This is a genomic window from Marinobacterium sp. xm-g-48 (assembly GCF_013282925.1).
Classification (GTDB): Bacteria; Pseudomonadota; Gammaproteobacteria; order Pseudomonadales; family Balneatricaceae; genus Marinobacterium_E.
In genome coordinates this window covers 1-55,378 of record NZ_WBYQ01000010.1, presented here as the reverse complement: position 1 = coordinate 55,378, position 55,378 = coordinate 1, and the positions used below count along the sequence as shown (strand labels likewise).

50 protein-coding genes and 1 pseudogene are annotated in these 55,378 nt (G+C 52.6%); 23 read left to right on the top strand and 28 right to left on the bottom strand.

Annotated elements, in window-relative coordinates:
* Positions 1-138: 138 nt before the first annotated feature.
* Positions 139-756, top strand: a complete 618-nt coding sequence (locus XMG48_RS11655) for a LysR substrate-binding domain-containing protein (protein WP_256368489.1) — start codon at positions 139-141, stop codon at positions 754-756.
* Between the two features lie 216 nt (positions 757-972).
* Here the strand turns inward: XMG48_RS11655 and XMG48_RS11650 are convergent.
* From XMG48_RS11650 to XMG48_RS11630, 5 genes are all read right to left on the bottom strand, one after another.
* Positions 973-1,945 (bottom strand): IS5 family transposase gene (locus tag XMG48_RS11650; protein WP_371731477.1). Its coding sequence is split into 2 segments (ribosomal slippage): positions 973-1,047 and positions 1,049-1,945, totalling 972 coding nucleotides; the frame shifts between segments, so codons are not numbered across the junction.
* A 168-nt stretch (positions 1,946-2,113) separates the two neighbouring features.
* Positions 2,114-2,281, bottom strand: coding sequence for a hypothetical protein (locus XMG48_RS12240; protein ID WP_371731478.1), 168 nt, complete (start codon positions 2,279-2,281; stop codon positions 2,114-2,116).
* Positions 2,282-2,624: 343 nt separating this feature from the next.
* Positions 2,625-4,544 carry a triacylglycerol lipase gene (locus XMG48_RS11640; protein WP_254443666.1) on the bottom strand — a complete coding sequence of 640 codons (1,920 nt, stop codon included), beginning with the start codon at positions 4,542-4,544 and terminating at the stop codon, positions 2,625-2,627.
* A gap of 20 nt (positions 4,545-4,564) precedes the next feature.
* Positions 4,565-5,608: a DUF4105 domain-containing protein gene (locus tag XMG48_RS11635; protein WP_015879511.1), complete on the bottom strand. Its 1,044-nt coding sequence runs from the start codon at positions 5,606-5,608 to the stop codon at positions 4,565-4,567.
* Positions 5,608-6,240 carry a TetR/AcrR family transcriptional regulator gene (locus XMG48_RS11630; RefSeq protein WP_173482243.1) on the bottom strand — a complete coding sequence of 211 codons (633 nt, stop codon included), beginning with the start codon at positions 6,238-6,240 and terminating at the stop codon, positions 5,608-5,610. Before XMG48_RS11630 ends, XMG48_RS11635 begins: the two co-directional genes overlap by 1 nt.
* A gap of 517 nt (positions 6,241-6,757) precedes the next feature.
* On the opposite strand from XMG48_RS11630, the gene XMG48_RS11625 reads away from it, so the two are divergent.
* The 6 genes from XMG48_RS11625 to XMG48_RS11600 all read left to right on the top strand — a co-directional run bounded on the left by XMG48_RS11625 (position 6,758) and on the right by XMG48_RS11600 (position 15,228).
* The gene (locus XMG48_RS11625; protein WP_371740542.1) at positions 6,758-8,179 is read left to right on the top strand and encodes an efflux transporter outer membrane subunit; all 1,422 of its coding nucleotides are present in this window, start codon (positions 6,758-6,760) and stop codon (positions 8,177-8,179) included.
* A gap of 14 nt (positions 8,180-8,193) precedes the next feature.
* A complete protein-coding gene (locus XMG48_RS11620) occupies positions 8,194-9,273 on the top strand; it encodes an HlyD family secretion protein (protein ID WP_173482241.1) in 1,080 nt (359 codons plus the stop codon).
* A 3-nt stretch (positions 9,274-9,276) separates the two neighbouring features.
* Complete coding sequence (gene rbbA, locus XMG48_RS11615) at positions 9,277-12,057, top strand: ribosome-associated ATPase/putative transporter RbbA (RefSeq protein WP_173482240.1); 2,781 nt, start codon at positions 9,277-9,279, stop codon at positions 12,055-12,057.
* 1 nt (position 12,058) lies between these two features.
* Positions 12,059-13,189 (top strand): ABC transporter permease, encoded by a 1,131-nt coding sequence (locus XMG48_RS11610; RefSeq protein ID WP_173482239.1) that lies wholly within the window; start codon positions 12,059-12,061, stop codon positions 13,187-13,189.
* 474 nt (positions 13,190-13,663) lie between these two features.
* Entirely contained in the window at positions 13,664-14,158 is a 495-nt protein-coding gene (locus XMG48_RS11605) for a universal stress protein (RefSeq protein WP_173482238.1), read from the top strand.
* Positions 14,155-15,228 (top strand): lipid A deacylase LpxR family protein, encoded by a 1,074-nt coding sequence (locus XMG48_RS11600; protein WP_173482237.1) that lies wholly within the window; start codon positions 14,155-14,157, stop codon positions 15,226-15,228. The genes XMG48_RS11605 and XMG48_RS11600 overlap by 4 nt, the downstream gene beginning before the upstream one ends.
* 369 nt (positions 15,229-15,597) lie before the next feature.
* Here the strand turns inward: XMG48_RS11600 and XMG48_RS11595 are convergent, their stop codons facing one another.
* The 15 genes and pseudogenes from XMG48_RS11595 to XMG48_RS11525 form a co-directional block, all read right to left on the bottom strand.
* Complete coding sequence (locus XMG48_RS11595) at positions 15,598-16,632, bottom strand: IS110 family transposase (RefSeq protein WP_173482236.1); 1,035 nt, start codon at positions 16,630-16,632, stop codon at positions 15,598-15,600.
* A gap of 191 nt (positions 16,633-16,823) precedes the next feature.
* Positions 16,824-18,065 (bottom strand): annotated as a pseudogene (locus tag XMG48_RS11590) (IS256-like element ISMaq7 family transposase); the annotation flags it as partial.
* A gap of 460 nt (positions 18,066-18,525) precedes the next feature.
* Complete coding sequence (gene rfbD / locus XMG48_RS11585; RefSeq protein ID WP_173483429.1) at positions 18,526-19,476, bottom strand: dTDP-4-dehydrorhamnose reductase; 951 nt, start codon at positions 19,474-19,476, stop codon at positions 18,526-18,528.
* Between the two features lie 78 nt (positions 19,477-19,554).
* Entirely contained in the window at positions 19,555-19,944 is a 390-nt protein-coding gene (locus XMG48_RS11580) for a hypothetical protein (RefSeq protein ID WP_173482234.1), read from the bottom strand.
* A gap of 6 nt (positions 19,945-19,950) precedes the next feature.
* The gene (locus XMG48_RS11575; RefSeq protein WP_173482233.1) at positions 19,951-20,676 is read right to left on the bottom strand and encodes a lysophospholipid acyltransferase family protein; all 726 of its coding nucleotides are present in this window, start codon (positions 20,674-20,676) and stop codon (positions 19,951-19,953) included.
* 4 nt (positions 20,677-20,680) lie between these two features.
* Positions 20,681-20,935 (bottom strand): molybdopterin converting factor subunit 1, encoded by a 255-nt coding sequence (moaD, locus tag XMG48_RS11570; RefSeq protein WP_173482232.1) that lies wholly within the window; start codon positions 20,933-20,935, stop codon positions 20,681-20,683.
* A 21-nt stretch (positions 20,936-20,956) separates the two neighbouring features.
* Positions 20,957-21,433, bottom strand: a complete 477-nt coding sequence (gene moaC, locus XMG48_RS11565) for a cyclic pyranopterin monophosphate synthase MoaC (protein WP_173482231.1) — start codon at positions 21,431-21,433, stop codon at positions 20,957-20,959.
* Positions 21,433-22,554 carry a 1-acyl-sn-glycerol-3-phosphate acyltransferase gene (locus tag XMG48_RS11560; RefSeq protein ID WP_173482230.1) on the bottom strand — a complete coding sequence of 374 codons (1,122 nt, stop codon included), beginning with the start codon at positions 22,552-22,554 and terminating at the stop codon, positions 21,433-21,435. Before XMG48_RS11560 ends, moaC begins: the two co-directional genes overlap by 1 nt.
* A 133-nt stretch (positions 22,555-22,687) precedes the next feature.
* Positions 22,688-24,307, bottom strand: a complete 1,620-nt coding sequence (locus tag XMG48_RS11555) for a TRAP transporter large permease (RefSeq protein WP_173482229.1) — start codon at positions 24,305-24,307, stop codon at positions 22,688-22,690.
* A gap of 12 nt (positions 24,308-24,319) precedes the next feature.
* Complete coding sequence (locus XMG48_RS11550) at positions 24,320-24,994, bottom strand: TRAP transporter small permease (RefSeq protein WP_371731479.1); 675 nt, start codon at positions 24,992-24,994, stop codon at positions 24,320-24,322.
* Positions 24,995-25,083: 89 nt separating this feature from the next.
* The gene (locus XMG48_RS11545) at positions 25,084-26,073 is read right to left on the bottom strand and encodes a DctP family TRAP transporter solute-binding subunit (protein WP_217362123.1); all 990 of its coding nucleotides are present in this window, start codon (positions 26,071-26,073) and stop codon (positions 25,084-25,086) included.
* A 219-nt stretch (positions 26,074-26,292) separates the two neighbouring features.
* A complete protein-coding gene (locus tag XMG48_RS11540; RefSeq protein WP_173482228.1) occupies positions 26,293-26,961 on the bottom strand; it encodes an energy-coupling factor ABC transporter permease in 669 nt (222 codons plus the stop codon).
* 9 nt (positions 26,962-26,970) lie between these two features.
* The gene (gene rimI, locus XMG48_RS11535; protein ID WP_173482227.1) at positions 26,971-27,396 is read right to left on the bottom strand and encodes a ribosomal protein S18-alanine N-acetyltransferase; all 426 of its coding nucleotides are present in this window, start codon (positions 27,394-27,396) and stop codon (positions 26,971-26,973) included.
* A 27-nt stretch (positions 27,397-27,423) separates the two neighbouring features.
* A complete protein-coding gene (locus tag XMG48_RS11530) occupies positions 27,424-28,266 on the bottom strand; it encodes a hypothetical protein (RefSeq protein WP_173482226.1) in 843 nt (280 codons plus the stop codon).
* 2 nt (positions 28,267-28,268) lie between these two features.
* Entirely contained in the window at positions 28,269-29,807 is a 1,539-nt protein-coding gene (locus XMG48_RS11525) for a 2-isopropylmalate synthase (RefSeq protein ID WP_173482225.1), read from the bottom strand.
* Between the two features lie 120 nt (positions 29,808-29,927).
* On the opposite strand from XMG48_RS11525, the gene XMG48_RS11520 reads away from it, so the two are divergent.
* Positions 29,928-31,061 carry a MalY/PatB family protein gene (locus XMG48_RS11520; RefSeq protein ID WP_173482248.1) on the top strand — a complete coding sequence of 378 codons (1,134 nt, stop codon included), beginning with the start codon at positions 29,928-29,930 and terminating at the stop codon, positions 31,059-31,061.
* On the opposite strand, the gene epmA is transcribed toward XMG48_RS11520, so the two are convergent.
* Both epmA and efp read right to left on the bottom strand, forming a co-directional pair.
* A complete protein-coding gene (epmA, locus tag XMG48_RS11515; protein ID WP_173482224.1) occupies positions 31,058-32,026 on the bottom strand; it encodes an EF-P lysine aminoacylase EpmA in 969 nt (322 codons plus the stop codon). The genes XMG48_RS11520 and epmA overlap by 4 nt on opposite strands.
* 63 nt (positions 32,027-32,089) lie before the next feature.
* Positions 32,090-32,653, bottom strand: a complete 564-nt coding sequence (efp, locus tag XMG48_RS11510; RefSeq protein WP_173482223.1) for an elongation factor P — start codon at positions 32,651-32,653, stop codon at positions 32,090-32,092.
* 103 nt (positions 32,654-32,756) lie between these two features.
* Here efp and epmB point away from each other — a divergent pair, with 103 nt between their 5' ends.
* Positions 32,757-33,764 carry an EF-P beta-lysylation protein EpmB gene (gene epmB, locus XMG48_RS11505; protein WP_254443665.1) on the top strand — a complete coding sequence of 336 codons (1,008 nt, stop codon included), beginning with the start codon at positions 32,757-32,759 and terminating at the stop codon, positions 33,762-33,764.
* Positions 33,765-33,804: 40 nt separating this feature from the next.
* Positions 33,805-34,326, top strand: coding sequence for a hypothetical protein (locus tag XMG48_RS11500; protein WP_173482222.1), 522 nt, complete (start codon positions 33,805-33,807; stop codon positions 34,324-34,326).
* Positions 34,327-34,343: 17 nt separating this feature from the next.
* Here XMG48_RS11500 and XMG48_RS11495 read toward each other — a convergent pair whose 3' ends face one another.
* Positions 34,344-34,664 carry a DUF1820 family protein gene (locus XMG48_RS11495; protein ID WP_173482221.1) on the bottom strand — a complete coding sequence of 107 codons (321 nt, stop codon included), beginning with the start codon at positions 34,662-34,664 and terminating at the stop codon, positions 34,344-34,346.
* Between the two features lie 155 nt (positions 34,665-34,819).
* Here XMG48_RS11495 and miaB point away from each other — a divergent pair, with 155 nt between their 5' ends.
* From miaB to lnt, 5 genes are read left to right on the top strand one after another with little or no spacing between them, the layout of a single operon-like run.
* A complete protein-coding gene (gene miaB, locus XMG48_RS11490; RefSeq protein ID WP_173482220.1) occupies positions 34,820-36,163 on the top strand; it encodes a tRNA (N6-isopentenyl adenosine(37)-C2)-methylthiotransferase MiaB in 1,344 nt (447 codons plus the stop codon).
* Positions 36,163-37,146 carry a PhoH family protein gene (locus tag XMG48_RS11485; protein ID WP_173482219.1) on the top strand — a complete coding sequence of 328 codons (984 nt, stop codon included), beginning with the start codon at positions 36,163-36,165 and terminating at the stop codon, positions 37,144-37,146. The genes miaB and XMG48_RS11485 overlap by 1 nt, the downstream gene beginning before the upstream one ends.
* Positions 37,146-37,592 carry an rRNA maturation RNase YbeY gene (gene ybeY / locus XMG48_RS11480; protein WP_371731481.1) on the top strand — a complete coding sequence of 149 codons (447 nt, stop codon included), beginning with the start codon at positions 37,146-37,148 and terminating at the stop codon, positions 37,590-37,592. The genes XMG48_RS11485 and ybeY overlap by 1 nt, the downstream gene beginning before the upstream one ends.
* A gap of 14 nt (positions 37,593-37,606) precedes the next feature.
* Positions 37,607-38,449, top strand: coding sequence for an HlyC/CorC family transporter (locus XMG48_RS11475; protein WP_173482218.1), 843 nt, complete (start codon positions 37,607-37,609; stop codon positions 38,447-38,449).
* A 2-nt stretch (positions 38,450-38,451) separates the two neighbouring features.
* On the top strand, positions 38,452-39,930 hold the full coding sequence (lnt, locus tag XMG48_RS11470; protein ID WP_173482217.1) for an apolipoprotein N-acyltransferase: 1,479 nt from the start codon (positions 38,452-38,454) through the stop codon (positions 39,928-39,930).
* Here the strand turns inward: lnt and XMG48_RS11465 are convergent.
* Complete coding sequence (locus tag XMG48_RS11465; protein ID WP_173482216.1) at positions 39,895-40,413, bottom strand: metalloendopeptidase; 519 nt, start codon at positions 40,411-40,413, stop codon at positions 39,895-39,897. The two genes, lnt and XMG48_RS11465, sit on opposite strands and share 36 nt — an antisense overlap.
* Before the next feature lie 185 nt (positions 40,414-40,598).
* Here XMG48_RS11465 and leuS point away from each other — a divergent pair, with 185 nt between their 5' ends.
* The 3 genes from leuS to holA are packed head-to-tail and all read left to right on the top strand — an operon-like array spanning position 40,599 to position 44,732.
* Positions 40,599-43,184 carry a leucine--tRNA ligase gene (gene leuS / locus XMG48_RS11460; protein WP_173482215.1) on the top strand — a complete coding sequence of 862 codons (2,586 nt, stop codon included), beginning with the start codon at positions 40,599-40,601 and terminating at the stop codon, positions 43,182-43,184.
* A gap of 9 nt (positions 43,185-43,193) precedes the next feature.
* Positions 43,194-43,682, top strand: a complete 489-nt coding sequence (gene lptE / locus XMG48_RS11455; protein WP_173482214.1) for an LPS assembly lipoprotein LptE — start codon at positions 43,194-43,196, stop codon at positions 43,680-43,682.
* Between the two features lie 3 nt (positions 43,683-43,685).
* Positions 43,686-44,732 (top strand): DNA polymerase III subunit delta, encoded by a 1,047-nt coding sequence (gene holA / locus XMG48_RS11450; RefSeq protein ID WP_173482213.1) that lies wholly within the window; start codon positions 43,686-43,688, stop codon positions 44,730-44,732.
* Between the two features lie 26 nt (positions 44,733-44,758).
* Here holA and trmL read toward each other — a convergent pair whose 3' ends face one another.
* From trmL to glnA, 4 genes are all read right to left on the bottom strand, one after another.
* The gene (gene trmL, locus XMG48_RS11445; protein WP_173482245.1) at positions 44,759-45,214 is read right to left on the bottom strand and encodes a tRNA (uridine(34)/cytosine(34)/5-carboxymethylaminomethyluridine(34)-2'-O)-methyltransferase TrmL; all 456 of its coding nucleotides are present in this window, start codon (positions 45,212-45,214) and stop codon (positions 44,759-44,761) included.
* 45 nt (positions 45,215-45,259) lie between these two features.
* A complete protein-coding gene (gene glnG, locus XMG48_RS11440) occupies positions 45,260-46,669 on the bottom strand; it encodes a nitrogen regulation protein NR(I) (protein ID WP_173482212.1) in 1,410 nt (469 codons plus the stop codon).
* A gap of 1 nt (position 46,670) precedes the next feature.
* On the bottom strand, positions 46,671-47,726 hold the full coding sequence (gene glnL / locus XMG48_RS11435; protein ID WP_173482211.1) for a nitrogen regulation protein NR(II): 1,056 nt from the start codon (positions 47,724-47,726) through the stop codon (positions 46,671-46,673).
* Positions 47,727-48,050: 324 nt separating this feature from the next.
* Positions 48,051-49,457 carry a glutamate--ammonia ligase gene (gene glnA, locus XMG48_RS11430; RefSeq protein WP_173482210.1) on the bottom strand — a complete coding sequence of 469 codons (1,407 nt, stop codon included), beginning with the start codon at positions 49,455-49,457 and terminating at the stop codon, positions 48,051-48,053.
* 389 nt (positions 49,458-49,846) lie between these two features.
* On the opposite strand from glnA, the gene typA reads away from it, so the two are divergent.
* From typA to dtd, 5 genes are all read left to right on the top strand, one after another.
* Complete coding sequence (gene typA / locus XMG48_RS11425; RefSeq protein ID WP_173482209.1) at positions 49,847-51,655, top strand: translational GTPase TypA; 1,809 nt, start codon at positions 49,847-49,849, stop codon at positions 51,653-51,655.
* Positions 51,656-51,787: 132 nt separating this feature from the next.
* The gene (locus XMG48_RS11420) at positions 51,788-53,392 is read left to right on the top strand and encodes an MFS transporter (RefSeq protein WP_173482208.1); all 1,605 of its coding nucleotides are present in this window, start codon (positions 51,788-51,790) and stop codon (positions 53,390-53,392) included.
* A complete protein-coding gene (pip, locus tag XMG48_RS11415; RefSeq protein ID WP_254443663.1) occupies positions 53,389-54,183 on the top strand; it encodes a prolyl aminopeptidase in 795 nt (264 codons plus the stop codon). Before XMG48_RS11420 ends, pip begins: the two co-directional genes overlap by 4 nt.
* A gap of 1 nt (position 54,184) precedes the next feature.
* Positions 54,185-54,340 carry a hypothetical protein gene (locus tag XMG48_RS12235; protein WP_254443661.1) on the top strand — a complete coding sequence of 52 codons (156 nt, stop codon included), beginning with the start codon at positions 54,185-54,187 and terminating at the stop codon, positions 54,338-54,340.
* Complete coding sequence (dtd, locus tag XMG48_RS11410) at positions 54,340-54,777, top strand: D-aminoacyl-tRNA deacylase (protein WP_173482207.1); 438 nt, start codon at positions 54,340-54,342, stop codon at positions 54,775-54,777. Before XMG48_RS12235 ends, dtd begins: the two co-directional genes overlap by 1 nt.
* Positions 54,778-55,378: the final 601 nt, after the last annotated feature.

Genomic DNA, 55,378 nt, shown 5'->3' with positions numbered 1-55,378 from the left:
TCGCTGGCAAAGAGGTCGTTTTTGATTGCGCTACGCTTCTTCATGGTACTGATCTATCGGGTGTTAGTGGTTGCTTGATGCTATCACAGGGCTACCGGTGCTGTGAGGGAGGTTTTTCGAGGTGCCCTTTGATCTCCACTGCTTGCTCCTGGGTCAACATCTCGGCGGCTCAAAACCGCCATTATCGCCCAGGGGGTCAATTTTGCCTCGGCGTCAGGGGGTCAGTATTACATCGGCGTTAACACCCATCATGGAGGGGTTGAAATTGAGCTGTTTTGTGAGCAATCCACCGCTCTGATTCCACGGGTTGAGAACGGTGACCTAGATCTCGCACTTGTGTCTCGGGAACATCCCCGACACGGCACGCTATTGTTCTATGAACCGATGGTGTGGGTCGGCTCATCTGAGTTTCGGATATGGAGGCGAGATCCGCTTCCCATAGCGGTTTACGAAAGCACAAGCCTAGCCAAACGCAGTGCTATCAACTCATTGTCTTTGCAGGGACGGCGTTATCGAGTTGTGTACAATAGTTCAAGCCTTGCTGGACAAATTGCTGCTGTTGAAAGTGGCCTCGCGATTGCTGTACTGACGCGTTGTAGTGCCCCTCCTCATTTGGAGGTTCTGGGAAGTGAGCATGGTTTAGGGCCATTGGAGCCTATGGAGGTATCTGTATACCGAAGCCTGGCGTCGCACGGAAATGCAGCCGTCGATCAGCTCCATAATTTATTGGTCAAAACGCTCAGAAGTTCGCTTTAAGAAGGCCTTCTCCCAATGTGGAGAGGAGGTACGGTGTTTGTTTTCGCTGTAACGCGCATGGCACACTTAATGTCCGCTTCGGGACGTTAGGGAACGTATGAACAAGTCCCTTCAGTGCCATTAAAACTGCATTTTCTCTGTGCTGGGGCGCATAAAATGCGCACAACCGCCCCTTCTTAACCGACTGCAACCGCCTTTTCAGGCAGTACAGACGGATTAACCCTGTGCTCTCAACATCTGGTCCACCCGCACAACATTGGCCAGCGCGAACAGCATGGCCCAGCTTGCTGTCGTTTTTCTTCAGGCCACGGTAACGGGCTTTTACGAAGCCGAACTGGCATTTGATGATCCGAAACGGATGCTCAACTTTCGCACGGATGCTGGCTTTCAGATACTCGGTGCGGATTCTGACCTTATTGATCCGAGGGTGTTTTTTCAGGGTCTTCAGCTTCCCTGGCTGTTCAGCGATGTACCAGTCCGCACTGACATCTTTCAGCTCGTCTCGCTTTTCGGCGCCCCGGTAACCCGCATCAGCAAAGATGAATGCTTCTTCACCGTGCAGTAGCTGGCCAGCCTGATTGAGATCGTGTTCGTTTGCGGCAGTTGTGCTGAAACTGTGTGTGATGCCGGTGCGGGCATCCACGCCTATATGAGCTTTCAAGCCAAAGTGCCACTGATTGCCTTTTTTGGTTTGATGCATCTCCGGATCACGCTCGCCCGTTTTGTTCTTGGTGGAGCTGGGGGCTTCGATGATAGTGGCATCAACCAGTGAGCCCTCTTTCAGAAGGACACCGGCCTCAGAGAGCCATTGGTTCACCTCTTGAAAAATCTGTCGGGTCAGACCGTGGCGTTCGAGTAAGTGCCGGAACTTCAGAATGGTGGTGTGATCGGGGATGGCTTTATCCAGTGACAAGCCTGCAAACAGCCGCATTGAGGCAATCTCGTACAGCGCATCTTCCATTGCTGGATCACTGAGGTTATACCACTGCTGCATGCAGTGAATGCGCAACATGGTGGACAAGGGGTAAGGCCGACGGCCGTTTCCAGCCTTGGGATAGTGGGGCTCGATAACGGCTTCGAGACGCGCCCATGGAATCAGCTTGTCCATTCGGCCAAGGAACTTCTCCTTGCGGGTCTGACGGCGCTTGTTGCTGAACTCGCTGTCCGCGAATGTAAGTTGCTGATCCATCTTATGCGTCCTCGATCATGTGCAGTCAGCATTATCCCATGTGGCGGACTTGATCACACCTTCCTTAGCCCGCTTGATTCACCGCACGCATAATGTCTGCTCTGGGCCAACTTCAGCATCACTGACAGGTTGGCCTGGCTAGCGCACATAACGGACCTTAGCGGGTGACTACAACTGCCGGTATACAGCCGCCGTCACGATGCCTGCCGCAATGGCGGGCAACGGTTTTTTCAGTATAAACATGAGGAATGCGGTAATGAGTAGGGCGAGTTTGGCTCCAGCATCTCCAGTTACTGCCATTGGCGCTATAATAGCCACCAGCACCGAACCAGACATTGCTTGGATAAACTGCTTAACGCGGCACCCGATTGGTACAAACGAGATTATGTAGACGCCACCCAGCGGGTCACCAATGTTACCAACGCCATCACCAGAACAATAATGATTAGGCCGATACCGGAGGCTTCAATATTCATCGCCTTGCTTCCCCGCCCCCAAAATTGTACCCGCAACACCGCCCGCTAGGGAAATGCCATAGGAGGGGGATTCCATCCCATTCCCCTAGCTCCCTGACATAAGTCTGATGCTCTTTGCACATTACAGATGAATGCACTTCGCCCACCTGAAAGATAGCAGCCTGCCCAAATCAGCTTGGCTGCGTACAGAAGATGGCAGTTGCCTATGGCTGCATGAAATGCTCTTCCTGCAGAGCCATGTCGTCTTTGAGGATACGCTGGATCTCCAGTACCGCAGCCGCGTTCTGTTGCACGCTGTGTCCCGAAATTATGACTTTCTCAGATTCTGCACCGGGAAGGTGGGCGCTGCGGTATGGTACCAGGCCGTCATCGGAATCCTCAAGCGGCACGTCGGCATTGGTCTGCGCCAGGATCGAGTGATAGCGCACCTGAGCCGAGATGGGAAAGTCCGCCGCCGCGCGCACAAAAGGATCGTTCTCGTCGAGGTTGTCGACGCTATTGGGGATATGCCCCAGGCTTTCGTGGCTGCTGGCCGCCGCATTGGGTGCTAGTGTGTGGGCGAGTTCTTCGAGCACCGTAACGGGGAAGCGAATGAATCCCGCCATCCAGCGCCCCAGGCGTCCACCTGCGACCGACGTGCCCCGGTGCGGTGCTGCGATGAAGATGGCGCGGCTGACATGCGGGAAGGGCTCGAAACGCAACATCGGATCTATGCGTTTGATCTGCTGCGGCGTCAGCCGACTGCGATCCGCAGCCAGCTGCACCAGCGACTGGTCGGTTGACGACACCATCAACCGCGCGATGACCCCGCCCATGCTATGCCCCACCAGTACAAGGTCGGACGATGCCGGCGCCTGGCCGGAAGGATCGAAATGCGCCAGCGTATCCCCGAGCGCTCTGCGAATCATCGCGTGGTTCAATGCGATCGGCAGATTGGTCGGGTAGTAGACCTGCCAGATTTGGTAATGCTGGCGCAGCGCCTCATCGCCCAGGATTTCGTTGGCGAGTTCCACCCAGGCTTCCGGGCTACTGGCCAGTCCGTGCAGCATGACGATGATCCGTCGGTTCGGATCGTAGGGCTGCATCAGGTAGACGTGCGGACGGTCGATTCCACCCTCGCGCCCAAGCAGGCTGCGCAGCGACTGCCGGTTGAAGTTGGCGCGGGCCAGCCACAGTCCGTAGCCGGCGGTGAAATTGGCCGCCAGCGGTACGCGCTGCCCGCGCAGCATGATGGCCGACTCCACATAGGGGTCATGCACCGTCAAACGGACAGTGCGGGTATGCAGCACGCTGTCCAGGTCGTCTCCGTCCGGGTGCAGCAGAATCGTCATGGACGGCGCGGGCATCTCGCTCCAGGGTAGAGGCTGCTGATTGCGTTTGGCCGCTGGACGGCCATCCCGGGTGGGGGCGGAAGTCAGGGGTTCGTCCGGCATGACCGCCACCAGCTCGGCGCCGAAACCGTCGCGCCGGTAGAGGCTGCGCAGTCCGCGGAAAGACAGGGACGAGGCTGGCAGGAGTTCGGCTGGCACCGCCGTACTGCCCGGCAAGCGCGCGCTGCGCATATCCAGCTGCAGCTCCCAGCCTGCAATGTTCCAGCGGGTCTGCGCTGGCAACTGCGTAGACATTTGTTGCCGAACCTCGAACATCCCGGTGGCGGCACGTTCGACCGCATAGTTATACCAATCCCGCACTTGCGTCTGGCGATCCTCGAAGGCTCGCTCCCCAGGCGTATGGTCACCGAAGAACAGGTAGGCATAGGCATAACGAATGGTCTCAAGCCAGGCGGCTTGCTGCTCTGATCCGGGCTTCATGGCCTGAGCCTGCGCCAGCCACAGTTCGGACAGTGCAGCCAGGCGTCGATCCGCGGCAACGCCGGTCACGGCGGCCAGGGCCTCGACGCAATCCGCTGAGATCGGTTTTGCGCAAGCCTGCGCATCCAATGCCGCCACCCTGATGGTCTGGGTCGTCGCCTCGCTGAGTTTGCCGCGTGTCAGGATATCGCCGCGCTTGAGTTCGATGGCCTCGCCCGCATCCAGTGTATGAACCTCAACCACTGGGCCGAACTCACGCAGGATCGAGCAGCCCCCCAGCAACAGCGGGGCAATGACGAGCCACACTGCCATGCGGCAAGACTGCTGGAACCTCATGGAGATACCTCGTCGGCCGGCACGCCGGGCACACCTTGTCGAATCGACATCGAGAAGTCGTCTCCTGATGCGTCAGAGGCCAGTGCGCGTTCGTTGATGTGCCCCAGTGCCTGCAGTTCTGCGTAGCGATGGCCGGGCGTCAATCCGTGCAGGTCATGGATGTATTCCGCAAAGTGTCCGGACAGCAGCAGGCGATAGTCCGCCGGCAACGCTGGCGCAATGAGCCGAGCCAGCTCGAATACGATGGTCGTGCAGTTACTGGTCAAGGTGTTGTAAAAGCGCGGTGTGCGCCGCAGTTCATTGGCCGCGTGCAGATACTCCAGAAACAACGCGCGGACATTCGCCTGACTCATCTGCAACCGATAGAGATAAACGGCCTCGCCTCGCGCATTGCTGCGCGTACGCACAATGTCGCGCTCATCGGCGGCTACCAGGATCTGCTCGAACTGACGGAAGAATCCGCCGATCGCCGAGAAGGACTCGTGGCGCTCCTTGCGTATTTCCAGTGAGAACACCACCCGCTCGCCACCGTCGAAGCCGAACGACACCAGTGTGTGCGCAATGTGCGGCCCCATCCAGTAGGAAAGTACCAGATCGGCGCTACGCAGGCGGGTAAGGTCGTAGGTACGGTTCTCCCAACGCGGCGTGTAATCGGTTTCACTGCGCCATTCGAAGTTGCGTACATTTTTCAGTTGAACATGATCGCCGTCGATCCTGGCCTCCAGCAACTGGGCGACATCGTCAGCCCATAGGCGGTGGTGCGAGGGCTGCAGGGTGCTCCACCACGCCGCCAGAATAGCGACGGCGCTTACGAATACCACTGCCGTGAAATTACATGACTTGCGGCTGAGCAGACCTGTCAGCGCCGCCACCATCGACAGTCCCGCGGCCGCCCACAGCGCGAGGGTGAACCAGCGAACAGCCGGCTGCGGCACCTGATGCCATAGAGCCAGTGCACCCCATGCAGTCAGCAGTAGCACCGCAACCCCGGTCACCAGTCGCACAGGGAGGTGTCTGGCTTTTTGCCTTACCTTGCTCATCAAGGCTGCAAGAGCTCAAGCAGCAGCTGCCGATGCGCATCTCGTACCTGCACGAGCTCTATGGAAGGGTTTCCCCTGGATAGCATTGACGAGTTCAGCCATAGCAGTGCGGGAGCGAGCGCCAGCGGGAAAAAGTGCTCGGTCAAGACACCCGGACGAACAATCCCCCGGTCTATGTTGCGTTGGATGATGAGCTGCGCCCGCTCTTTCAGTCCGTGAGCAACTTCGTTGTGCCAACGCTGCACCAGCTCTGGTGTTCTGGCGCTTTCGGCCAGAAGCAGCCGGTAAATCGACATCGTGGCAGGGGAGCTAAAGGTCGCGTATAGGCGATCCAGGTAGACATCTACCAGCTCTGGCAACGTCAGATCTTCATCCAGGAGCCAGCCCTGGAAATCGCAAATCTGCTTTGTCGTGCGTTCGAGCAAGGCATGAAAAATTTCTTCCTTGCTTTTGAAGTGGGCGTAGATACCAGCCTTGGACAAGCCTGCGCATTCCGCCAGGCGCTCCATTGACACGGCGTTGTATGTCCGATCCGCAAACTCGATCAACGCCGCATCCAATATTTCCTCTCTCCTGGCCACAGAAGACAGATAGCGGCGCTTGCCTGGTACGTCGTCTTTGTTGGTTGGCATACAAAGGTCCCTGTTCAAAAATTGACTGGATTGTCCCATGGGCTGGTCACCGGTTCCACCATGGGCGCATGGTCAGCCCAGGCTGAGCAGTTCCAACTGACTGGCGTGCAGTGCCTAGTGAACTGCTAATTGCAAATCTGGGATTGTAACGTATAATCATAAACAACCGTCCAGTGGGTTGCTTTTAAAACTCATGATGCGAGATGCCGTAGGGACGCGGACGAACCCGAAACGCTGGAAGTGAAACAGGAAGAGCACCTCATCAACCAGCCGAAAGAGGCATGGGTGTGCACACATCAATAAGGAGATGGCGTGGGCTTGATAACGCTTGCGAGTAAAGAACGGACGGATCGTGGACATCAGCCACGCCCCCCCATTGCGTGGGCGGCTACCGTCTCTCCGCCTCTCCAACCAGACCCCATTCAGCCCAAACCCCGTACGGAACGTGACCTTGCCTCCAGCTTTTCCCTTATTTCCTGATTTCAGACTGCGCGCTGGCTCACTGGCACTGAGCGCCGTGGCATTGACCGGCTGCATGTCGCTCGCTCCTGCTCCTGATACCCCGCCGCTGCCGGTACCCGAGGTTTGGCCTGGTCATCTTGAATCGAGCACCGAGGGTGCCCACGCGGGAGAACTTGCCTGGCAGGCCTACTTCACGGACCCTTTGCTGCAACGCCTCATCGAGACCGCGCTGGAGAACAACCGCGATCTGCGCCTGGCCGCGCTGCGTGTCGAGGAAGCCAGCGCCGCATTCCGCATTCAGCGCTCGGATCGATTTCCTGCCGTGGGAGTGGGTGCCCAGGGTGGACGCGCCCGCGTCCCTGGCGATCTGAACATGTCGGGCCGGTCGCAGGTGGGCGGCGAATATCGGGCCGAGGTGGGTTTGAGCACCTGGGAGCTGGATCTGTGGGGCCGGGTCCGCAACCTGGAAGACGCCGCCCTGCAAAGCTGGCTGGCTTCCGACGCGGCCCGCCAGGCCGTCCACCTGGCGCTAATCGCCCAGGTGGCCGACGGTTATCTTGGCTTGCGCGAGATAGACGAACGCGTGGCTATCGCCCGTCAAACCGTCGCGACCCGCGAGGAGTCCTATCGCATTTTCCGGCGCCGCGTTGAAGTCGGCTCGACCTCGAAGCTGGACCTCACTCAAGTCCAAACTTTGCTGAACCATGCTCAGGCGCTGCTAACCCAGCTTGAGCAAGCACGCGCCACGCAACTGCACGCGCTGGCACTGCTGGTAGGTGCCGATCCTGGCCCGCTGCCCACCAAGGCACCCTTCGATGAAACAACGGTGCTGGCCGAACTCCGGGCCGGCCTGCCCTCGGAGCTGCTGATCAGTCGCCCGGACATCATTTCCGCCGAACACCAATTGCGTGCCGGCGATGCCAACATCGGCGCGGCCCGTGCGGCGTTCTTGCCGCGCATTGCGCTGACCGGCAGCTTCGGCACGGCCAGTTCCGATCTTGACGGCCTGTTCGATTCCGGCAGCCGCGCCTGGACCTTCATGCCTACCTTGTCGCTGCCCATCTTCGATGGCGGGCGGCGGCGCGCCAACCTGGAACTGAGCGAAGTGCGTCGTGACATCGCCGTTGCCGGCTACGAGAAGACCATTCAAACGGCCTTTCGCGAGGTGGCCGATGCACTGAGCGCCAAGTACTGGCTGGCTGAGCAATTGACGATCCAGCGGGCCAATCTGGAAGCGCAAAGCGAACGCGCGCGGCTGGCCCAGTTGCGCTACGACAACGGCTCGGCCGCTTTCCTGGAGGTGCTGGACGCCCAACGCGATCTGCTGGATGCCGGACAACAACTGGTGCAGGCGCGCCGTGCGCTGCTGTCTAGCCAGGTGGCACTGTATGCCGCGCTCGGCGGCGGCACCCTCACCGCAACCGGCCAGGCGCAGAGTGCGACCTCGACGCCCGCTTCCACCCCATCAACCCGTTAAGGCACGCGAAACCTATGACTGTCTCATCCTCTCTCAAGAAAAAACTCCTGGTTGTTGCCGCCGCAGCTGTTGTTGTCGCGCTGGCCTGGTGGGGCTGGACGAAGTTTGCCGATACCGGCCCCGGCGAAGGATTCGTCAACGGCAATGGCCGCATCGAAGCCACGGAGATCGACATCGCCACCAAGCTGCCCGGACGTATCGAAGACATTCTGGTCCGTGAAGGCGATTTCGTCTCAGCGGGCCAGCCACTGGCCAGGATGCAACTGGAAACGCTTGAGGCGCAGCGCGACGAAGCCTTCGCCATGCGTGAACAGGCCGAGCACTCGGTGACCGCAGCACAGGCCCAGGTGGCGCTGCGTGAAGCCGACGTGGTTGCGGCGCAGGCACTCGTCGGCCAGCGCGAGTCGGAGCTCGATGCCGCGCAACGGCGGCTGAAACGTTCGCAGACATTATCCCAAGAAGGCGCCGCCTCGATACAAGAGTTGGACGATGACCGGGCGCGCGTGCGGGGCGCACAGGCGACGCTCGCGGCCAGCAAAGCACAGACCGCCGCTGCCCGCGCCGCGGTCGAGGCCGCCAAGGCGCAGCTCGTAGGTGCAAGGTCCAGCGTGTCCGCTGCCACGGCCAGCATCAACCGCATCGAAGCCGACATACGAGATAGCGAACTGCGCTCGCCGCGTGACGGTCGGGTGCAGGTGCGGGTGGCGCAACCCGGCGAGGTGCTGGGAGCGGGCGGACGCGTCCTGAATCTTATCGACCTGTCGGACGTCTACATCACCTTCTTCCTGCCCGAGACCGTGGCCGGCCGCGTCGCGCTGGGTTCCGAGGTCCGCATCATTCTGGATGCCGCGCCGGAGTTTGTTATTCCAGCGACCGTTTCCTTCGTCGCCAGTGTGGCGCAGTTCACCCCCAAAACGGTGGAAACCGCCAGCGAACGGCAGAAACTGATGTTTCGCGTGCGTGCGCAGATTTCGCAGGAGTTGCTGCGTGAGCACCTCAATCAGGTCAAGACCGGGTTGCCCGGCCTGGCCTGGATCAAACTCGACGCCAATGCCGAGTGGCCTCAAAACCTCTCCGTTCGCGTGCCGGAGTAAGGTATGAGCCACAGTGCGAGTGCGCAGCCCACGACCGTTGCAAGCGTCCGTCAGGTGCGCTTGCGTTACGGCGACGTCATCGCCCTGGATGGCATCGATCTGGACATTCCCGCCGGACGGATGGTCGGCCTGATCGGCCCCGACGGCGTGGGCAAATCCAGTCTGCTCTCATTGCTGGCGGGTGTGCGCATCATCCAGGAGGGCACGGTCGAGGTGCTGGGTGGCGACATGGCCAGCAAGGCCCATCGCAATAAAGTGTGCCCGCGCATCGCCTACATGCCGCAGGGACTGGGCAAAAACCTGTATCCGACGCTCTCGGTCGAGGAGAATCTGCAGTTCTTCGCGCGCCTGTTCGGTCATGGCGCCGCAGAGCGCCGCCAGCGGATCGATGAGCTCACCCAGGCCACTGGCCTGTTCAAATTCCTGGAGCGCCCGGCAGGCAAGCTGTCCGGGGGCATGAAGCAAAAACTCGGCCTGTGCTGCGCGCTGATTCATGACCCGGATTTTCTGATTCTCGATGAGCCGACGACTGGCGTGGACCCGCTGGCGCGCGCGCAGTTCTGGGATCTGATTGAGCGTATCCGCGCCGATCGCCCCGGCATGAGCGTGATTGTGGCCACGGCCTACATGGATGAGGCCCAGCGCTTCGACTGGCTGGCCGCCATCGACGACGGCAAGGTCCTCGCCACCGGCACGCCGAAGGAATTGCTGGCAAGAACAGGCAGCCCGAACCTGGAAGAGGCATTCATCCGCCTGCTGCCGGAAGAGAAAAAGCGTGGGCACCAGGCGGTGGTCATTCCTCCGCTGCCTGATGACGGAGCGGATGACATTGCCATCGAAGCCCAGGAGCTCACTATGCGCTTCGGCGACTTCGTCGCTGTCGACAGTGTCTCCTTCCGTATCCGGCGCGGTGAGATCTTCGGCTTCCTCGGTTCCAACGGGTGCGGCAAGTCCACGACCATGAAGATGCTCACCGGCCTGCTGCCGGCGAGCGAGGGCCGGGCCTGGCTGTTCGGCCACGAAGTCGATCCGCATGACCTGGACACCCGCCGCCGCGTCGGCTACATGTCCCAAGCGTTCTCGCTCTACAGCGAAATCACGGTACGCCAGAACCTGGAGTTGCACGCCAAGCTCTTCAGTGTGTCCCCGGAGGACATTCCTGCTCGCGTCGATGAGATGGTGGAGCGCTTCGGGCTGGTGGACGTCATCGACAGCCTGCCGGCCAGTCTGCCTCTGGGCATACGCCAGCGCCTGTCGCTGGCCGTTGCCATGGTGCACAAGCCCGAGCTGCTGATTCTGGACGAACCGACCTCCGGCGTCGATCCGGTGGCGCGCGACGCGTTCTGGCGGCTGCTCATCGAGCTGTCGCGGCGCGACCGGGTGACGGTCTTCATTTCCACCCACTTCATGAACGAGGCCGAGCGTTGCGACCGCATGTCGATGATGCATGCAGGCAAGGTGCTCGACAGCGATGTGCCTGCCAGACTGGTCGAGAAGCGCGGCGCCAAAACCCTTGAAGAGGCGTTCATCGGCTACCTCGTCGAAGCCGAGGGCGGCGCGGCCACTCCGGCCACCCCGGCCAGTCAGCCTCAGGCCGCCGCCGACCAGGACGATCAGCCATCCGCGGTGCCCGCTGAACACGGTGGGCACCGCTCTGGCGGATTCAGCTTGCAGCGCATGTTCAGCTATCTGTGGCGCGAAACGCTGGAACTGCAGCGGGACCCGGTCCGCGCCACCTTGGCGCTGGGCGGTTCGCTACTGCTGATGTTCGTGATCGGTTTCGGCATCACCATGGACGTCGAGGACCTGAGCTACGCGGTGCTCGATCGCGACCAGACCACGCTAAGCCAGAGCTACACGTTGAACCTGGCCGGCTCGCGCTACTTTACCGAGCACGCGCCGATCGTCGACTACGACGATCTTGACCGGCGCATGCGCAGCGGCGAACTGTCGCTGGCCATTGAGATCCCCCCTGGCTTCTCTCGCGATGTGTTGCGAGGCCAGAACGTGCAGATCGGTGCCTGGATCGATGGCGCCATGCCACAACGCGCGGAAACCGTCCAGGGCTACGTTCAGGGCATGCACCAGCACTGGCTGTTGGCACAGGCCAGCGAGCGCGGCGGCGCCAGCGTAGCCGGGAATGCCAGCGTCGAGACGCGCTTTCGCTACAACCCCGATGTCAAGAGCCTGCCGGCCATGGTACCGGCCGTGATTCCTCTGTTGTTGCTCATGCTGCCGGCGATGCTGACCGCGCTGGCGGTGGTGCGCGAGAAGGAGACGGGCTCGATCACCAATCTCTACGTGACGCCGGTCACGCGCATCGAGTTCCTGCTTGGCAAGCAACTGCCCTATGTCGGTCTGGCCATGGTGAACTTCCTGCTGATGAGCCTGCTCGCGGTCACCGTCTTCGGTGTGCCGGTCACGGGCAGCTTCTTCACCCTGTCGCTGGCCGCGCTGATCTTCTCCTTCGCCGCGACAGGCATGGGGCTGCTGGCCTCGGCCGTCACGCGCAGCCAGATCGCCGCCATGTTCTTTGCCATGATCGGCACCATCATTCCGGCCACCCAGTTCGCCGGCCTGAGGGAGCCCGTGTCCTCGCTTGAAGGCTCCAGCAAGTTCATCGGCGAGATCTACCCCGCCACGCACATGATCTCCATCAGCCGTGGCGTGTTCAACAAATCACTCGGCCTGGCCGACCTGACGGGGCCGCTGTGGTCGATGCTCATTTCGGTTCCGGTCATTCTCGGCGTGGCTGTTTTGCTACTCAAGAAGCAGGAGCGTTGAGATGCGCAGAAGAAACCTGGCCAACATCTACGACCTTGGTGTCAAGGAGCTGTGGAGTCTTTGGCGCGATCCGATGATGCTTGTGCTCATCGTCTATGTGTTCACCGCGTCGGTCTACACCAAGGCCACGTCCATGCCGGAGACGCTGCACAACGCGCCCATCGCCATCGTCGACGAGGATAATTCGGCGCTGTCCCAGCGGGTTGCCTCGGCCTTCTACCCCCCGCAGTTCACGCCACCGGCCATGATCGACTATGGGGACGTGGACCCGGGCATGGACGCGGGGCTGTACACCTTCGCTCTGGTCATTCCGCCCAACTTCCAGCGCGACGTGCTGGCGGGGCGATCGCCTGCCGTGCAGCTCAATGTCGACGCCACCCGCATGAGCCAGGCCTTCACCGGCAGTGGCTATATCCAGCAGATCTTCACCGGCGAAGTCAATGAGTTCGTCAAGCGTTACCGCGGCACCGACGCGCCACCCGTGGATCTGGCATTGCGCGCACGCTTCAACCCGGCACTGGACAAGGCCTGGTTCGGCTCGGTGGTGCAGATCATCAACCACATCACGCTGTTGTCCATCATCCTGACCGGCGCAGCGCTGATCCGGGAGCGCGAGCACGGCACCATCGAGCACCTGCTGGTGATGCCGGTTACACCCGCGCAGATCATGCTCTCCAAGGTCTGGTCGATGGCCCTGGTCGTGCTGATCGCCTCCTTCCTGTCCCTCAACCTCATGGTGCGCGGCATCCTGGGCGTGCCCATCGAGGGCTCCATTGTGTTGTTCTTCGCCGGCGCGGCCCTCAGCCTGTTCGCCACCACCTCCATGGGCATATTCATCGCCACGCTGGCGCGCAACATGCCGCAGTTCGGCATGCTGATGATGCTGACCATCCTGCCGCTCCAGATGCTATCCGGCGGCGACACGCCCCGCGAAAGCATGCCCGAGATCGTGCAGAACATCATGCTGATCGCACCCACCACCCATTTCGTGGAACTGAGCCAGGCCATCCTTTACCGGGACGCGGGCCTGGAGACGGTATGGCAGCCGTTCCTGGCGCTGGCCCTGATCGGCACGGTGCTGTTTTTCCTGTCGTTGGCACGCTTTCGCAAAACGATCGGCCAGATGGCCTGATCGTTTGATCGCCCGAGTGGGCACTCAACCCAGTAAGGAGTTTGACCATGAGCAATGAAACCATCCCTCTCAACCTGTTCAAGGCGAACCTGGAACTGCAGTTGCGCCTCTGTATTGACCACCGGAGGGCACAACGGCGGCATCGTGAGCGAGCCTGGCCGAGGCAAGCGCCAGTATCAAATCCATACGCGCGCCGTGAATGAGGGGTACATGGCGCCGGACGAGTGGCAAGCCACTGCACAGACGCATCTAGATTCGTGGTGGCCGGCATGGTCAGCATGGCTTCGAGAGCGCTCTGGTGAAGGTGTTGCGCCTCCGCTCATGGGGGCCGAATCCCGTGGATATCCCACTATTTGCGACGCCCCGGGGAAATATGTACGCAGCTGAATAAGCGCATACCGCGTCCGCTATTGCGACACGGTATGCGCAATATCTGTTCGGCACCCCGTCCTACTCTGATAACTGGAGATATTCATGTACTCAAGACTGCTGGTTCCGCTCGACGGAAGTCCTACCGCCAATTTGGCGCTCCACCACGCTGCGGTGCTGGCACGCCTGAATGGCGCAACCATCGTCTTGCTGCACGTCATCGAGGAGATGAAGCACAGCAACGGCTTCGAGAGGCCGAGGATCTATATTGAAGAAGTGAGGCCGGGCTTCCTGGCGGCCGGGCAGAAGCTGCTGGACGAGGCGGCGCTGCGGCTGAGGCAGGAAGGCCTGGCGGTTGAGACCGTCCTTCTGGAAAGCAAGGGCGAGCGCGTCTCGGTGCTCATCGCTCAGCAGGCACTGACCACTCAATGCGAGTTGGTGGTGTTGGGTACTCACGGACGCCGGGGCGTGGACAGGCTGCTGATGGGAAGCGATGCCGAGCAGCTCGCTCGCATCGCACCAGTTCCGGTGATGCTGGTGCGCCAGCCCCAATCGGTCATTGCGACTGCAACCCCTGGGCAGGGTGGCACGCCAGCGTGACGAAGGTTCAGTCCACCGACCAAACTGAATGGAGGCTGAAAGTCGCAGCCCCCTTGCTGCTGCTATTGCTGAGCGCCTCCGCACAGGCCCAATCCTGCCACCAGGACAACCCGCTGCGCTCAACGGGAACGCTCAATCTGCGGATCGACAACGACATGTTCGGCGGCATTGGACAAGACCAAGGGTACTCCAACGGGTTTCTCGTCAGCTGGGTCTCCCCCAACCTTGTGGACTATCGCGATGACCCTTGCCTACCCCGTCTCGTCCGTGGGCTGAATCGTTTTCTCACGGTGCTGCAACCCGAGGGTTTTGACGAACAGAACATGACCATCGGCTTCGGGCAGATGATGTACACCCCGAGCGACAAAACGCGCAGCGATCTGATCAAAGACGACCGCCCTTTCGCCGGCGCAATGATGTTGAGCCTCGGCTACAACGCGCGGCGCGGCGATACGCTGCGCACCTCACAAATCCGCGTCGGTGTTGTGGGCCCCTCCTCCCAGGCCAGGCAAACCCAGAACTGGTGGCATGACACCATCGGAGTGGACAAATTCAATGGCTGGAGACACCAACTGCGCGACGAACCTGTGCTGCAGTTGCTGCACGAACGCCGAACGCGAGTCTTCAGGCAAGAAAACGTCAGCGGTTGGGGCTGGGATCTGACCCGCCACTGGGGCGGCAGCTTCGGCAATTTCGCCACCTACGCGAATGTAGGTGGAGAACTGCGCTATGGCCTGCGCCTGCCGGATGATTTAGGCACGGCACCGCTGCGGCCTGCCGGAGAAAACACCGCGCCCGTGCGCACGACCGCTGGCGGCAACTGGAACGCCCACCTCTTCGTGGCGCTAGACGCTCGCTGGGTTCTGCACGACATCACGTTGGACGGCAATACCTTCAAGTCCAGCCATAGCGTGGATAAACGGTCACTCGTGGCGGATGTCGGCTACGGCGTCGCGATTACCCAGGGCAATTGGCGCATCGCGATAGCCCGCTACCACCGCACACGCGAATTCCGGGGACAAAACGAAATCCCGGTCTACGGAACGATCACTGTAGGAAGGAAATTCTGATGCCGGTCGATTCCTTCCTCGACTCCACATGGGCCGTCCTGTTGTTATTCGTCGGCACGGGACTGATTGCTCGTGTGGAGTACTGACGCTGAATAAACACCCGAGTTCGTATATGGTCTTCTCCCGTCTTGCAAACCATGCCAGATAAAAAGGCTGCTGTCGTATATTCGGTCTCAGATGAAGCTCAATGATCGCTTCGGACCCAGATGAAGCATTCGCACATACTCGGCTTTATCGACAGTACGGTGTTTTCAATCACCAACGAACTCTGCAAGCTTTCAAGTATGTCGGTTTGACCTGTTATTCATCATGTCATGGTTAACGCAAACCTTGGGTGGTCAGCTCCTTAAATAGCCTTACAAGTCAGATTCATGCAGCGGCAGCATGCCTGATGAGGAAGCGCTCTTTTTTGGCGACACACACCCAGGCGAATCGCACCATTTTATTAGCATAGGCAACCACCGCTCGATTAAAGCCCCTATGCTCAACGAGGCGTTGAATCCAGCGACTCAATGGGTCATCTTTCTTGCTCGCTCTCGATACCACTGCACGCGCCCCGTGAATCACTGCGCTGCGCACCCGCGCGTCACCGCGTTTCGAGATACCCATTAACCGTGCTTTACCACCCGTACTGTGCTGTCGTGGTACCAAACCCAGGGCCGCGGAGGCATCTCGGCCTTTACTGAACTGCTGACCGTTCCCCATCCACTGTTTCAGGGCATGAGCGACAATATCACCGACTCCCGGGATCGCAAGCATACGTTGACAGGCACTATCCTTTTCGACCGATTGTTTTAACTGCTCATCGTACCAGTCGACCTCCTCGTCTAGTGCCATCAGCCTCTCTCGCTGTCGAGACAGCAGCAGCCGCATTCGATAGGTCAATTGATTATCTGCATCTTCCAGGATCTCGGGGAGGCTCCGTTTCAGTATGTGCAAACCAACAGGCAATACGATTCCATATTCAGCCAGAATGCCGCGTATGTGATTGGCTAAACGGGTACGATCATGCACCAGTTGCTGCCGGATGCGTGCGAAAGTGGAGTCGTCTTGTTCATCAACTGTCTTTGGCAGCACCGGCCGTATAGCCCCATGATGACAGGCTTCAGCAATCGCTTGGGCATCGTTGTAATCGTTTTTCTGTCCACGGGAATAACCTTTCACATGCTGCGCTGGCAACAGAACAACGTTATGGCCTAACTGCGTGAGCGTTCGAGCCCAGTAATGAGAACTGGCACAGGCTTCCATAGCAATTGTTGACTCCGGCCGTTGGGCGATATAACTCACCAACTGGCTGCGCGTGCGCTTCTTCTTTTCAACAACGCGACAGGATTTATCGACTACAACGATGTAGAAGCTGTTTTTTGCCAGATCAATACCGACAGTATGTTGTTGATCAGTCATAACATGTACTCCCGTATTCACTGTGACGCTCTTGTTACATTATGGGGCACATCATTCGAATGTGCTCCGAGGGAGGGAGAAGACCATTTAATCAACAGTTATCCACTGACTATCGTCTGTTTTGCACAATCCAGCCCTGATTCAGAGTTATGGTCATTTCTGGTGTACGGGGAGATAGAAGGATGGCGTATCCTGTCTGACTGATCCTGTACTTGTTCCCCATCCTTGAATTTCACGTTGTTGACCACGAGGGCCAGCAGATCAAATCCCTTGATCCGTTTCCAGCGCTTCTGCGCGGTTTCCAGTAGCTTGTAGACCATCGCCAGCGTGGTCTCTCGGGAGCCGCAGTTCCGCGCTCTCTTGCTTCTCAGGCGCACCGTCGAAAACGTCGATTCGATCGGATTGGTCGTCCGGATATGGACCCAGTGTTCTGCCGGGAAGTCGTAGAACGCCAGCAGCTCCTCACGATCCTTGCGCAGCCGTTCCATGGCGCCGGGATACTTCGACTCAAAGCGTACCAGCGCCCGGTCAAATGCCTTGTGCGCCTCGTCCTGCGTCTCGGCCATCCAGATCTCATGCAGCGCCGCCTTGACCTTCGGTTGCACCGACTTTGGCAGCGCGGACATGATGTTCGCGCTCTTGTGCACCCAGCAGCGCTGATGGCGGGTGTCCGGATAGCACTTGGCCAGCGCTTTCCAGAAGCCCAAAGCGCCGTCGCCGATGGCCAGCTTCGGGCTGGTCGTCAGGCCTCGGGCCCGAAGCCCTGACAGGAGCTCTGACCAACTGGCCTCCGACTCGCGGTAGCCGTCCTCAACCGCAACCAGCTCCTTGCGCCCATGCTCCGTCACGCCGATGATCACCAGCAGGCAGAGGCGGTCATCCATGCGCACGTTGCTGTATACGCCGTCGGCCCACCAGTACACGTAGCGGCTTTGGCTCAGATCTCGCTGACACCACTCCCGGTGCTCATCGATCCAGTGCTGCTTCAAGCGACTGATGGTGTTGGCCGACAAGCCCCTGGCCTGATCACCCAGCAACGCGGCCAGTGCCTCTTGGTAATCGCCGGTGCTCACACCCTTCAGGTACAGCCAGGGAAGCACTTCCTCCACACTCCGGGCTCGCTTCAGGTACGGCGGCAGCAAGGTGCTGTTGAAGCGAACCCCGGAACCACTCCGATCCCGTACTTTCGGCACCTTGATGTCGACATTGCCGATGCCGGTCTGGACAGTACGCTCAGGCAAATAGCCATTGCGCACGACGGCCTGACGGCCATCCGGGAGCCGGTGCTCGGCATGCTGATCCAGAAGCGCCTGAAGCTCGGCCTCGACGGCCTGTGCGATCAGCTCCCGTGCCCCAGTCCGCAGCAGCTCGGTCAGCGGATCAATAACGTCTTTTTCTGGTTGTGGAAGAGTCTTCAGGGTAGACTTGGCCATGGCGTATCACCTTCTGTTGGTTGTTGATCTGGCGTGATCAATCAACAGGATACGCCATCCTTTCTACCTTCCCGTACACCAGAAATGACCATAACTCGAATTTTCGCCAAAGGCCTCTAAAACGGAATTTGTACTCAAGTTTGTACACACTTTCCGAGGTTACGCTTGAACATCATTGAAAAGCAAATAAACGAGAAAAAGACAAAAAGCCTTTAAATTCAGTACGTAGAGATGTGATTGTGGTGTGCAATGAAAGGTGATTTTAAGCGTTGAAAGGCTGGGCGGCATCAGGGTGGGAGATGATTGCAAAAGTGCGGCGGTTAGCCACTTGATCGTGAACTGCGTTTGACATGAATCGTTCTTCTAGAAAATTGAAAAGAGCCGTCGCTCAGAATTGGCGCGTATTTTCGCTGATTCTAAGCGATTAGACAAACGACTCGACCGTTTTAGAGCAGATTGACTAGGAACCTAGCTCTTCCGCTTTGGTTTCTACCGTCGGTTGAGGCACTTTACTGCCATCTTCACCGTAGATTTCACGAATCAGTCTTTGCAGGTCGACGCGCCATGGACGTTGACGAATACCGAAGGTATTCAAAATCTTCTTACAGGTCAGCACGGATGAAGTTGGGCGTTCGGCCCCCTCCTCTTCTGCGCCAGCCACCGGGCGAATTTTACGAACCGCCAGCTCCTCATATTGGCCAGCAGCAGCGATGATCGCCTCAGTAAATCGGTAGCGCGTTGTGATCTCTGCACCGGAGTAGTGGTAGGTACCCCAGTGATCAGCACCCTCTTCCAACTGTTGGATAATCGCCAAAATTACTCGAGCCACATCATGCGCAGCGGTTGGGCATCCACGTCGATCATCCACCGCTTCAATGGTTTTATACTCACGCGCTTTATCGAGCATTTTGGTCAGATAGTTGACTCCGGACTCACTGAATACCCAGCTGATTCTAAGAATAATGTGTTTAGGTTGATAAGCTCTAACATGCTCTTCACCGCGCAGTTTTGACTCACCAAAGGCTCCTAAGGGAGCCGGCTCATCCAGTTCAGTATAGCCACTCGCATAGTGACCATCGAACACGTAATCAGACGAGATATGGATAATTGGAATACTAAGGTCACTGCAGGCTTTAGCCAGATTAAGAGGCCCATCCGCATTAATTGCAAAGGCTTTGCCTGGGTGGGCATCGGCCGCATCAACCTGATTGAAACCGGCACCATTAAGAACGTAATGTGGAAGTACATCCGCCAATTTGGCTTCAATGGCAGCCGGATCAGTCACATCAAAACTGCGATGGTTGACGGGGATTATTTCGATATTTTCTAGCTTTTCAGCGACACGACAAAACGCTCGGCCAATCTGCCCTTCCGAACCGGTTACTAAAATTCTAATTTTATCGCCGTACAACTCTGAATCACTCCAACAACCATTCATATGAGTTTAAAAAGGGGAAACCGGCAGTGCAACCAGTAATTGCTGCTTCAGTCACACCTTTGCTGGTTGTGTCTGCTGTGCGATCATTTCGATCAGAACTTGAGAGGTTAGATAACGCGCTTTGTCATTACTGCGTAAGCTGATAACCGAATCTAGGACATCGCACGCAGCGATTGAGATCTGTTTTTCCAGCAACACTTGAGCAACCTTAGCAAACTGATCACTCGACAGCCGGGTAAAGTCATAGACTTTACTGAGTAGAAGCAGATCGCCCGACTTCAATTTATCCAAAATCTTTAAGAGCTGAATGGGTTCAGAGGTCTCTTCAAAGGCCACTGAATCAAGCTCGATACCGGCCACTCGAGCACTGTCAGCCAATCGAGCCTGAAACTGGGCTTTACCTTCATCGCCATGTATTGAGGCGTATCCAAACAGTGACATAGATCCTTATGCTTTGATGCGTGTAAGACTTTCTTCAAGCCAGTCTACAGAATCCTTATGCACTTCTTCAACAGTTCTCTCTGTCGTTTCGATAGGTTTACTTATAAGCACATCAACCGTACCAGGGTGCTTAATAAAACCCTTTCCTGGCCAGAAACGACCCGCATTATGAGCGATGGCGACTAGAGGAACTTCACTGCTCACAGCCAACATAGCTCCACCTTTATTCCAACGACCTAATTCACCCACCGGAAGTCGGGTACCCTGAGGAAAAATAAGGATGGGCACACCCGAAGACAATTTTGCCTTACCTTGGTCCAGCAGTTGTTTTAGTGCGCCTCGACGTTTACTGCGATCAAGAGCGATCGGTTCTAGCAGAGCAAGCGCCCAACCAAAAAATGGGATTTTCAGTAACTCCTGCTTAAGGACCACCACCTGTGGCTGGATCAACAGCTGAAAATAGATCGTCTCCCACTCACTCTGGTGATTAGATATCGCAACATAAGCACCCGATGCAGGGAGGTTTTCTCGCCCCTGAACATTGACCTTAACGCCACAACAGACTCGTAGCCAAACAATGTAGAAGTTATTGATCGCGGTTACAAAATAGAATCTTGGTTTAAACGGCAGTGCACGAGCAACCACCAGACAGAGTGATGCCCAGACGATCGTCACTGGATAGAAGCCTGCGTAATAGCAGAGCGCACGAACAAACCCAATCAGCTTAGTCACTGCATCAACCCCCTGTCACAGGCGGGAAGAAGGCGACTTCATCACCCTCTTTAATGGGAGCACTTCTATCAGCCATCTCATGGTTCACCGCAACCAAAACCGTCGACCCATTAATGGTTGAAGACCACTCTTCCCCGTGCATTGTCGAAAGATGATCAATCAAAGAGTCGACTGAACTGATACCTTCAGGGAGATCTATACTCTCTTCAGAGCGACCGATGCGATCTTTTAAACTGGCGAAATAGACAATTTTTAACATGTAGCTTCCAAAATAGTGCTGTTATTCAGCAATCCAGTGGCCCGATTTACCACCCTTTTTCTCTTGCAGAGAGACTTGATCGATCACCATACCTTTATCGACCGCCTTACACATATCATAAAGTGTCAAACCGGCCACAGAGACAGCGGTCAGCGCTTCCATCTCAACACCCGTCTGGCCACTCAATTTGCAGATCGCGCTGATCTCAACACAGCTCTCTGCTTCATTCGGCGTCAGCTCAACTTTCACACTCGACAGCATCAGAGGGTGGCACATTGGAATGAGGTCGGAAGTACGTTTAGCCGCCATGATCCCAGCAATACGTGCTGTCGCCAGTACATCACCCTTTTTATGACCGCCATTGACGATCATTGAGAGAGTCTCTGGCAACATGGTCACACGACCATAGGCTCTTGCTTCACGGAAGCTAACCTCTTTTTCAGAGACATCGACCATTCGAGCCTGACCCTTCTCATCGATATGAGTAAACTCTGACATCAGTGGCTCTCCGTTTGCGCATTGTTGTAGTTTAAAACCGGTTTAGCGTACATCGCTTTCAAAATATCTTTAGCAGCGCCATCAACCTGACTCAGCCTTGACTCAAGTAACGCCAGCCCCTCATCAGTTGCTTCACCTGCAGCGGCTAGATTGGTGGCATGCAAGCGGTAATTTTGGTGTATCTGACGGTCAATTTCTGCCGCCAGCTCTTCTGCCGATTCAAATTCACCTCGAATAGGCTCACCAAAGCCTACATGAACGCGGCCTTTGTCACCGACAATCCCTTTGACGATACTCTGAATATCTTCGAACTCACTCTTCTCATAAGTTCCGCCCTCAGCTTTGGCAGCCAACTCATTGGCTTTAGCCGAGTCACAAGGGTCTAGTTCGTATGCGATAGATACTGGGACAATATTGAGTCGCTCCACCATCTCAGAGAAGCTACGTTGCTTACGCTGAGACATATAGAACATTTTCAGTAGCGCTGGATCTGTACGATCGTCACCATCTTTCGCACGCCCTTCGCGCTGAGCGATCCAGACGGAATGTCCCGTGGTGACACTGTGATCGATGTAACTAGAGAGCTGAGTTAAGGCCGTCATCATCTCACGTCCTTTAGCAGAACGGTTGACGATAAACGACTTGTTCAAACGCATCAGATCTGACACGTAAGGCTTACGCAGCAGGTTATCACCGATCGCAATTCGGACTGTGTCCATCCCTGCATGGTAGAGCATCCAATTCACGAACGCTGGATCCATAGCAATGTCGCGATGATTAGAGACAAACAGATAAGCATCCTCTTTATCGAGCTTATCCAATCCACTGCAACTTAACTTGGTCGTGGATCGTTTGATCATCTTGTTCATGTAGCTTTCAACAAGCTGTTGAAAATCACGAACGGTATCAACATCACCCATGCGTGCCGCTAGATACTGCTTGACGATGGGCCTTAAAAACCATCCCGCCCAACCTGAGGCTTTAGGAAACTGATACTTTGTAATGGCATCCACAAACTCATTATTGTGGAGGAGATCAAACAGAACCTGACCCACTTCATCATCGCGGTAGGGGCGAATCTCTTTATAGGGGTCGTCGTTGTTAACAGCAGTGTGACTCATAGATATCCAGTGTTATAGCAATAGGCGCTTATTTTAGAGCTTTAAGCGCTAATTAGCACCTGCCATCTACCTAAACAAAAACGGGGAGGGTTCATAGAACCATCCCCGTTTAAAAAATGAGTCGAATTAAGGACTATTTGGTCACTAATTCAGGACCCATGATGCTGTAGGGTAGCCAGGTCGAGATCGCTGGCACATAGGTCACAAGAATCAAGAAGACAAAGAGTACCGCGACAAACGGTGCGGCCGCCTTCACGACACGCGACAAGCTCATACCTGTAATCCCCGAGGTTACAAACAGGTTCAAACTGATCGGTGGTGTGATCATACCGATTTCCATGTTAACTACCATGATAATACCTAGGTGAATTGGGTCGATGCCCAACTCCATGGCAATCGGGAATACAACCGGTGCCACAATAACCAATAGACCGGATGGCTCCATGAACTGGCCACCGATCAACAACAGAATGTTGACTGCAATCAGGAATGACCACCAAGTAAAGCCCACATCGAGCATCCACTCAGTCACGTGCTGGGGAATACGCTCAGCCGATAGAGTGTGAGCGAACAACAGTGCATTGGCGATGATAAACATCAGCATCACTGTGGTTTTGGTACCCTCAAGCATGGTCTTACGGCTCTCTTCACCGAACAGTGATGGGAAGAAGGCTGTAATCAGAGTCACAAAGTTACGTTTCCAGATCGCTAAGCCTGCAACAAAGCAGTGAGCAAAACTCTCATTCATGGCGTGACTGCGCTTAACGGTGTAGAAGATGGTCAAGGCGATACTGACCACAGCACCCCAGATTGCACGCTCGCCAGCGGTTACCGTGCTATCTGGATCCGACGTCGCAAAGAACGACAGGATCATCCAGACTAAGAAGAGTGACACACCATAAACCGAACCACTGAAGCCGACTTTCGCGTGTGGCGCATCCGACTCAAGTACCCATGGCGTGTTTTTCAAAGGCCCCATATCGCGATAGATAAAGAGCGCAACAATAATTGAGTAGACCGCCGCAACAACCGCAGCCTCTGTTGGAGTGAATGCGCCTCCGTAGATACCGCCCATGATGATGACGATCAGGAACAGTCCCCAGAATGCATCCTTACCACCACGAACGATGGTACCGAAACCTTTCCACTCCTCTGCAGGCAGGTTTTTAATACGTGCAACCACGTAGATAGCCAGCATCAGCATACCGCCGGCAATTAGACCTGGAATAACACCAGCCAAGAACATACGACCTACCGACACATCCGTCGATGCCGCGTAAACGACCATAACGATAGAGGGCGGAATCAAGATACCCAAAGTACCCGCGTTTGCGATAACACCCGAAGCGAACTCTTTTGAGTAACCCACTTGGCGCATACCGGCGATAGCAATCGTACCGATCGCGACAACAGTCGCTGGCGATGAACCAGAGAGTGCAGCAAACATCATACAGGCCAATACTGACGCCATCGCAAGACCACCACGGAAGTGCCCCACTGACGCAATCGCAAAGTTAATCAAGCGTTTCGCAACACCACCGGTCGACATGAACGACGACGCGATAATGAAAAACGGGATCGCTAAAAGAGTGTAGTGTGTACCCACACCAAACAGCGAAATCGCTACAGACGACAATGAGTCTGTAGAGAAGAAAGTAATAAATAGAATTGAGGATAGGCCTAGCGCCACACCCACAGGAAGACCGATAAAGAGCAGACCCAATACCAGTGCAAATAGAATTAATGCTTCCATCAGTTCAGGCCCTTAATCTTTCAGTGCATCTTTGTGCTCATCAACAAGGTCTTCCGCCTCGTGACCAGCAATGAGGTGATGACGTGCACCGGTCCAAATACCGACAAACGCCTGCAGTGAGCGATAAGCCAACAGAGCCAAACTGATTGGCAGAATAACCAACACCAACCAACGTTGAACACGCTCTTTAACGCCGAACCACTCCATAATGAAGTCAGGCCAACGCATCTCTTCGACACCGATGTTGATCTTGTACATTTTAGCCCAGTACTCAATGGCACCACCGCGGACATCGACGCCCAAGGCTGCCAACCAAGCACTATCAAGAAGAATCAAGGCGTACATCAGCGTTGCAAAAGCTGCAAACAGCGACAACCACTTACCGACCCTGCTAGGTACCGCATTAAGAACGATATCGACACCCAAGTGGGTACCATTCTTAATACCGAAGCTCATCCCCATCAAAATCAGCCATGAGAACATCACCATGCTGAATTCAAGTGCCGCTGACCAACCGGTTCCGAAGGCGTAGCGAGCAATAACCTGACCAAAGGATACGGCCATGATCGAGAAGATGATTAGAACAAGGAAATTCTCTTCCAGTTTTTCCATAAATCTTGGGAAACGTTTCTCTAAGCCCCAGATCACTAGAATAAGAATTAAGAGGTAAAGATGCGGCCACTCCACGTCAGTACTCCAATATGTTGAGCTACATAAGCTCGGGAAAAGGAAAGGACGGGCTCTAAACGAGCCCGTCGATCATCAACCTAAGTTGATTAAGAGTTTGCAGCAGCTTCGATTAGATCAGCACCGATCTTATCTTCAAACTGTTTCCAAACAGGTTTCATAGCGTCAACCCACTCTTTACGCGCAGCATCGTCAAGTGTGTTGATTTTGCCGCCACCCTTAAGGATGTTTTCACGGTTGCCCTGCTCTTTCGCTTTAACTGCTAGGTTAGCTTCGTTAGTCACGTCTTTAGCGATCGCAATGAACTGCTCACGAGCGTCTTTAGGCATAGAGTCTAGGAACTCTTGAGACGTCATGAATAGGTATGCAAGAAGCTGGTGGCTAGTCTCAGTCGTTGAATCTTGCACTTCGAAGAACTTCTTAGTGTAGATGTTTGACCAAGTGTTTTCCTGACCGTCTACAACGCCAGTCTGTAGTGCACCGTAAACCTCTTTAAATGCCATTGGCTGTGGTGAACCGCCCATTGCTGCGATCATCGCTTTAGCAACGTCAGAGTTCTGTACGCGGAACTTTAGACCTTCAGCATCAGATGGTTTTAGTAGTGGTTTGTTGGCAGAGAAGTACTTCATACCAGACATCCAGTAACCTAGGCCTACAAAACCAACATCTTCCATTGCAAGAAGAAGGTCCTGACCAGCATCAGAGTTCGTGAAGCGCATTGCAGCGTCCATATCTTTGAAGATGAATGGAAGGTCGAATACGCCAAACTTAGAAGTGTAAGAACCGAACTTAGATAGTGAAGGCGCTAGGATCTGTACGTCACCTAGTAGAAGCGCTTCAAGCTCTTTAGAGTCACCGAACAGTGTAGAATTTGGGTAAACTTCGATACACATAGTGCCGTTCATTTCAGCGTTTACACGCTCAGCAAGTTTGTTAGCCGCAACCACTTTAGGGTGAGTTGTACCACCAGTAACGTGTGAAAGTTTTGCAACGATCTCGCCAGCGTCACAGTTAGCCTGTGCAGTAGCAGCCGATACAGATAGAGCCAAGGCAGAAAGGCCAAGAGTTAGTTTTTTCATTATTTACACTCCAGTTTGTATTAGGTCACAACGACCTTGTAAAAAGCACTTTTGCAAAGCAGAAAACGTGCCAACAACCTAGATATATATTTATTTTCAACAAGTTAGTGAAAATAAATACAGGACATAAGACTTAAAGGAGGCATTAATGGCGGATGCTCGCCGAAGCTAATCAGCAAGAAGTGGCGGAAAACCGCCACTTAGCAATGCGATGGCTTACTACTGATTGTCGATGTACTTAGCCGCGTCAAATGTACGGATCCAATCGGGATGAAACACCATGACAGCGGTCATAAGAATGCCGTTAATGAGCCCCTCTGGGAACATAATCAACGGCAAGAAGGAGATGTACTCGTGATAAATCGTTTGCCAACTGTGGATACCTGACAAGCCAAGCACAAGCGACAGGGTCAACCCCGAGCTAGCGACTGCAAACCCACCACCAATAAAGGCGGCTAAAAAGAGATAGGCAAAGAAGTTAGGCGGGTATCGTCTCTCGATATATTTAAGAAGCGTGATGGTCAGTGTCGCTGGCACCACAACAATCGCAATTAAATTTATGGCCAGCATATCAAAGCGCTCCACTCCAACTAGAGTGATGCCGAGCATCGCAATCGCGCCAGCCAAGATGGCAAGATCCCAGCCAAACATCAGTGTCAACGCGGTCATACCCAAAAAGTGAACACTCAACCCTTCCGATAGGCCCGCTCTAAAGGTCCAAGTCAACATCAGCAAGACCATAGCGCCGAACAACAGATGCTGAAGTCGAGGCTCAGCCCAAAGCGCTTGAAAAGGCACACGTTTAAAGGCACTCCAGATAGAGGTAACCGCTAAAAGTGCCGCTACCAGATGCCAAATAAGATTGATGTCTAAGATAGGATTTTCCATCTGTTTAATTTACACCGGTCGTGACATTAGGATCGCATCCTCCCTACCCTCTTGACCGATCAGCGGGTAGTAATGTTTACGCAGACCGTCCGTGACAAAACCCACCGATTGATAGAGACGAATCGCCGCCTCATTAGAAGCACGCACTTCCAACATGACACGGCTGATTCCATCCCCAGTGAACTGTTCAAGCTGATCAGTCAGCATCTTCGCCGCCCAACCTTCTCCACGCCGATCAGGCACTACGCCAATGCGGAGCAGTTCCGCTTCATCAAATAACCTTTGGTAGAGCGCAAAGCCGATCGGTTCGTTAGCGTCAAACAGTGTGTAGCAGGGAAAACGATCATCTTGAGATAGATACGTCTGCCATTGAGATTTTGACCAGTAATCAGGAAAGCACTGTTGATCCAGAGCAAACAGTTGATCAATCGTCATCACAGCAGGCATTTCAGAAGATAAACACTAAACCAGTGGCTGAAGATCAGACCAGATCTGCTGTTTAGCGCCAGGCATATTGAGCGCCTGCGAGAGTGATTGGGTCGTTAGATAGTTCAGTCCCGATTGTTGCAGTGGCAGCAGTTGCCCATGAGTCTCATCCACACCTTCACCAACCACCCAATTCGCAAGCCCCTCGCCAAACAGAATAACGGTCTCTAGACCAGACTCTTTCTGCATAAAGCTCAACTGTCGCTGCACATGTTTTCTCGCTTCATGCGGCCCCTGATCCAGGGTTTTACCGGCAAGCATAGGCCACTCAAGCGTAATCGGCAGTGTGATTGATTGTGGTGACTCTCCAAGAGCTTGAACAATGCCCGCCAAAAGACGCTTATGCTTATTGGAGAAGCCTTCGCGAGCACGAATGGGAAGATTATCGATTAGTAGGAGTCGGCCCGCTCGAGCCATAACAATTTTATAACGCGGCGCAGGTTCAAAGCTTCGTTTGACCGAAGTAGTGGGCGATGTTTGAGGCTCTTTAGAACTCTCATCAGCCGTCAACTCAGCAACGGCAGCACGTCTGATGTTAGAAGAACCTACCTCTGCCTCATCGGGAGCGGAGACCTCTAAGGCTTCACCAATCTGAGTAATCGCACGACGCTCAGCATGAGGCTCGACAGGCTTGTGTGCTTGTGGAGCCAACGCCTGCATCACCTCTTCATCGTCACCAAGGAGATCCGCAGGATGAGCAAAGCGATAGACCCAATCAGGCGAAGGCTTTGCTGCTGGCAAGATTTGACGAGGCATCCACTGCTGGATACCAAGCTGATCTAAATAGGCGGCTTGGATTCGAGCCTGCTGAACTGACATGATTAAACCTGTGGGTGCGCTTTTTCCGCGTTAGTATCCAGAAGATTGAGCGCATGGATATAGGCCTTAGCCGATGCAATGATGACATCGGTATCGGCACCTAAACCATTTACGATGCGACCACCCTTCTCAAGACGCACGGTGACTTCACCTTGCGAATCGGTTCCTTCAGTCACGGCATTCACCGAATAGATCAACAGTGTAGAGCCAGAGTTCACCTGTGACTCAATCGCTTTAAAGATAGCATCGACTGGACCACTACCCTCAGCACAGCACGAGTGCTCTTGCCCATCAATACTCACAACTAGATCGGCTTGAGGTGTCTCACCCGTTTGCGATGTCACAGATAGGTTGACCAACTGAAAACGTTCGCTTGACGCTTCGGCACGGCTATTGCTGACCAGCGCCATAAGATCCTCATCAAAGATCTCATGTTTCTTATCGGCTAACACTTTGAAGGCTTGGAAAGCGCTGTTTAGATCAGCATCACTCTTGAACGTAGTACCCAGCTCCTCAAGACGTGATTTAAATGCAGCACGGCCTGAATGCTTACCCAATACCATTTTATTGGTCGTCCAACCGACACTCTCTGCGGTCATGATCTCATAGGTTTCACGGTGCTTCAGTACACCATCTTGGTGAATGCCCGATTCATGAGCAAAGGCGTTAGCGCCGACAATCGCCTTGTTAGGCTGAACAGGGAAACCTGTCACGCTAGACACCAGTTTAGAGGCACCGACAATGTGCTGAGTATCAATATTGGTCTCAAGACCCATAACGTCTTGGCGAGTTTTCAGTGCCATAACGATCTCTTCTAGGGCTGCGTTACCAGCACGCTCACCCAAACCGTTGATCGTACACTCCACCTGACGTGCACCCGCTCCCACGGCTGCCAGTGAGTTGGCGACCGCTAGGCCTAGATCGTTATGACAGTGGACAGAGAAGATCGCTTTATCCGAGTTTGGAATACGCTGAATGAGCTCCCCGATCACCTCAGCAAACTGATGAGGCACGGCGTAACCGACCGTATCAGGGATATTGATAGTACGAGCGCCAGCATCGATCACTTTTTCGATAATACGGCACATAAAATCCAACTCAGAGCGGCTAGCATCTTCTAACGAGAACTCGACATCATCGATCAGATTACGCGCTCGCTTAACGGCATGCACAGCCTGCTCGACAACACGATCAGGCTCCATCTGAAGCTTGTACTTCATATGAATCGGCGAAGTCGCGATAAAGGTATGAATACGACCTTGCGCAGCATTCTTCAGCGCTTCACCCGCACGATCAATATCCGCATCCAAAGCACGAGAGAGTGAACAGACTCGGCTATCTTTGATGTTGTCGGCAATATTTTTCACCGCCTCGAAATCACCAGGACTCGCAATGGCGAAACCCGCTTCAATCACATCAACTTTCATACGTTCAAGCTGACGAGCGATTCGCAGTTTCTCTTCACCGGTCATAGACGCACCGGGACTCTGTTCACCATCGCGCAGCGTGGTATCAAAAATAATAACGCGATCGTTGCTCATAAGGGTCTCCACGAATTTAGGCCGTAGAAATAATTTCTCTAACGGCTCGCTATAAAGAGTAATTGGCCTATGATAGCTTGATGATCGACCAGTAGAAAGGGAAGAGTAGTGAGTGAACCAATGAATGATTTCGATTTTGATCACTTAATTGATCGCCAAGGGACCTGGAGTGACAAGTGGTCTAAATACGCCGGTACAGACATACTTCCAATGTGGGTTGCTGATACCGATTTTCGCTCTCCACAAGCTGTGATTGATGCTTTAAAAACGCGTGTCGATCATGGCGTTTTTGGCTACACCCGCACACCAGAAACACTCAATCAGCTGTTTTCTGAACGCATGCAGCGCCTATACAACTGGACGGTCTCTGCTGAAGATCTAGTCTGGTTACCCGGTCTCGTCTGCGGGCTAAATTTAGCGACCCGCGCTTTAAGCACGGCTGAGCAATCCGTCATCACCGCCCAACCTATCTACCCACCCTTTATGTCCGCTCCCGCTCTCTCTTCGAGGGCGTTGATCACCATTCCCATGAAGGGTCGTGTCATTGATTTTGATGCACTAGAAGAGGCCATTACAGCAGAAACCAGACTGCTACTTTTCTGCAACCCACACAATCCTGGGGGTGGCGTCTACCGCCATGAAGAGCTCGAGAGGCTCGCACAGATCATTATCGATCAGGATCTATTGATCTGCAGCGATGAGATTCATTGCGATCTCATTTTACAACCTGAACTACAGCACACACCGATCGCGAGTTTGAGTGAAGAGATCGCCTCACGCACTGTGACGCTGATGGCGCCCAGTAAAACCTGGAACATTGCAGGGCTGGCCTGCTCTGTTGCGATCATTCAAAACCCCGAATTAAGAGCGCGATTTAAAAAGGTACGCAAGGGCATAGTGCCCGACGTCAATCTACTGGGCTACACCGCGGCAGAAGCCGCCTACTCACAGGGAGACGAATGGAATCGCAAGCAGTGCGAATATCTTAAGGGAAATAGAGACTACCTGATCTCTGAAATAGGCAAGATTCCCGGCTTAAGCATGCTACCTAACGAGGCCACCTACCTTGCCTGGATCGATGCCAATCAGCTTGGCGTCGACAGCCCACAACAACTGTTTGAATCTCAGGGTGTGGGACTATCTGATGGGGAGGATTTTGGTGCACCTGGATTTGTTAGACTTAACTTCGGGTGTCCAAGATCGCGTATTGAGGAAGCGGTTCGTAGGATGAAGCTGGCCGTCGATTCGCTCTAACAGCGCTCAAACCCGAAAGGGACAACCTCTTTGATACTGCTCGCGCCAACTTTGATCATCAGCAACCGATCAAAACCAAGTGCCACGCCGGCACAAGCTGGAATGCCGGATTCTAGGGCCGAGACTAAACGAGTCTCCAGCGGTCGTCGTGGAAGCCCTGAGGATTCACGCTGCTGATCGTCAGCTTCCAGCCGTTCAGCCTGCTCAGCGGGATCTCGCAGCTCCTGATAACCATTCGCCAACTCCATACCGCCCGCATACAGCTCGAAGCGGGCAGCCACTTTGACACCCTGATCATCCTCAACAACCTCAGCCAACGCAGCTTGAGAGGCGGGAAAATCAAATACTAGCACCGGTTCAATGAGTTTCGGCTCAATCAGATGCGACATGACCAGCTCGAGCCAAGTATCTTTGCGATCATCCGTAAAAGGGCACTCAAAATGGGGCTCAAGCAGAGCTTTTAACTGGTCAATGGTCGCTTGATGAGGATCCACGCCCACAAAGCGTTTAAACAGTTCACGATAACTGAGACGCTCCCAATGCTGCGGCCCCAGCACCGCAGTAACCAGAGCCTGAACTTCATCCATCAGCTGCTGCGCACTGAAACGAGGGCGATACCACTCAAGCATGGTGAATTCAGGATTGTGAAGCCGCCCTACCTCGCCATTCCTAAATGCTTTAGCCAACTGATAGATGGGGCCTGAGTCAGCTGCCAATAGGCGCTTCATGGCGTACTCTGGCGAACTCTGCAGGTAGTAACGCTGCTCTTCAGCCCCGGGGTAACTTGAGTAGGAGACTTCAAGTGAATCGATAAAAGGATCACTGACTGCCGCTTGTGACAGACATTGAGTATCCACCTCCATGACACCGCGTTCAGCAAAAAAAGCGCGCACATCAGCCAGCATCTTTGCTCGCTCACGAAGTGTTAAGATCTCTGCTGTAGGTTGCCAGTGATTTCGATTCATACAGACTCCAAAATTAGAACCAAAAACGGCAGCCGAAGCTGCCGTCTCTATTACGAACCCGTGTTAGGCACGGCTTACGTATTCACCGGTACGAGTGTCGATCTTAAGAACTTCACCCTGGTTGATAAATAGTGGCACACGAACCACTGCACCCGTGCTGAGAGTCGCAGGCTTAGAACCGCCCTGAGCCGTATCGCCTTTAAGGCCTGGATCAGTTTCAGTCACTTCAAGCTCAACAAAGTTAGGAGGTGTCACAGCAATAGGGTTGTCGTTAAATAGAGTGATCATCACTTTGTCACCCTCTTTCAACCACTGCGAACAGTCGGCAACGGCTTTCTCATCCGCAGCGTACTGTTCAAATGTGCTTGGCTCCATGAAGTGCCACATCTCACCATCACTGTAGAGGTACTCCATGTCACGATCCATCACATCGGCTGTTTCAGCTGATTCGTTCGATTTGAAAGTACGCTCCCAAATACGACCCGTCATAAGGTTACGAAGACGAACTCGAGTGAACGCCTGACCTTTTCCCGGTTTAACAAATTCAACTTCAACCATGTTACATGGATCGCCGTCGATCATCACTTTCATGCCAGTCTTAAACTGACCACTTGAAACGTTTCCCATCTCTTTTTCCAAATCATTGATTGAATGTTTGACGAGCATTCTACTTCAAAGGAGAATCGGCTCCAACAGATCGTTTACATTCTTGGAAATTTTGGTCACTTCAATGATGCAGCTGTTGGACATTACGCCAAACTCTTGGCAAGACTCACTGAAAAGTGCCATCACCGATCCTAAAGCCTTACTGGAGAGACTGTCCCTACCCAACGAGCTACTCGAACAGGCTCAAGCGGCTAGCCAGCTCTTCCCATTGCGCGTCCCTCTTGAGTTCCTAAGCCGCATGGAGCTAGGCAATCCAAACGATCCTTTGCTGAAGCAGGTCCTTCCGATCAGGGACGAGTTTATTCAGGCTCCAGGTTTCACAGAAGACCCGTTAAACGAGAGTGATGCACGCCCGACTCCAGGCGTTGTGCACAAATATAAAGATCGAGCACTGTTGATCTTGAGCGGAGCTTGCGCCATTAACTGTCGTTACTGTTTTCGCAGACACTTCCCTTACTCTGACAACCAGCTTAGTGGGGAGCATTGGCAAAGGGCTCTCGCCTATCTAAAAGAGCATACAGAGTTAAGAGAGGTGATCTTCTCAGGCGGTGATCCACTGGTCACCTCTGATCACCGTTTTTCAAAGATGGTAGCGGATCTTGAAGCCATACCTCATCTCGAACGACTCAGAGTCCACACTCGCCTACCCGTGGTGATTCCATCCAGAGTAACCGATCAACTCAATGACACCTTGCATAATTCAAGGCTCAATTGCGTCGTGGTCCTTCACATCAACCACGCCAATGAGATTGATCAGAGTCTGAGCGACGCCGTCACCAAGCTAAAACAGAGTGGTGCAACCATTCTCAATCAAGCGGTGTTGTTAAAAGGGGTCAATGACAGCGCCGATGAGCAGGTCAGACTCTCACGTGCTCTGTTTAGCGCAGGCATCCTCCCCTACTACCTCTTTCTTTTTGATCCTGTCGCGGGGGCCAGTCACTTTGATATCCCGATTGAACAGGGTAAAGAGATCTTTACGCAAATGCAGAGAGAGCTACCAGGATATCTTGTTCCTAGACTCGCGAAAGAAATTTCAGGCAAAACATCAAAAACCTTGTTAATATCCAGTTAAGGTTTTTGGAGAAAACAACGTGATTGCAAAAAGAATAACAATGCAAAACGCTTTAAAACTGACCCTGCCAGCACTGGTATTGTCAGGTTGTATCAGCTTGCCAGACACAACAGCTAAGCTGACAACTCAACCGCCCATCACACCCACTCCACTACAAAAAACACTGGTCATTCACCAACTTCAGACGGAAGTCATCACCCCAAAAAATGTTGCTGCAGTCATCGATTTCAGTAATCAGACGGATCGCGACCTAGACTACGTGATGTTTAAGACGATCGCTTTCGACGCAGAGGGTAAGGTTATTCCTGCGATGAAGAGCGGCGATGATCATGCCTACTTGAGAATTGCAGGGCCTTTGTCGCCCGAGCATAGAACCGGCGATCAACAGTGGGATAAGGTGTGGGCTGACAGCTCGGTTAGCTGTTTTAGAATTGAGAGTGCCGAACTGATCTTTTCAGACTCAAGCGTAGAGGACTACTCTACGGATCAGATAGAGCTCCAACTACCCACCTTGCAGCCTGCCATCTGTCAGCACGACCAAGGGTCGCTGGCAAGTAACTGATTATCAGTTTCGCGAGGTTATTTACTCCGTGAGGGCATGACTGGAAAAGCGGTGACGGTGCCCTCGGCATCCGTAATACGAGCTTTTCCTCGCTTCTCAACCTCATCAATCTGAATAATGGCCTGCATCGGAACGAAAGAGCGTTTTACACCTGCGAACTCCTGCTGTAGACGATCTTCGGCAGGATCAATCAGCATCTCAGTGTGACTACCAAACACGAAACCCTCTAGCGCAACAAACCCCCACATATCAGCACTGTAAACCTGTTCAACGTAAAGCTCGTAGACTTTATCTTTGTTGATGTAAGTGACGCGATAGAGGCGTTTGGCATCGGCCATTGAGAATCTCCAATCAATCTAAACTTGAGTTGCCTAATCAGGTTAGTGGGGGCGCTCTAAACAATTGCAAGTTCGTTAGCGCCAAAGAGTGCGCTGAGGTATACTTCATCGCCCCAAATGATGGGGCATAGATTCAACGTAACGACAGGTGAAACATGACTAAAAAGCTCTTTATCAAGACACACGGATGTCAGATGAATGAGTACGACTCCGCACGAATGGCTGACCTTCTGGGCGATAGCCACAAGCTGGAGCTAACCGATAATCCAGAAGAGGCTGACGTCCTGCTTCTAAACACCTGTTCAATTCGTGAAAAGGCGCAAGAGAAGGTGTTCCACCAGTTAGGCCGTTGGCGTCTTTTGAAAGAGCAAAAACCCGGATTAATGATCGGGGTAGGCGGCTGTGTTGCAAGCCAAGAGGGCGAAGCGATTCGTGATCGCGCGCCGTTCGTCGATATGATTTTTGGCCCACAGACCCTACACCGTCTTCCCGAGATGATTGAAGATACCAAGGGGGGCAAGGTCGGTATCGTTGATGTCAGCTTCCCAGAGATCGAAAAGTTCGACCACCTCCCCGCTCCTAAAGTTGAGGGGGCAGAGGCATTTGTTTCAGTCATGGAAGGTTGTAGTAAGTACTGTACTTTCTGTGTCGTGCCCTACACCCGTGGCGAAGAGGTCAGCCGCCCGCTGGATGATGTGATAGCCGAGTGTGTTGAGCTGGCTGAACAGGGCGTGCGTGAAGTCAATCTACTGGGCCAAAACGTCAACGCTTACCTCGGTGCGACTCATGACGGTGATACGGCTGATCTGGCTGAGCTGATTCGCACCATTGCCGCGATTGAGGGTATCGATCGTATTCGTTTCACTACTTCACACCCTGTAGAGTTTACCGACAGCCTGATCGAGGTTTATGACGAAGTGCCGGAATTGGTGAGTCATCTTCACCTACCGGTTCAGAGTGGCTCTGACCGCATACTAATGGCAATGAAGCGCGGCCACACGGCGATTGAGTACAAGTCGAAATTACGTCGAATCAAGGCGAAGCGTCCAGATATCAGCTTCTCGTCGGACTTTATCATCGGCTTCCCAGGTGAAACGGATGCCGACTTTGAGGCGACCATGAAGCTAATCGAGGATATAGGTTTTGATACGTCGTTCAGCTTCATCTACAGCCGTCGCCCAGGCACCCCTGCGGCAGACCTGCCTGACGACGTATCGGAAGAGACGAAGAAACAACGCCTACACATTTTGCAAAGCCGTATCACTCAGAACGCTTTGCAGATCAGCCGCCGCATGGTCGGAACCACTCAACGCATTCTGGTCAACGGTTACTCGCGTAAAGACCCTGGCCAACTATCGGGTCGCACGGAGAACAATCGTGTTGTGAACTTCCGTTGCGATAATCCAGACCTGATTGGTCACTTCGCCGATGTCCGCATTGCTGAAGCGCTTCCGAACTCGTTGATCGGTGAGTTAGTTAGCTCCGAGCTGGATCAATAATGAGCGAAACACAATCTTTCCACATCAACCTACAGCCTGAAGATGGCGCAGCCTTGGCTAATCTAGTCGGCCAGTTTGATGAGCACTTACGTCTGATTGAAGAGCGCACCGGAGTCCAAATCGGTAACCGTGGATTCCAGTTCAAAGTTGAAGGTGCAATTCAGGCCGTTCGCCCGGTCTGCACACTGATTGAAGCACTGTACAAAGAGTCTCTAAACGGCAAACCACTTGCCCCATCAGACATTCATCTATCGCTACAACACTCAGGCATTTCACAAACTGATGTGAAATCGACTGCGACGGATGATGTCACTATTCGTACTCGAAAAATGACGATTCGACCTCGCGGGGAGAATCAGCAAAAGTACGTTCAGTCGATTCGTTACCATGACATTAACTTTGGTATCGGACCTGCCGGCACCGGTAAAACCTACCTTGCGGTTGCTTGTGCGGTTGAGGCCCTTGAGCGCGAAGAGGTCAGTCGAATACTACTGGTTCGCCCTGCCGTCGAAGCGGGTGAAAAACTCGGTTTTCTACCCGGCGATCTGACTCAGAAAGTCGATCCCTACTTACGCCCTCTCTACGACGCACTCTATGAGATGATGGGCTTTGAGAAGGTAGCACGCCTGATCGAAAAGAATGTCATAGAGATCGCACCCTTAGCTTACATGCGCGGCAGAACGTTGAACGGCTCGTTTGTCATTCTTGATGAGTCACAAAATACGACACGCGAGCAGATGAAGATGTTTCTTACCCGCATAGGGTTTGGCTCAACAGCGGTTATCACAGGGGATAAAACCCAGGTCGACTTACCACGCGGCGCCAGCTCAGGCCTTATTCATGCAATGCAGGTACTGGACGGGGTGAAAGGGATTGGATTTACTCACTTCGAAGCGAAAGATGTGGTTCGTCACCCTATCGTGCAGCACATTGTACGTGCTTATGAAGCGTACGAAGCCAAACATACAGACGAGCGTAAATAGTGATTCATTTAGAGGTTATTCGCGCTGTTGATAGCAACTCACTCCCGAGTGATGAGCAGTTTCAATCCTGGGCCGAATTAGCGGCATCACAGCTATCGGGCGAAGCTGAACTATGCATTCGTATCGTTGATGAAACCGAGAGCCAGACACTGAATCGTGAATATCGCGGTAAAGACAAGTCGACCAACGTACTCTCTTTTCCGTTTGAAGCACCTCCGGGCTTCCCTGGCAATATATTAGGTGATCTAGCGATTTGTGCCGCGGTTGTAGAGCGCGAAGCAACCGAACAAAACAAACAGATTCATCACCATTGGGCTCACATGGTGATCCATGGGGTATTGCATCTACTTGGATTCGATCATATAAAGGATGAAGAAGCCGAGGAGATGGAGTCACTTGAACGAGAACTGCTCGCTCAACTCCAAATCCCAGACCCCTATATTTGAGGCAACCACACACTATGAGTGAAGACCGATCGAGCGGCTCATCCAAAAGCTTTTTTAGCAAACTTGCTTCAGCTTTTTCGGATGAGCCCAAAACCCGCGAAGACCTGTTTGAAGTTCTTTATGAGGCCAACGACACTGGCCTACTAGACCAAGATGCGCTAACGATTGTAGAAGGCGCTATACAAGTGACCGACATGCAAGTGCGTGACGTCATGATCCCTAGATCACAAATGGTCTCGGTACAGATCGATCAATCTGCCCACGAATTTATGCCACTGGTCATCGACAGTGCACACTCTCGCTTTCCTATTGCAGGTGAAAACCCAGATGAGATCGTCGGCATTCTTCTTGCCAAGGATCTGCTTCCCTATGCACTGGACGGCCGCTTAGAACAGTTCAGTCTCGCTGAGCACCTTCGCAAAGCAACCTTCATTCCTGAAAGTAAGCGACTGAACGTCTTGCTACGTGAATTCCGTGTCACACGCAATCACATGGCCATCGTCGTTGATGAGTACGGCGGAATTGCCGGTCTTATTACCATCGAAGACGTGCTCGAACAGATCGTCGGGGATATCGAAGATGAGCACGACGAAGATGAAGACGAGGGCAACATCAAAGCCTTTGAAGATGATGGCTTCATTGTCAAAGCGTTAACCCCTATCGAAGACTTTAACGAGTACTTTGACGTCGGCCTACCTGATGATGAGTTCGATACCGTGGGTGGACTGGTGACACGTCAATTTGGTCACCTACCCGATAAAGGGGAGACGATTCGACTCGATGACTTCACCTTCACCGTGCTAGCGTCTGAAAACCGCAGAATTAGACTGCTACAGGTTAAGCACCACAAGGAGTAGTGATGCTGCTCCAGCCTCTTGTGAATAGGACTTTGGCGGTTGCTGCAGGGGCAATAGCGACACTCGCTTTTGCCCCTTTTAGTTACCCGCTATTAGCGATTGTCTCTATTGCCACCCTCTACTTGCTGACCCTTAAATCCGATTCAGCGTTCCTGATGGGTTGGCTCTATGGTTTGGGATACTTCACCGCCGGTGTCTCTTGGGTCTATGTGAGTATTCACTTACACGGTGGCATGGGTGTTTTAGCCGCCGCACTGATGACTCTCATGTTCACTGGCGCGTTAGCGATACTCTTTGCCGCACAAATTTGGCTCTACAAACGCCTGTTTACTGACGGCTCAGCACCAGGATTTGTCGCTCTTTGGATCTTGTTTGAATGGGTGAGAAGCTGGCTATTTACCGGCTTCCCTTGGCTGCTCATCGGCTATGCGTTCATCGATACACCACTTATCTCATTAGCCCCGATCGGCGGCGTGTGGCTAGTGTCGGCGATGGTTCTGATCATTGCTGTCTCGGCTTCCCATGTCATCCACCGTAAAAAACCGACCCCTCTCCTACTGATCCTTGCGATATTAGGTGCCTCTTACCTTATTCCGTCACACTGGACAGAGAGTTCAGAAAAGACCGTCTCGATCACATTAATACAGCCCAATTTAGCCCAAGAGTCTAAGTGGCAAATTGAGCAAGTTGATCGACACATACAGAACATTATTAATTTAAGCGTCCAAGCGCCCGCTACCGATCTACTCATTTGGCCTGAGACCGCCGTACCCAAATTAATAGGCCGCGCCATCAACCAGATCAGTCCGCTAGTGGAGATCCTCAACCAACAAGGCACCACGTTAATTTCAGGTTTCCCAAGAAAAGAGTGGAGTGAGAGCCAACAACGAAACCTGTACCACAACTCGGTGGGCACGTTGACGGGTAAAATCAGCCTGTACGACAAACAGAGACTGGTCCCTTTTGGGGAGTACATTCCCTTTGAAAATCAGTTGCGAGGGCTGATCGCCTTTTTTGATCTCCCCATGTCTAGCTTTAGCTTGCCAGAACAACCAACTTTTCAGGTAGAGACACCTCAGGGGTCGCTGGCGGGCGCAATCTGTTATGAGATCGCCTACCCAGAGTTGGTCAGAGAGAATGCCAATCAGAGTGACATGATTCTGACGCTCTCTAATGACACCTGGTTCGGCGGATCTCATGGCCCAGATCAGCACTTTGAGATCGCCAGAATGCGTGCTATCGAAAATGGTAGGCCCGTGATAAGAGCCACCAACAACGGCATATCAGGATTCATTGATGCCAAGGGTCAAGTCTTAGCGACCGCACCCAGATTCGAGACGGCGATCCTAACCCATGAGATCGCCCCAAGCATGGGCCAAACCCCCTATCAACAGTTGGGGTTGTGGCCAGCGCTTATCCTTGCTGCAGCACTGTTATTAGCCGCGCTATTTAGACATCGCTCGTTCAAACAGAACCGCTGAACAGTCACGACAAGGCTGTAATTTTTGACTCTCGCTCAGCATCTGCTTAGCTCCACACTGTGTACAGACAAACTGTCCAGGTAGCGCGATTTCACCGGCGGCGTAGTGCGCTTCACCATGACTCAACTGCTCACGGAGTAACTCTTGTTCGATACGGGTTTTATCGGCCACTCTCATCAAGCGATCGACAATTCCCTTCTCCAACACAGCAAGGTCCAACTCCAACCAATCAGCCAGCGCTCCGCCGACCTTTTGAACACCGATTGAGAATTGCTTCAGATCACGCATTAGGTAGGCTTTTAGCAGGGCTGCTTCATCTGCAGACATTTCAAGTGCTGTCTGCTCCAGATCAACCGCTTCATTGACCGCTAAGGTAAGTTTCTCAAGCGTCACTTCACTGGCACCATCGAGAGAATCCATCACTTGATCGACCAATTGATCATAACGGCCAGAATCGAGCTTATCTTGGTTTGTATCACTCATAAGCAAACTCCTTTTAAGAGCGGATTATTCAGCAGCCAAACCTGTCGGCGCGACCGCATCTGATGTATCCTATGCAGTATTGAACAGTATTAATGAAATAACCATTGAGCGGTGTCATTTCTTAGCAAAGTAATTTGCTCCAAGAACAATGATGCCGTTTTTATGTTTGCAGAATATAGAGACCGATGAACGAACAGTACCAACCCCAGGATATTGAACCAAAAGTCCAGCAGCAGTGGGAAGAATCCGGCGCATTCAACGTTGAAGAGGATTCCAGCAAAGAGAAGTTTTACTGCCTCTCGATGTTCCCTTACCCAAGTGGTCGCCTGCACATGGGCCACGTACGTAACTACACCATCGGTGATGTCGTCTCTCGATACCAGCGCATGCAGGGAAAAAACGTTCTTCAGCCTATGGGTTGGGACGCCTTTGGCCTACCAGCTGAAAACGCTGCACTTAAAAACAATGTGCCTCCTGCTAACTGGACCTACAGCAATATCGATTACATGCGTAATCAGCTTAAACAGATGGGCTTTGGTTACGACTGGGATCGCGAGCTAGCGACCTGCCACCCGGAGTACTACCGTTGGGAGCAGTGGTTCTTTACTCGTCTTCTTGAGAAAGGCCTGGTCTACAAAAAAGAGGCCGAGGTGAACTGGGACCCAGTTGACCAAACCGTTCTGGCTAACGAGCAAGTGATCGATGGTCGCGGTTGGCGCTCTGGTGCGATTGTTGAGCGTAAGAAAATCCCTCAATGGTTCCTGAAAATTACTGACTACGCAGACCAACTACTGGAAGATCTAGAGAAGCTGGATCATTGGCCAGAGCAGGTCCGCACCATGCAGCGCAACTGGATCGGCCGCTCTAAAGGGGTTGAGCTGAAATTTGCGGTGCCTAACAAAGGTGATCTAGAGGTCTTCACAACCCGCCCTGATACGCTGATGGGTGTTACCTATGTTGCCGTTGCACCACAACACCCTCTAGCACTTGAAGCAGCCGAAAATAACCCAGAACTTGCTAGCTTTATTGATGAGTGTCGTCACCAAAAAGTCGCCGAAGCTGACATGGCGATGATGGAAAAACGCGGCATGCCATTGGGCATCGAAGCCACTCACCCTCTCACTGGTGAAATGGTGCCTGTTTGGACAGCAAACTTTGTTCTGATGGATTACGGCTCAGGCGCTGTCATGGCGGTTCCTGGACACGACCAACGTGACTGGGAGTTTGCAACCAAATACGGACTGAACATCAAACAGGTCATCAAGCCTCTGTCCGACGATCAGACTGTCGACTTGACGCAAGAAGCGTTCACAGAGAAAGGCGTTCTGTGCAACTCGGGTGACTTTGACGATCTAGAGTTCGAAATGGCGTTTAAAGCCATTGCGACTGAACTGAACAACAAAGGTCGCGGTCATACAACCATCAACTTCCGCCTTCGCGATTGGGGTGTTTCACGCCAACGCTACTGGGGCGCACCGATCCCGGTTGTTAATTGTAATAGCTGTGGATCAGTACCCGTACCTGAAGATCAGCTGCCTGTGCTTCTGCCAGAAGAGGTAACCTTCGACGGCGTCGGTTCACCGATTAAAAAGATGGAGAGCTTCATCAAAACAAGCTGTCCAAAGTGTGGCGCAGATGCAGAACGCGAAACGGATACCTTCGACACCTTCATGGAGTCAAGTTGGTACTTTGCTCGCTATGCAAGCCGTTACTCAGACAGTGCGATGCTGGATCCTCAAGCAGCCAACTACTGGCTCCCTGTTGATCAGTACATCGGTGGTATCGAGCACGCTATTTTGCACCTACTCTACTCACGCTTCTATCACAAACTACTGCGTGACGAGGGTCTAGTAAACTCTGATGAACCTTTCACTCGCCTACTCTGTCAGGGCATGGTTCTAGCCGATGGCTACTACTACGAAGATGAACAGGGCGGTAAGGTTTGGATCTCACCGGTTGATGTAGAGACTGAGACAGACGAGAAAGGTCGTGTGACCAAAGCCACTCATAAAGAGACGGGTAAAACGCTGATTCACGACGGCATGTCCAAGATGTCTAAGTCGAAAAACAACGGCATCGACCCTCAGGTTATGATCGATCGATACGGCGCCGATACGGTTCGTCTATTCATGATGTTTGCGGCACCACCAGAACAGTCACTAGAGTGGTCTGACTCAGGTGTGGAAGGTGCACACCGTTTCATCAAACGTCTCTGGAAACAGGCACACGACCATATCGCAGCCGGCCCAGCATCAACTTTAGACACGTCCAAGCTGAATGATGGGCAGAAAGAGCTGCGCCGTAAGACTCATGAAACCATCCAAAAAGTGACGGATGATATTGAGCGCCGCCAGACATTCAATACAGCCATTGCCGCTGTCATGGAGCTTTCAAACAGTATCGGTCGATTCAACGATGACTCCGAGCAAGGACGTGCTTGTAAACAAGAAGCGCTTAGCGCTGCTGTCCAGCTGTTGTCCCCGATCATTCCACACGCAGCCGATCAGCTGCTGACTGAACTGACGGGTGCAAGCCAAAATGATAGCTGGCCAAGCGTTGATGAATCCGCTTTGGTACGTGATAACATCGAGATGATTGTGCAGGTTAATGGCAAACTTCGTGCTCGTATCAATGTTGCCGCCGATGCCGATAAGGACACAATTTTGCAACTGGCCCTGGCTGAAGCTAATGTTCAGAAATACATGGAAGGCCTAACGCTGCGCAAAGAGATTGTTGTACCAGGCAAACTGGTCAACATCGTCGTCAGTTAGGAGTAAAAGATGAAGTTGTCACGTACGTTCGTTGCAGGTTTCGCCATGCTGTTTCTAACAGCTTGTGGCTTCCACCTAAAAGGGCTTTATGAGGTACCACCAGCGTTACAGCAATTAACTCTGGTCGAAAACACCACACAGCCCACTTCGTTAGGCAGAGAGCTGACAACTCAACTGCAACGCAACGGCGTGACCCTAACATCCCGAGCTAAGCTTAAACTGATCGTTGAATCGGCACGCTACAATCGCCGCGCGGTGATTCTTGATGCCAATGCAGATGCACAAGAGTACGAATTGAGCGGTGAAGCTCAATTTGCCATCTATCAAGGTGATAACACAGCGCCCGCCATTGAGCGCCGAGTCAATGTTCAACGCAGTGTTACCGAAACTTCAGACACCTTGGCGCAAGAGACTCTGGAAGCGCGCTACCGCTCAGAGATCAATCGTGCACTGGCTGAACAGATTATTCGCCAATACCTAAGTTTCGTTCCGCGCTAACCTATGAAAGTTAGAGTTGATCAGCTACCTCAGCAGCTCAACAAGCTAAATACTGCGCTACCGGTCTACCTTGTAACCGGGGACGAAACACTTCAACACGACGAAAGCTGTGACGCCATTCGAGCCCATCTTCGCGGTCTAGAATTCACTGAACGAGAGCTCTATCACATCGATTCCAGCTTTAACTGGGACAGCCTGATGGAGGCCGCCAATAGCCTCTCTCTATTTGCAGAGCGCAAAATTATTGAGTTACGACTCGGTTCACAAAAGATCAAAAAAGCCGAATCAGATCTGCTACAACGCTATCTAGAGAACCCTGCGCCCGATACGGTGATATTCATTTTGGCTGATCGACTCGATGCCGGTGCGAAAAAGAGCGCCTGGTTCAAGCTGGTCGAAAAGCTCGGGCTAGTGGTTGAAATCTGGCCCATTGAAGTTGACCAACTCCCGCGCTGGCTAGCGACACGCCTTCAATCTTTTCCAATCTCTATGGATCAAGAGGCGATCGGCGTCTTAGCCGATCGTGTAGAGGGCAACCTACTCGCGGCACAACAAGAGTTAGAGAAGCTCTCTCTGCTCTACCCCAACCAAACCCTTGATGCCAACCAGGTTGCCGAGGCGGTTGGCGACATGTCACGATTTGATGCCTTTGCACTTGCAGATGCGGCGATACAAAGACAACCTGCAAGAGTACAACACATTCTGCAGGCGCTAAGACAAGAGGGTGTCGAACCGACCTTCATACTCTGGGCCATTTCACGTGAGTTGCGCACGCTAAGCAGCGTGATTACAGAGATATCAGAAGGGAAGAATTACGATACGATTGCGAACAGACTGAGACTGTTTAGCAAACGTAAAACCGCTATTCGCAATGCCAGTCGTCAGATTAAAGTCTCGGAGATTGAGCAGTTACTGCGACTTTGTGGACAAGGTGATCAGGCCGTTAAAGGACAACTACCGACCGACCCCTGGTTAATAATTGGACAGATCTGCTTACGCCTAGCGGGTGTCGAGATGGCTTCACTCCATACCCAACACTCAGCCCCTTAAGCAAGCCTAACCACCTCAGACCTTAGCTACTTGGCTCCCGCAAAAGAGAGCTGCCGCCACGCCTCATAAACAACAATGGCACAGGCATTAGACAGATTCAAACTGCGTGAATCAGGGCACATCGGCAAGGTAATTGCATCGGTCGAATCGATGACACTCTGAGGCAGACCCCGTGTCTCCGGGCCCAATAGAATCATATCACCCGATGCAAAATCAGCATCGGTATAGGCGCGATCCGTTTTGGTCGTCATCGACCATACTTTTCTTGGGGAGACTGATTGAATACAGGCTTCTAATGACTCATGAACTTTCATAGAGGCAAACTCGGCATAATCCAATCCCGCTCTGCGCAGGCGCTTATCATCCAGCTCAAAGCCGAGGGGTTTAATCAAATGAAGGGAGAAACCCGTGTTAGCACACAGGCGAATAATATTTCCGGTATTGGGTGGTATCTCGGGTTCGTAAAGAGCAACGTGAAGCATATCGGCACCTAAACTGTTAGATGCCGATTGTAGCATTAAGCGACTCTAATCCGCCTCAATACCCAGCTCTTTTAGCTTGCGGGTTAGGGTATTTCGCCCCCAGCCTAAAAGTTCAGACGCATCACGTTTACGGCCACCCGTATGTTTAAGCGCAGTCTCTATCAACACCTGCTCAAACTGACGTTCAGCCTCTTTGAGGATGCCCCTCTCCCCTTCAAAGAGACGCTGATCAGCCCAGCCACGCAGTGCTTGTTCCCAATTACCATGAACAACAGGGCGTTCATTTGAGGACTCTAGAAGCTCTGGTGGTAAATCAGAGACAAGAACCTCTCGACCAGACGCCATCACGGTAATCCAGCGACAGGTGTTTTCCAGCTGTCGCACATTACCTGGCCAAGTCAGATCGCGCAGAAAACGCTCTGTTTCCGGCTTAAGAATCTTAGTCTCAACGCCCAGCTCTTTCGCCGAACGTGACAAAAAGTGGCGAGCGAGACGAGGAATATCTTCACGACGCTCATTTAACGAGGGGATGTGAACTCGAATCACGTTTAGACGGTGGAACAGATCCTCACGAAACTTGCCCTCTTTAACGAGGTTTTCGAGATTTTGGTGGGTAGCTGCAATGATTCGAACATCAACTTTAACCGGTGTATGACCACCGACACGGTAGAACTCACCGTCAGCAAGAACACGCAAGAGTCGAGTTTGAGTATCCGCAGGCATATCGCCGATCTCATCAAGGAACAGTGTGCCACCATCGGCCTGTTCAAAACGGCCACGGCGCGAAGCTTGAGCTCCGGTAAAGGCACCCTTTTCATGCCCGAACAGTTCAGACTCAATCAAGTCATGTGGAATAGCCGCCATGTTCAATGGAATAAACTCATTACCCGCACGCGGACTGTGGCGATGCAGAGCATGGGCCACCAGCTCTTTACCTGTACCAGACTCACCATTGATCAATACAGTAATCGGGGAATGAGACAGACGACCAATGGCACGGAACACCTCCTGCATAGCCGGCGCCTCACCAATGATCTCAGGTGTATCATCTTCAACAATCACTTCGGTTTGTTGACGCTGCTCTTCAACGTGCTGCACCGCTCGCTGAACCAGCGCTACCGCCTCATCAATATCAAATGGCTTAGGCAAGTACTCAAAGGCACCACCTTGATAAGAGGCAACCGCGGAATCTAAATCTGAGTGAGCGGTCATGATGATAGTCGGAATGTCTGCATAATCAGCTTGAAGCTGCTCTAGCATCTCAAGACCATCAATGCCCGGCATACGAATATCGCTGATAATCACATCAGGCTGTTCACGCTTAATTTTACGCAGCAACGCATCGCCCGACTCAAACACTTCTGTCGCCAAGCCACTGCCAGAGATCGCTTTCTCTAAAACCCAACGTATTGAGCGATCATCATCTACTATCCAAACGGTTGCTGGCTTAGCCATCTCAACTCTCCAAAGGAATTAAAATTTTAAAATTTGTTGTACTGGGTTTCGAGGCGACCTCGATTAAACCCTGGTGCTGACCAATAACAGATTGGGCAATCGATAGTCCCAACCCAGACCCTTCCGCACGACCGGTCACCATCGGATAGAACACGGAATCTAAAAGATCCTTTGGTATGCCCGGACCGTTATCGATAATCTCTACGCAGCAGACCAGTCGATGCTGCTCTGCGCCCAGCGTAATTCGTCTGAGCGCTCGTGTTTTCATACGGATTTGCGGAGCGGCTGTTTCAGACTCTTTCAGGGCCTGCATCGCATTTCTGCAGATGTTTAAAACCGCTTGGATCAACTGTTCACTGTCGCCGTTAAACTCCGGCAGACTTGGGTCGTAGTCACGAACCAACTGAATCTCTTGCTCGCTTTCAACTTCAATCAGAGCACGCACACGCTCGAGCACCTCGTGAATGTTCACCGGGTGTATGTTGGGCTTCTTGTAAGGCCCCATCAGACGATCCACCAGATTTCTTAACCGATCCGCTTCATCGATGATAATTCCGGTGAACTCTTTAAGCCCCTCATCATCCAGCTCGCGCTCTAGCAACTGTGCAGAGCCGCGAATCCCGCCCAACGGGTTCTTGATCTCATGTGCCAAGCCACGCACAAGCACTTTGGCGGTGGCATGTCGATTCAACATCTCCTCTTCACGCTCAATTCGAACCAGGCGATCACGTGGGTGCAACTCCATCAGTAGAAACCCATTCGGTAACCTTGAGATGGTGTAATCCGTCATCAACTCGTTACCACCAAAGGTAATCAGAGCGGCTTCGCGTTTACTGACATGCTGTCCCGTCGCAGAGACACTCTCTAATAGCTTGAGCTCCTCTTCGGAACCAATAAAGAGATACTCGATGTGTGAATTTTTTAAGCGTTTAAAGCTACCCTCTAACAGAACCTCAGCGGCCGGATTCATATACTTCAACTCGAACTTCTGCCCCAGTACCAATACAGCCGTATTGAGGTTTTCAAGAATCAATTTGTACTGTTGCGATCCGAACATTAGGTATTCCCAAGGGTTTTGATGACTTAACAGCTCTACTCTAGCGTTAAGCCTTAATAGCTCTACTTAATAAGCAAAAAGGTTGCCAACTCAGCGAAACCCAGTAACCACGGGCTTTTGAGTTTTAGCATGCACAATAGAATGGCATATATGAAGATATTATGCACCATTTTGGTGCGAGGTGTTTTGTGCGCATCCATGCGCCTGCAGGATACTGTTCGTCCTGGCATACCCTGCTCCTGCGCATCCATGCGCCTGCAGGATACCGTCCATCCTGGACATAAAAAACCCGGCAGGTGCCGGGTTTTTTGAATCGATAAGATCTTAAACTGAGTAGTAAAGATCGTATTCGATTGGGTGAGTTGTCTGGCTCACTTGAGCACACTCTTCACGCTTAAGTTCGATGTAAGCGTTTAGCATGTCTTCAGTGAATACGCCGCCGCGAGTTAGGAACTCGTGATCAGCTTCTAGAGCGTCCAGAGCTTCTTCTAGTGAAGAACAAACCTGTGGGATCTGAGCAGCTTCTTCAGCTGGTAGATCGTAAAGGTCTTTGTCTGCTGCATCGCCAGGGTGGATCTTGTTCTGGATACCGTCAAGACCCGCCATCATTAGCGCAGAGAACGCTAGGTATGGGTTAGCGATTGGATCAGGGAAGCGTGTCTCGATACGACGGCCTTTAGGGCTAGTTACGTATGGGATACGGATAGAAGCTGAACGGTTACGAGCTGAGTAAGCTAGCATAACTGGTGCTTCGAAGCCTGGAACAAGACGCTTGTACGAGTTAGTACCTGGGTTACATAGAGCGTTAAGCGCTTTAGCGTGCTTGATGATACCGCCGATGTAGTAAAGAGCTTCTTCAGATAGGCCCGCGTATGCGTCGCCAGCGAAGATGTTAACACCGCCTTTAGATAGAGACTGGTGAACGTGCATACCAGAGCCGTTGTCACCAACGATTGGCTTAGGCATGAACGTAGCTGTTTTACCGTAAGCGTGAGCAACGTTGTGAACTGCGTACTTAAGAATCTGAACTTCGTCAGCTTTCTTAACAAGGGTGTTACCTGCCACACCGATTTCACACTGACCAGCAGTTGCTACTTCGTGGTGGTGTACTTCTACGTGCAGACCCATCGCTGTCATCGCGTCACACATTGCAGCACGAAGATCGTGTAGAGAGTCTACTGGTGGTACTGGGAAGTAACCGCCTTTAACGCGTGGACGGTGACCTGTGTTACCGCCTTCGAATTTGCTGTTAGAAGACCATGCAGCTTCTTCAGAAGATACAGTGTAGCCACAACCAGACATGTCAGAGTGGAAGTGAACTTCGTCAAATACGAAGAACTCTGGCTCTGGACCGAACATAGCGCTGTCAGCGATACCTGTTGATTTCAGGTACTCTTCTGCACGCTTAGCAACAGAACGTGGATCACGCTCGTAACCAAGACCTGTAGCAGGCTCAACGATGTCACAACGGATGATGACTGTTGCATCTTCAGAGAATGGATCAACGATAGATGAAGAGTCATCTGGACGAAGGATCATGTCAGAGTCGTTAATACCCTTCCAACCTTGGATAGATGAGCCATCAAACATTTTGCCGTCTTCGAAGAAGTCGTCACCCATTTCGTGAACTGGGATAGTTACGTGCTGCTCTTTACCTTTAGAGTCTGTAAAGCGAAGGTCGATCCACTTCGCGTCAGTTTCTTTGATCAGATTTAGTGTCTGTTCAGACATTATGGCTCTCTCCATTATCAGATATTGCCAGACTAGTAGCCTTGGGTTTAAGCCTGCACCATGCAAGCTCAGTCTTCCTAACGAGCTAGCAAACAGTATGCCAACTCGAAAAAAGTCTTTATTTACGGTGATTTACCGCATCAGCAACGAATCACCAATGACAATAAACGCACCAATTTGATGCACACCTAAAACATACGCACCACAATGGTGCTTTAAACTATTACTAGTCTGTCGATGTGTGCCAATATGATACTCCAGCCAAAAAATTTTGCACTAGATTCGCTTCTAACAATTGTTCATATGGTCCAAATTTATTGGCTATTAATTCGCCTTGATCACGCTCGACGCGTATAATCCGCGCATCTTTAATTAATGAGACTCACCTCGTGATCGAAAATCTTCGCAATATCGCCATCATCGCACACGTCGACCATGGCAAAACCACCCTAGTTGATAAACTTCTAGAGCAGTCAGGTACCCTTGGCCGTCGTGATGAAGGCGCTGAGCGCGTCATGGACTCAAACGACCAAGAGAAAGAGCGTGGCATCACCATCCTTGCCAAAAACACCGCCATCACTTGGAACGACTACCGCATCAACATCGTCGATACTCCTGGGCACGCCGATTTCGGTGGTGAGGTAGAGCGTGTTATGTCGATGGTTGACTCGGTCCTTCTGCTTGTTGATGCAGTTGATGGTCCAATGCCACAAACACGCTTCGTTACTCAGAAAGCCTTTGCACGCGGCCTTAAGCCAATCGTTGTTATCAACAAAATCGACCGTCCTGGTGCACGTCCAGATTGGGTTATGGATCAGGTTTTCGAACTGTTCGACAACCTAGGCGCTACCGATGAGCAGTTGGACTTCCCGATTGTCTACGCCTCAGCGATCAACGGTATTGCGGGTGATGATCACGAAGCTATGGCTGACGATATGACGCCTCTATTTGAAGCGATCATCAAGCACGTTGATGCGCCTCACGTCGATACAGAAGGTCCATTCCAGATGCAGGTCTCTGCGTTGGACTACAACAGCTTTGTCGGTGTTATCGGTGTGGGTCGTATCTCACGCGGTAAGATCTCTACCAACACGCCTGTTAAAGTCATCGATTCACACGCAAAAATGCGTTCAGGTCGTATCCTTAAGATCATGGGCTACCACGGTCTTGATCGTGTCGATGTCGACAGTGCACAAGCAGGTGACATTGTCTGTATTACCGGTCTAGACGAACTCAACATCTCAGATACGCTGTGTCACCCAGATGTTGTTGAAGCACTACCAGCACTCTCTGTCGATGAGCCAACCGTCTCTATGACATTCCAGGTCAACGACTCTCCGTTTGCCGGTAAAGAGGGCAAATTCGTTACCAGCCGTAACATCAAAGAGCGTCTAGAGCGCGAATTGATTCACAACGTAGCACTGCGTGTAGAGCCGGGTGATAGCCCTGAGAAATTCCGTGTATCAGGTCGTGGTGAACTTCACCTATCGGTACTGATTGAGACCATGCGCCGTGAAGGCTTCGAACTTGGCATCAGCCGTCCTGAAGTAATTCAGAAAGAGGTAGATGGCGAAATCCACGAACCTTACGAGATCGTTATGATCGACGTTGAAGAGCAGCACCAGGGCTCGATCATCGAAGAGCTAGGCATGCGTCGCGGTGACATGACGAATATGGAAGTTGACGGCAAAGGCCGCTGTCGCCTGACCTTTATGATCCCTTCTCGCGGTTTGATCGGCTTCCGTAGCCAATTCCTAACCATGACGTCTGGTACTGGTATCATGAACTCAATCTTTGACCACTACGGTGTGGTGAAAGAGGGTGAGACGGTGACTCGTAACAACGGCGTACTGGTTTCGATGGTTAACGGTAAAGTACTGGGCTACGCACTCTTCTCTCTTCAGGAGCGCGGTCGCCTCATGATCGGTCCAAACATTGAAGTGTACGAAGGCATGGTCATTGGTATCCATAGCCGCTCGAATGACCTAACGGTTAACCCAACCAAAGGTAAGCAGCTAACCAACGTCCGAGCCTCAGGTACTGATGAGAACATCGTGCTAACGCCACCTATCCGCTTTACTCTAGAGCAGGCTCTAGACTTCATTGAAGATGATGAGTTGGTTGAAGTAACACCTGAGAACATCCGTATTCGTAAGAAGTTCTTGAAAGAGCATGAGCGTAAACGCGCTAAGCGTTAATTAATTTGCAATAAATGCAAAACATAAAACGGTGCCAATGCAAATTGAGCACCGTTTTTTTATATTCAAACGAAATAAACGGAGTAAACTAAAGTCCAAGAAATCTTGAAGTGACAAACTAGGAACCACCTAATGACCAACAGCATTTTTTACCGGGTCAGCCCTATTCTTTTTTCAATTATTGGTATGGCGCTTAGCCACAACCTATTCTTTATCATCCTCCCTTTAAGAATGCAGTCGGCGGGCATTGAGTCTTCACAAGTCGGTATTGCTATGGGTATGTTTGCCGCCGGCTCTATCCTGGCAGGGATGTTTGGGGCCAAAGTCGTCAACCGCGTCGGTCATATCCGCGCCTTTGCAACAATGGCTGCAACACTGTCGATCGTCTCAATACTGCACACACTTCTTGAATCGTTCATCATCACTTCCCTGTTAAGGGTCGTTGCAGGCTTCTGCTTCATCACCAGTTTTATTACTCTGGAGAGCTGGCTTAATGTCACCAGTGATAGCAGCAACCGCGGTAAACTGTTCAGTGTCTACCAGATATTCTTTGCTGTCGGATTCGGTTCAGCACCTTTTGTGATGAACATTTTCGAAGAGAGTGATTTTAGACTGTTCGGTATTATCAGCGCCGTATTAGCGATCGCTCTGATTATTATGTCGATGTCACGCATGCCAGCACCCGAGCTACCTGGCCGAAGCCGCCCAATGTCATTTGGGCAACTATGGAAGGTCTCTCCATCAGGTACTCTATCTTGCCTGGTGGCGGGTTCTATTGGCTCCGCAAGCGTATCACTGATCGCTCTATACGCTTACGATCGAGGCTTTAGCGGCACACTACTATCAATCATTTTAGGCTCCTATTTGCTTGGGGGCCTCATGACACAATACCCAACTGGCTGGTTTGCGGATCGTTTCGATAAACGTACGGTGGGCGCTGTATTAATGATGATTGGTGTCGGTGCAAATGCCGTCATCATTATCGATTTTTACAGCGCTCTACCCACCTGGTTCGTCACCTTCTTCTTCCTACTGTCAGGGGGCGCTGGGGCCGCTATTTTCCCGCTAGCTGTGACACAGGTGTTCGACCACATCGACAGTAAAGAGGCGATGCCTGCAACCAGTATGATGCAAATTCTATTAGGCGTCGGTGGTGTCGTCGGCCCTATCGTGGCGGGCGCTATGATGGAGTGGTTTAGCTCTGTTTGGCTCTACTTCTACGTCATTTCACTGCATCTACTGCTGATGCTCTTCTTATTAGTGCGTAAGCTCTTCTTGCGAACCGAACGTCTAGAACCCGCTCAGCCCTACCAGTTCACAACCAACCCTGCATCCGTGCCTCCTCTTGAGGAGTACGTGGCTGCAGAGATTGCAGAGCCGGCGCTTAAACTGTTGATTGAGGCACTCAAACAGAACCCGAAAGATCCTCAGCACCTAATAAAAACTGCACTGGAATCTGCTCACCTAAAAGCAGAAGAGGTAGCATTACAGATGGTATTAAAGCTGCCCAAACGAGCGGGTGAGTTAACCGAACACTTAGTCACAATCTATCCAGAGAATCGACTAAAGGTAGCTAAGTCATTGACCGACTTCTTTGATCTGCATAAAACCCGTATCAATTACGCCATTGTGGGAGGGCTTAAAACGGATGCGAGCCCACAGGAGATATTTGAGATCGATCGATTAATTGAGCTGCGTAAGAAACGCCTAGAAGATGCGGGGTTACCAGTAGAATGAGAACACTCTACCCAGAAATAAGTGCCTACCACAGCGAGCAACTGGATGTAGGCAAAGGGCACAGCCTCTTTTTAGAGCTTTCAGGCAACCCCAATGGCGAGCCTATTCTGTTCGTCCACGGCGGGCCAGGCGGTGGTTGTTCGCCCGAGCATCGACGCTTTTTTAACCCAGAACATTACAAAATCATTCTATTTGATCAACGCGGCTGTGGGCGCTCGACGCCGCATGGCAGTTTAGAAAACAACACAACGGAACACTTAATCGCTGATATTGAAAAGATTCGTACCCATCTCGGCCTAGATAAGTGGGCACTATTTGGCGGTAGTTGGGGTTCTACGTTAAGCCTTGCCTACGCACAATCTCACCCAGAGCGAGTCAATGCACTGTTTCTAAGAGGTATATTCCTCTGTCGACCTAGAGATATTCAGTGGTTTTACCAAGAGGGAGCAAGCTATGTATTCCCTGACCATTGGGAATCATTTATAGCACCGATACCGGCCGATCAGAGAAACGACATGGTCAGCAGCTACTATAAAGTTCTGACCAGTGATAATGAACTAGAGCGTATGGCAGCAGCAAAGGCTTGGTCTATTTGGGAGGGACGCTGCTCCACATTAGATCCTAACCCTAGTTTGGTTGACCACTTTGGTGATCCTCATGTCGCATTAGCCATGGCGCGTATCGAAGCACACTATTTTGCCAACAACTCTTTTATGTCTGAAAACCAACTGCTCAATCACTGTGATCGCATCAAAAAAGATACCGACCTGGATTGTTCATGGCCGATATGACATGGTTTGCCCTATTGAGCAGGCACACCTATTGGCTAAAGAACTGCCTCAAGCCAACTTTGATATTGTTCGAGATGCCGGACACTCAGCCTTTGAGCCGGGCATTACAGACCGTTTAATTCATGCCACCGATCAGTATCTGGAGTTAACCAGCTAATGAAAGGACTTATTCAACGAGTCAGCAGTGCTAGCGTTGTCGTAGACGGAAACTGCATCGGTGAAATAGATCAGGGGATACTTCTTTTACTCGGTGTAGAGAAAGAGGATGACCAATCAAAAGCCGATAAACTACTCGACAAGGTAATCAACTACCGCATCTTTAGCGATGAATCGGACAAGATGAACCTTAGCCTTAAAGATATCGGAGGCGAGTTACTGGTGGTCTCTCAATTTACGCTGGTAGCCGAAACCTCCAAGGGCAAACGACCGGGTTTTTCAAAAGGGGCATCTCCAGCACTGGGTGAAGAGCTCTACAACTACTTTGTAGAAGCGGCTAACAAAACGGGGCTTAAAGTTGCGACCGGGAAGTTTGGTGCCGATATGAAAGTATCACTAACCAATGATGGGCCGGTTACGTTTTGGTTGGAGAGTTAGGAGCCGTTGGAGCGGTCTTGCGAAGGCCGCGATGAATTTAGCAGAGATGTATTACGAAGTCCGACTGTAGGAGCGAACTGCCGCAAAGCGGCAAACCGCGATCACCGCGAAGCGGTGTATCAGTGATTATGGACTGGTGCCATGTTTATCTAGCGAAATGCCGGTAACTGGCCTTCAGCCTATCATCCGCTGTTGACGTTGGCAGAGATCTTTTACGAAGTCCGACTGTAGGAGCGAACTGCCGCGTAGCGGCAGACCGCGATCACCGCGAAGCGGTGTATCAATGATTATGGACTGGTGCGAGGTTTATCTAACGGAGTGCCGGTGACTGGCCTTCAGCCTGTCATCCGCTATTGACGTTGGCAGAGACTTTTTAAAACCGTTGGAGCGGTCTTGCAAAGGCCGCGATGGGTTTGGCAGAGATCCTGTACGAAGTTCGCAATGACCTACAATAGGTTACGAACGCTGTTCGTAATCGCTTCGCGACGCCGTTGGCGCCTAATCCCCGCACCTTCGGTGCATGGGCTTTCACATGGCCTGCGGCGAGGTAGTGACAGGCGGCACCGCCGCCTGATAAACAAAAAACCCCAGGACCTTTCGG

Excerpts from the sequence above, each read along its gene's own strand:
- XMG48_RS12240 (WP_371731478.1), bottom strand. The coding sequence starts at position 2,281 with ATGTCTGGTTCGGTGCTGGTGGCTATTATAGCGCCAATGGCAGTAACT.
- XMG48_RS11640 (WP_254443666.1), bottom strand. The coding sequence starts at position 4,544 with ATGGCAGTGTGGCTCGTCATTGCCCCGCTGTTGCTGGGGGGCTGCTCG.
- XMG48_RS11635 (WP_015879511.1), bottom strand. The coding sequence starts at position 5,608 with ATGAGCAAGGTAAGGCAAAAAGCCAGACACCTCCCTGTGCGACTGGTG.
- XMG48_RS11630 (WP_173482243.1), bottom strand. The coding sequence starts at position 6,240 with ATGCCAACCAACAAAGACGACGTACCAGGCAAGCGCCGCTATCTGTCT.
- XMG48_RS11620 (WP_173482241.1), top strand. The coding sequence starts at position 8,194 with ATGACTGTCTCATCCTCTCTCAAGAAAAAACTCCTGGTTGTTGCCGCC.
- rbbA (WP_173482240.1), top strand. The coding sequence starts at position 9,277 with ATGAGCCACAGTGCGAGTGCGCAGCCCACGACCGTTGCAAGCGTCCGT.
- XMG48_RS11610 (WP_173482239.1), top strand. The coding sequence starts at position 12,059 with ATGCGCAGAAGAAACCTGGCCAACATCTACGACCTTGGTGTCAAGGAG.
- XMG48_RS11605 (WP_173482238.1), top strand. The coding sequence starts at position 13,664 with ATGTACTCAAGACTGCTGGTTCCGCTCGACGGAAGTCCTACCGCCAAT.
- XMG48_RS11595 (WP_173482236.1), bottom strand. The coding sequence starts at position 16,632 with ATGACTGATCAACAACATACTGTCGGTATTGATCTGGCAAAAAACAGC.
- XMG48_RS11580 (WP_173482234.1), bottom strand. The coding sequence starts at position 19,944 with ATGTCACTGTTTGGATACGCCTCAATACATGGCGATGAAGGTAAAGCC.
- moaD (WP_173482232.1), bottom strand. The coding sequence starts at position 20,935 with ATGTTAAAAATTGTCTATTTCGCCAGTTTAAAAGATCGCATCGGTCGC.
- moaC (WP_173482231.1), bottom strand. The coding sequence starts at position 21,433 with ATGTCAGAGTTTACTCATATCGATGAGAAGGGTCAGGCTCGAATGGTC.
- XMG48_RS11560 (WP_173482230.1), bottom strand. The coding sequence starts at position 22,554 with ATGAGTCACACTGCTGTTAACAACGACGACCCCTATAAAGAGATTCGC.
- XMG48_RS11555 (WP_173482229.1), bottom strand. The coding sequence starts at position 24,307 with ATGGAAGCATTAATTCTATTTGCACTGGTATTGGGTCTGCTCTTTATC.
- XMG48_RS11545 (WP_217362123.1), bottom strand. The coding sequence starts at position 26,073 with ATGAAAAAACTAACTCTTGGCCTTTCTGCCTTGGCTCTATCTGTATCG.
- XMG48_RS11540 (WP_173482228.1), bottom strand. The coding sequence starts at position 26,961 with ATGGAAAATCCTATCTTAGACATCAATCTTATTTGGCATCTGGTAGCG.
- rimI (WP_173482227.1), bottom strand. The coding sequence starts at position 27,396 with ATGACGATTGATCAACTGTTTGCTCTGGATCAACAGTGCTTTCCTGAT.
- XMG48_RS11530 (WP_173482226.1), bottom strand. The coding sequence starts at position 28,266 with ATGTCAGTTCAGCAGGCTCGAATCCAAGCCGCCTATTTAGATCAGCTT.
- XMG48_RS11525 (WP_173482225.1), bottom strand. The coding sequence starts at position 29,807 with ATGAGCAACGATCGCGTTATTATTTTTGATACCACGCTGCGCGATGGT.
- XMG48_RS11520 (WP_173482248.1), top strand. The coding sequence starts at position 29,928 with ATGAATGATTTCGATTTTGATCACTTAATTGATCGCCAAGGGACCTGG.
- epmA (WP_173482224.1), bottom strand. The coding sequence starts at position 32,026 with ATGAATCGAAATCACTGGCAACCTACAGCAGAGATCTTAACACTTCGT.
- efp (WP_173482223.1), bottom strand. The coding sequence starts at position 32,653 with ATGGGAAACGTTTCAAGTGGTCAGTTTAAGACTGGCATGAAAGTGATG.
- epmB (WP_254443665.1), top strand. The coding sequence starts at position 32,757 with ATGATGCAGCTGTTGGACATTACGCCAAACTCTTGGCAAGACTCACTG.
- XMG48_RS11500 (WP_173482222.1), top strand. The coding sequence starts at position 33,805 with ATGCAAAACGCTTTAAAACTGACCCTGCCAGCACTGGTATTGTCAGGT.
- XMG48_RS11495 (WP_173482221.1), bottom strand. The coding sequence starts at position 34,664 with ATGGCCGATGCCAAACGCCTCTATCGCGTCACTTACATCAACAAAGAT.
- miaB (WP_173482220.1), top strand. The coding sequence starts at position 34,820 with ATGACTAAAAAGCTCTTTATCAAGACACACGGATGTCAGATGAATGAG.
- XMG48_RS11485 (WP_173482219.1), top strand. The coding sequence starts at position 36,163 with ATGAGCGAAACACAATCTTTCCACATCAACCTACAGCCTGAAGATGGC.
- XMG48_RS11475 (WP_173482218.1), top strand. The coding sequence starts at position 37,607 with ATGAGTGAAGACCGATCGAGCGGCTCATCCAAAAGCTTTTTTAGCAAA.
- lnt (WP_173482217.1), top strand. The coding sequence starts at position 38,452 with ATGCTGCTCCAGCCTCTTGTGAATAGGACTTTGGCGGTTGCTGCAGGG.
- XMG48_RS11465 (WP_173482216.1), bottom strand. The coding sequence starts at position 40,413 with ATGAGTGATACAAACCAAGATAAGCTCGATTCTGGCCGTTATGATCAA.
- leuS (WP_173482215.1), top strand. The coding sequence starts at position 40,599 with ATGAACGAACAGTACCAACCCCAGGATATTGAACCAAAAGTCCAGCAG.
- lptE (WP_173482214.1), top strand. The coding sequence starts at position 43,194 with ATGAAGTTGTCACGTACGTTCGTTGCAGGTTTCGCCATGCTGTTTCTA.
- holA (WP_173482213.1), top strand. The coding sequence starts at position 43,686 with ATGAAAGTTAGAGTTGATCAGCTACCTCAGCAGCTCAACAAGCTAAAT.
- trmL (WP_173482245.1), bottom strand. The coding sequence starts at position 45,214 with ATGCTTCACGTTGCTCTTTACGAACCCGAGATACCACCCAATACCGGA.
- glnG (WP_173482212.1), bottom strand. The coding sequence starts at position 46,669 with ATGGCTAAGCCAGCAACCGTTTGGATAGTAGATGATGATCGCTCAATA.
- glnL (WP_173482211.1), bottom strand. The coding sequence starts at position 47,726 with ATGTTCGGATCGCAACAGTACAAATTGATTCTTGAAAACCTCAATACG.
- glnA (WP_173482210.1), bottom strand. The coding sequence starts at position 49,457 with ATGTCTGAACAGACACTAAATCTGATCAAAGAAACTGACGCGAAGTGG.
- XMG48_RS11420 (WP_173482208.1), top strand. The coding sequence starts at position 51,788 with ATGACCAACAGCATTTTTTACCGGGTCAGCCCTATTCTTTTTTCAATT.
- pip (WP_254443663.1), top strand. The coding sequence starts at position 53,389 with ATGAGAACACTCTACCCAGAAATAAGTGCCTACCACAGCGAGCAACTG.
- XMG48_RS12235 (WP_254443661.1), top strand. The coding sequence starts at position 54,185 with ATGGTTTGCCCTATTGAGCAGGCACACCTATTGGCTAAAGAACTGCCT.
- dtd (WP_173482207.1), top strand. The coding sequence starts at position 54,340 with ATGAAAGGACTTATTCAACGAGTCAGCAGTGCTAGCGTTGTCGTAGAC.